The 42,280-nt window shown below is 38.6% G+C and carries 39 protein-coding genes, 1 pseudogene and 3 riboswitches (1 of these 43 running past the window's edge); of the genes and pseudogenes, 2 read left to right on the top strand and 38 right to left on the bottom strand.

The genetic code is table 11. The annotated features are described in order from the left end of the window. The 11 genes and pseudogenes from F606_RS23225 to tig all read right to left on the bottom strand — a co-directional run. Nucleotides 1-102 (bottom strand): annotated as a pseudogene (locus F606_RS23225) (IS200/IS605 family transposase); the annotation flags it as partial. Nucleotides 103-284: 182 nt separating this feature from the next. Next, nucleotides 285-1,199, bottom strand: coding sequence for a LysR family transcriptional regulator (locus tag F606_RS0111885; protein WP_019554116.1), 915 nt, complete (start codon nucleotides 1,197-1,199; stop codon nucleotides 285-287). Between the two features lie 88 nt (nucleotides 1,200-1,287). Continuing rightward, entirely contained in the window at nucleotides 1,288-2,553 is a 1,266-nt protein-coding gene (gene yjeH / locus F606_RS0111880) for an L-methionine/branched-chain amino acid transporter (RefSeq protein WP_019554115.1), read from the bottom strand. Between the two features lie 218 nt (nucleotides 2,554-2,771). Next, entirely contained in the window at nucleotides 2,772-3,959 is a 1,188-nt protein-coding gene (locus F606_RS0111875) for a pyridoxal phosphate-dependent aminotransferase (protein ID WP_026329367.1), read from the bottom strand. 163 nt (nucleotides 3,960-4,122) lie between these two features. Further along, nucleotides 4,123-4,599 carry a siroheme decarboxylase subunit beta gene (gene ahbB, locus F606_RS0111870; protein ID WP_019554113.1) on the bottom strand — a complete coding sequence of 159 codons (477 nt, stop codon included), beginning with the start codon at nucleotides 4,597-4,599 and terminating at the stop codon, nucleotides 4,123-4,125. A gap of 8 nt (nucleotides 4,600-4,607) precedes the next feature. Then, nucleotides 4,608-5,081, bottom strand: a complete 474-nt coding sequence (gene ahbA, locus F606_RS0111865; RefSeq protein WP_019554112.1) for a siroheme decarboxylase subunit alpha — start codon at nucleotides 5,079-5,081, stop codon at nucleotides 4,608-4,610. A 73-nt stretch (nucleotides 5,082-5,154) separates the two neighbouring features. Further along, on the bottom strand, nucleotides 5,155-5,784 hold the full coding sequence (gene yihA / locus F606_RS0111860) for a ribosome biogenesis GTP-binding protein YihA/YsxC (protein ID WP_019554111.1): 630 nt from the start codon (nucleotides 5,782-5,784) through the stop codon (nucleotides 5,155-5,157). Then, the gene (gene lon / locus F606_RS0111855) at nucleotides 5,777-8,095 is read right to left on the bottom strand and encodes an endopeptidase La (RefSeq protein WP_019554110.1); all 2,319 of its coding nucleotides are present in this window, start codon (nucleotides 8,093-8,095) and stop codon (nucleotides 5,777-5,779) included. The genes yihA and lon overlap by 8 nt, the downstream gene beginning before the upstream one ends. 208 nt (nucleotides 8,096-8,303) lie before the next feature. Continuing rightward, entirely contained in the window at nucleotides 8,304-9,575 is a 1,272-nt protein-coding gene (gene clpX / locus F606_RS0111850) for an ATP-dependent Clp protease ATP-binding subunit ClpX (RefSeq protein ID WP_019554109.1), read from the bottom strand. Nucleotides 9,576-9,587: 12 nt separating this feature from the next. Further along, nucleotides 9,588-10,193 carry an ATP-dependent Clp endopeptidase proteolytic subunit ClpP gene (gene clpP / locus F606_RS0111845; RefSeq protein ID WP_019554108.1) on the bottom strand — a complete coding sequence of 202 codons (606 nt, stop codon included), beginning with the start codon at nucleotides 10,191-10,193 and terminating at the stop codon, nucleotides 9,588-9,590. Nucleotides 10,194-10,226: 33 nt separating this feature from the next. Further along, on the bottom strand, nucleotides 10,227-11,513 hold the full coding sequence (gene tig / locus F606_RS0111840; RefSeq protein WP_019554107.1) for a trigger factor: 1,287 nt from the start codon (nucleotides 11,511-11,513) through the stop codon (nucleotides 10,227-10,229). A 365-nt stretch (nucleotides 11,514-11,878) separates the two neighbouring features. Here tig and F606_RS0111835 point away from each other — a divergent pair, with 365 nt between their 5' ends. Further along, nucleotides 11,879-13,231 carry a hemolysin family protein gene (locus tag F606_RS0111835; protein ID WP_019554106.1) on the top strand — a complete coding sequence of 451 codons (1,353 nt, stop codon included), beginning with the start codon at nucleotides 11,879-11,881 and terminating at the stop codon, nucleotides 13,229-13,231. Nucleotides 13,232-13,275: 44 nt separating this feature from the next. Here F606_RS0111835 and F606_RS0111830 read toward each other — a convergent pair whose 3' ends face one another. The 4 genes from F606_RS0111830 to F606_RS0111815 all read right to left on the bottom strand — a co-directional run bounded on the left by F606_RS0111830 (nucleotide 13,276) and on the right by F606_RS0111815 (nucleotide 15,779). After that, nucleotides 13,276-13,542 carry a late competence development ComFB family protein gene (locus F606_RS0111830; protein WP_019554105.1) on the bottom strand — a complete coding sequence of 89 codons (267 nt, stop codon included), beginning with the start codon at nucleotides 13,540-13,542 and terminating at the stop codon, nucleotides 13,276-13,278. 147 nt (nucleotides 13,543-13,689) lie between these two features. After that, nucleotides 13,690-14,535 (bottom strand): metal ABC transporter permease, encoded by an 846-nt coding sequence (locus F606_RS0111825; protein WP_019554104.1) that lies wholly within the window; start codon nucleotides 14,533-14,535, stop codon nucleotides 13,690-13,692. Further along, on the bottom strand, nucleotides 14,535-15,317 hold the full coding sequence (locus F606_RS0111820; RefSeq protein WP_407635978.1) for a metal ABC transporter ATP-binding protein: 783 nt from the start codon (nucleotides 15,315-15,317) through the stop codon (nucleotides 14,535-14,537). The genes F606_RS0111825 and F606_RS0111820 overlap by 1 nt, the downstream gene beginning before the upstream one ends. 36 nt (nucleotides 15,318-15,353) lie before the next feature. Next, nucleotides 15,354-15,779 (bottom strand): Fur family transcriptional regulator, encoded by a 426-nt coding sequence (locus F606_RS0111815; RefSeq protein WP_019554102.1) that lies wholly within the window; start codon nucleotides 15,777-15,779, stop codon nucleotides 15,354-15,356. Between the two features lie 214 nt (nucleotides 15,780-15,993). Here F606_RS0111815 and F606_RS22340 point away from each other — a divergent pair, with 214 nt between their 5' ends. Further along, nucleotides 15,994-16,413: a DUF805 domain-containing protein gene (locus F606_RS22340; RefSeq protein WP_019554101.1), complete on the top strand. Its 420-nt coding sequence runs from the start codon at nucleotides 15,994-15,996 to the stop codon at nucleotides 16,411-16,413. A 42-nt stretch (nucleotides 16,414-16,455) separates the two neighbouring features. Here the strand turns inward: F606_RS22340 and F606_RS0111805 are convergent, their stop codons facing one another. The 23 genes from F606_RS0111805 to opp1B all read right to left on the bottom strand — a co-directional run. Continuing rightward, nucleotides 16,456-17,196: an ABC transporter permease gene (locus tag F606_RS0111805; protein WP_019554100.1), complete on the bottom strand. Its 741-nt coding sequence runs from the start codon at nucleotides 17,194-17,196 to the stop codon at nucleotides 16,456-16,458. Beyond that, the gene (locus F606_RS0111800; protein ID WP_019554099.1) at nucleotides 17,196-18,062 is read right to left on the bottom strand and encodes an ABC transporter ATP-binding protein; all 867 of its coding nucleotides are present in this window, start codon (nucleotides 18,060-18,062) and stop codon (nucleotides 17,196-17,198) included. The genes F606_RS0111805 and F606_RS0111800 overlap by 1 nt, the downstream gene beginning before the upstream one ends. Nucleotides 18,063-18,093: 31 nt before the next feature. Continuing rightward, a complete protein-coding gene (locus tag F606_RS0111795) occupies nucleotides 18,094-18,372 on the bottom strand; it encodes a hypothetical protein (protein ID WP_019554098.1) in 279 nt (92 codons plus the stop codon). Nucleotides 18,373-18,420: 48 nt separating this feature from the next. Beyond that, a complete protein-coding gene (locus F606_RS0111790; RefSeq protein WP_019554097.1) occupies nucleotides 18,421-19,353 on the bottom strand; it encodes an ABC transporter substrate-binding protein in 933 nt (310 codons plus the stop codon). 2 nt (nucleotides 19,354-19,355) lie between these two features. Continuing rightward, the gene (locus tag F606_RS0111785; RefSeq protein ID WP_019554096.1) at nucleotides 19,356-20,351 is read right to left on the bottom strand and encodes a TIM barrel protein; all 996 of its coding nucleotides are present in this window, start codon (nucleotides 20,349-20,351) and stop codon (nucleotides 19,356-19,358) included. Nucleotides 20,352-20,399: 48 nt separating this feature from the next. After that, nucleotides 20,400-22,373: a TonB-dependent receptor plug domain-containing protein gene (locus F606_RS0111780; protein WP_019554095.1), complete on the bottom strand. Its 1,974-nt coding sequence runs from the start codon at nucleotides 22,371-22,373 to the stop codon at nucleotides 20,400-20,402. Nucleotides 22,374-22,472: 99 nt separating this feature from the next. After that, the gene (gene meaB / locus F606_RS0111775; RefSeq protein ID WP_019554094.1) at nucleotides 22,473-23,603 is read right to left on the bottom strand and encodes a methylmalonyl Co-A mutase-associated GTPase MeaB; all 1,131 of its coding nucleotides are present in this window, start codon (nucleotides 23,601-23,603) and stop codon (nucleotides 22,473-22,475) included. Next, nucleotides 23,596-25,782: a methylmalonyl-CoA mutase gene (scpA, locus tag F606_RS0111770; protein WP_019554093.1), complete on the bottom strand. Its 2,187-nt coding sequence runs from the start codon at nucleotides 25,780-25,782 to the stop codon at nucleotides 23,596-23,598. Before scpA ends, meaB begins: the two co-directional genes overlap by 8 nt. Next, complete coding sequence (locus F606_RS0111765; RefSeq protein WP_019554092.1) at nucleotides 25,782-27,935, bottom strand: methylmalonyl-CoA mutase family protein; 2,154 nt, start codon at nucleotides 27,933-27,935, stop codon at nucleotides 25,782-25,784. The genes scpA and F606_RS0111765 overlap by 1 nt, the downstream gene beginning before the upstream one ends. A 35-nt stretch (nucleotides 27,936-27,970) precedes the next feature. Then, nucleotides 27,971-28,933 (bottom strand): L-lactate dehydrogenase, encoded by a 963-nt coding sequence (locus tag F606_RS0111760; protein WP_019554091.1) that lies wholly within the window; start codon nucleotides 28,931-28,933, stop codon nucleotides 27,971-27,973. 197 nt (nucleotides 28,934-29,130) lie between these two features. Further along, nucleotides 29,131-29,312: riboswitch (cobalamin riboswitch) on the bottom strand. 158 nt (nucleotides 29,313-29,470) lie between these two features. Then, complete coding sequence (locus F606_RS0111755) at nucleotides 29,471-31,471, bottom strand: TonB-dependent receptor plug domain-containing protein (protein WP_019554090.1); 2,001 nt, start codon at nucleotides 31,469-31,471, stop codon at nucleotides 29,471-29,473. Nucleotides 31,472-31,578: 107 nt separating this feature from the next. Further along, entirely contained in the window at nucleotides 31,579-32,376 is a 798-nt protein-coding gene (locus tag F606_RS22335; protein WP_019554089.1) for an energy transducer TonB, read from the bottom strand. Beyond that, the gene (locus F606_RS0111745; protein WP_019554088.1) at nucleotides 32,376-32,789 is read right to left on the bottom strand and encodes an ExbD/TolR family protein; all 414 of its coding nucleotides are present in this window, start codon (nucleotides 32,787-32,789) and stop codon (nucleotides 32,376-32,378) included. Before F606_RS0111745 ends, F606_RS22335 begins: the two co-directional genes overlap by 1 nt. Continuing rightward, nucleotides 32,776-33,408 carry a MotA/TolQ/ExbB proton channel family protein gene (locus F606_RS0111740; RefSeq protein ID WP_019554087.1) on the bottom strand — a complete coding sequence of 211 codons (633 nt, stop codon included), beginning with the start codon at nucleotides 33,406-33,408 and terminating at the stop codon, nucleotides 32,776-32,778. Before F606_RS0111740 ends, F606_RS0111745 begins: the two co-directional genes overlap by 14 nt. Nucleotides 33,409-33,498: 90 nt before the next feature. After that, nucleotides 33,499-34,524 carry a FecCD family ABC transporter permease gene (locus F606_RS0111735; protein ID WP_019554086.1) on the bottom strand — a complete coding sequence of 342 codons (1,026 nt, stop codon included), beginning with the start codon at nucleotides 34,522-34,524 and terminating at the stop codon, nucleotides 33,499-33,501. Beyond that, complete coding sequence (locus F606_RS0111730) at nucleotides 34,521-35,396, bottom strand: ABC transporter ATP-binding protein (protein WP_019554085.1); 876 nt, start codon at nucleotides 35,394-35,396, stop codon at nucleotides 34,521-34,523. The genes F606_RS0111735 and F606_RS0111730 overlap by 4 nt, the downstream gene beginning before the upstream one ends. A 74-nt stretch (nucleotides 35,397-35,470) precedes the next feature. Then, entirely contained in the window at nucleotides 35,471-36,496 is a 1,026-nt protein-coding gene (locus tag F606_RS0111725; protein ID WP_019554084.1) for an ABC transporter substrate-binding protein, read from the bottom strand. Between the two features lie 180 nt (nucleotides 36,497-36,676). Then, nucleotides 36,677-36,858, bottom strand: a riboswitch (cobalamin riboswitch). Nucleotides 36,859-36,873: 15 nt separating this feature from the next. Beyond that, a complete protein-coding gene (locus F606_RS21055; protein ID WP_019554083.1) occupies nucleotides 36,874-37,908 on the bottom strand; it encodes a sirohydrochlorin cobaltochelatase in 1,035 nt (344 codons plus the stop codon). Between the two features lie 422 nt (nucleotides 37,909-38,330). Continuing rightward, nucleotides 38,331-38,511: riboswitch (cobalamin riboswitch) on the bottom strand. A gap of 233 nt (nucleotides 38,512-38,744) precedes the next feature. Beyond that, complete coding sequence (locus F606_RS0111715) at nucleotides 38,745-39,071, bottom strand: metal-sensing transcriptional repressor (protein WP_019554082.1); 327 nt, start codon at nucleotides 39,069-39,071, stop codon at nucleotides 38,745-38,747. 100 nt (nucleotides 39,072-39,171) lie between these two features. After that, nucleotides 39,172-39,936, bottom strand: coding sequence for an ABC transporter ATP-binding protein (locus F606_RS0111710; RefSeq protein WP_019554081.1), 765 nt, complete (start codon nucleotides 39,934-39,936; stop codon nucleotides 39,172-39,174). Then, nucleotides 39,930-40,748 (bottom strand): ABC transporter ATP-binding protein, encoded by an 819-nt coding sequence (locus tag F606_RS0111705; RefSeq protein WP_019554080.1) that lies wholly within the window; start codon nucleotides 40,746-40,748, stop codon nucleotides 39,930-39,932. Before F606_RS0111705 ends, F606_RS0111710 begins: the two co-directional genes overlap by 7 nt. Beyond that, nucleotides 40,745-41,590 (bottom strand): nickel/cobalt ABC transporter permease, encoded by an 846-nt coding sequence (gene opp1C, locus F606_RS0111700; RefSeq protein ID WP_019554079.1) that lies wholly within the window; start codon nucleotides 41,588-41,590, stop codon nucleotides 40,745-40,747. Before opp1C ends, F606_RS0111705 begins: the two co-directional genes overlap by 4 nt. 1 nt (nucleotide 41,591) lies before the next feature. Then, on the bottom strand, nucleotides 41,592-42,280 hold the 3' portion of the coding sequence (opp1B, locus tag F606_RS0111695; protein WP_019554078.1) for a nickel/cobalt ABC transporter permease. It continues 241 nt past the right edge of the window; 689 of the gene's 930 nt are visible here — the last part of the coding sequence; its start codon lies off the right edge, out of view; it ends in the stop codon at nucleotides 41,592-41,594.

Raw genomic sequence — 42,280 nt, 5'->3', positions numbered from 1 at the left:
TTCTCCATAAATTTCCATCCGACGATATTTAGGCGCAAAAACAATATGATATTGACATCTCCACTTAGTATGTTCTAAACTTTGTATATCTTTATCTTGCATGATAAAGACCTCCCTGTTATTTTTTATGCGGTTGGCTAGACCTGCATTTATTGTAACAGGGATTTTTTTTCGACTAAAGTCAAAACCGTCGATTCCGCCGGCTAAGCCGGTGGTTTATTTCGAACAGTTAATAAAAAAATGAACAATTGCTTGTCATCAAAAAGCAATTGTTCATTTTTTATTTACATATATTCTTTTGTCAGTTGCAAAAAAGCATCCGCGGCTTTTGACAAACGTACTTTTTTAGGATAAGCTGCCACCATATGGCGCGGCTCTATTGGCTCGATCAACGAAAAATAGCACGGATTACTGGCCAGTTTGTTATACAGAGCCAACGTATCTGTGACCAACGTGGCTCCAACGCCGACGGCCACTAATGACTGTGCTGAAACTAAACTATTAGACTGCAATATCACCTTAGGATGCGTTTTGGTTTTTTCGCATAAGGTCAAAAATGCTTCTCGCATTTTACGCTTATTTTTCATAACAATAAAGGGTTCATTTGCAAAAGCAGCAAAGGAAACTTTTGGGAAAGGTATCGTTTGCTCCTGCGACGAAAATTTTTGGCTAATTGGATGATTCGCGGGTAGTGCCAGCAAAATCTCTTCATCGACAATATGCTCATAAATAAGCTCTTCATTTTTAAGTGGCAGATAAACAAAGGAAAGATCCGTCATCCCACTCGCTGCATATTCCTGCAGCTCGATTGTTGTTCCTTCAACCAGACTGATGTCAATCCCTGGAAAACGCATACGAAACTCCGGTAAGATCCGCGTCAACAAATAAGCCGTCCTTGAATACGAAGTCCCAATCTTAAGATGTCCCCGTTTTAAATCCGAAAGATCTTCAATTTGACTAAGCAAGTCTTGCTGAATTGTTTGAATCTGCTTTGCTTTTTTTATATAAAGACCACCAGCAAACGTAAGCGTCAGTGGACTGGTTCGCCGATCAAATAACTCTACTCCGATTTCAATTTCAACTTTTTTAATGCATTGGCTCAAGGATGGCTGACTAACATAAAGTTTTTTTGCGGCTTGCGAAAAGCTTAATTCCTCCGCAACTTGTAAAATATATTTCATTTCCCGTTCATCGATCATTCAATTTCTTCCTTTTGCAATAATAACGTATTATATAATATTCCGTAAATTCCAACAAACTCCTGCAAAAGAAAAGAACACCGATGTTTTAAGCTTGAATCATTCGTTGGTGGTGATACCAAATATAATCTATAATCATCACGCCTATACATAAAAGGAGTACATAGATGCACTTAATCCCCAATGATATAAATAAACAAGAACATAAAATAGTCGACAAACAAGCCATCCCACGTTTAAGCCCCGATAATAAAACTACCCCGGCTAAAGAAGCCAGCAAATAGACAGCCATAAAAATAACATTGGCATATAAAATAAGTTCTTCAAGCTGAAAACCAATTAATTGCCTCACCAACAAGGTAAGAAAAACAATACTATAACATAGCAGCATTGCCGGTATGGGAACACTCATTTTATTCAATTTCTGGAAACATTCTGGTAACGCGCCAGTCATACTCATAGCATAAAGCATTTTTGAAAAACTCACCAAATATAAATTAACCGCAGCTAAACAAGTGCAAAAAGCCATCACAGCAACAAATATTTTACCGGCTGAGCCAAATAATATATTAAATAAAAAGACCATATAGTTAGCATTTAATACAGGATTTCCGTAGGCATGATATTTCAGGACAATGAGTCCCAACAAAATACACAGCCCCCCTACAATGCCAATACTGATCAAAATCGTCAAAGGAAAATCCCGCTTAACATTTTTGAAACTCCCCGCCAAATGAACGACTGCTTCGATACCGACAAAACACCAAAAAATCAAACTGACTGCCGGGATGACTATTCCTAAATCAGACCAGTACATTGAAAGATCTATGGGACGTGCAAAAGCACCAGCAAGCCCCGCCTTGCCAATTAAGCAAGCTAAAACAGCTAGTGTCACCAGCGTGATAAAAGTGTTTAATTTACTCATAAAATTAATTCCATACCGATTGATTATAAACAATGCCAACAAAGAAAAACTCTCTGCTAAAAAAAGCTGGAATTCATTTAAATTCCATAATGCCCCTAAATAAGAAATACCGGTAATTAAAATGATGGGAGGTGCAATCGGCATCGCTGCCAAAAAAAGCCACGACGTAAAACGCTCAAACTGACCATTAAATGCCTGACGAATAAAAAACGCTGTTCCACCTTCACTTGGATAAAGTGCTGCTAAATTACTAAAAGTAAAAGCTACTGGCAAAATACAAAGCAACGTTAAAAGCCATGCTATAATTGATTTCTCACCTGCTAAGGAAGCCGCCATCGCTGGCACGATAAAAATACTAGACCCCAGCAGTGTCGAAACTAAAATCCCCACACCCTGATATACATTTAAACTTTTCGTTAAACTTGACATAATAACCTCCACCATTCATAATGCCTAAATTTATACTGTAATTCAGTAAATTACTATTTAAATCATTAGCATGAATAGTATACTACATCGTTTTATAAAGTTCAACGTTTTATAAGGTTAAACTGCCTACAATAAATAAAAGATTAGGTATTTTAACCATAATCTTTTATTTATTCCTATTTGTATATCATATTCTTTGTTTATTAAAGTCATTGATTTTATTTATTGTATTCTGCCGCTAATTTTTTAAATAAAGGCAAAGAACGACGAATTGTATCTGTATTTATACAATAAGAAGCCCTAAAATGCCCCGGACAACCAAAATCACGGCCTGGTACCAATAACAGATCATATTTTTTTGCTCGTTCACAAAAAGCAACATCATCTGCTTCAAGTGATTGTGGAAAAAGATAAAAAGCTCCCTGCGGTTTTACACAATGAAAACCCGCTTCAAGTAACCCGTTATAAAGCAATGTACCATTTGTCACATACGTGCTGATATCAGAAGGTTTGCCCGCACAGCGTGCTACCACTTTTTGAAACAATGACGGTGCATTGACATGAGTCAAAACACGGCCAGCCCCAGCGATAGCCGCATACATTCTGTTGAAATCAACAAGTTCGTCTGGAACGACTACATAACCAATTCTTTCGCCCGGCAAGGAAAAAGATTTGCTGTAGGAATAACAAACCAATGTATTTTTATAATATTTCGTTAGATAAGGAACTTCTATGTTATCATACGCAATTTCACGGTATGGTTCATCCGAAATCAAGAAAATTGGCTGTCCATACTGTGCCGATTTTTCTTCTAAAATTGCCACCAGTTTTTGTATTGTAGCTTCGGAATATACAGCACCACTTGGATTATTCGGAGAATTGACAATAACCGCTTTCGTATGACTGTTGATTCTTTTTTCAAATTCAGCAAAATTAATTTGAAAATCTTCAATCTGTGCAGGAACCACAACTAATTTAGCTCCGGTAGATTCCACAAAGCATTCATATTCAGGAAAGAATGGCGCAAATGCAATAAATTCATCTGCCTTTTCGCTAAGAGCTTTAAATACAACCGTAATGGCGGCTGCCGCGCCAGCTGTCATAAAAAGATTTTTTCCCGTAAAGGTCGTAGAAAATCTTGCATTGATACTCTGCGCTAAAATTTCTCGAACTTGTGGATTCCCTGGTGCTATCGTATAACCATGAATTGCACAAGGTTCTTCTTCATTTAAAATGTCCAAGATTGCCTCTTTAATAAAATCAGGAGCTGGTACATTCGGATTACCCAAACTAAAGTCAAAAATATTTTCGGCCCCTACAGCGGCGGCTCTTTCTTGACCATATTCAAAAATCGTACGAATCGTCGATTTTTTACTGCCTAATTCATACATTTTTTCTGCTATCATTTCCATCATCCTTCACTCTTTTTTAATGTTATGTATCGTATACCTTTACATAGTAACATTTATAAACACTTACAGGCAAGCATCAACCATATCCTCCAGCGTATAAAAAAAGAGATCACGCATGATCTCTTTTTTTATACCGTAAACGGCTGTATAAATAATTTTATATTTCAGCTTCAGAAAAATAACGCATACTTGTTTTTTTCCATTCTTTCACACTAAACAGCATCACACGATCCACTATATGCGTTTTTTCAGCCAGCTCCTGAGCAATCGCATTGCATTCCTCACGGCTGTGTCCATGGATCATTGTATAAACACTATAGGGCCAATCGGGCATCGTATTGCGATCATAACAATGAGAAACAGCCGTACTTTCCGACATCTGCTGCGCTACAATTTCAATCTGCTGTTCTGGAACCGCCCACGCACACAGTACATTCGATGAAAAACCGACTTCACGATGGCGAAGCACAGCTCCCATTTTGCGAATTTGTCCATCTCGTTTAAACACCTGTAAACGAGCTAAGAGTTCAGCTTCAGTAATACCAATCCGCCCAGCAATTTCTTCGTAAGGTTTTTCAACAACGGGAAACTCATCTTGCATGGCTTGAATAATTTTTTTATCTAATGCATCCATGTTTTCACCTACTTCAAATTAAACTGAACGTTAATTTTATATTTTTTTCTCGCAATTAAGCTAATGAGTTTTTCTACACCTGGCAAGTTTCGCACCTCTTCCAATATCTGCTCACGCAGCTTGGTATCGGGAGTCAACAGCGTAAACCACAGGTTGTATAAACCATCCCGTTCATAATTATGGGTAGCTCCCGGATAACAGTTAATCGCCGTTGCAACAGATTCCATATATGCTGGATCGACTTTTACGGCAATTAACGTTCCCTGGTAACCTAGTTTATCCGAATCAAAAAAAGGTCCTATACGCCGTACATATCCGGCTTCTTTTAAATCTTTAATACGATTGATCACAATCGATTCCTCTGTATTTAGCATAGCTGCTAAATCAGCAAATGGCCGTTTACTGATTGGCAACTGGGTCTGTAAGACATTCAATAACTCTTTATCAAACACTGTCAAACGAACCGGTTCCTTTTTTATCATTTTCGCTCCCCTTATATAACAAAAATTTACGCATAAACTTTTTACCATAAATCCCTCTTATATATGTTTTCTTTTATTGTACCAAAACATCACCTATGACGTCAAGTAATTCTGAACGCCCTTCACTTTTAACTGCAGAATAAGGCAGCACCGCCAAATCTGGTACACCTAATGATTTTCTGATAACGGCCAAATTTTTTTGTAGAGCATTTTTTCCCAATTTATCTGCTTTCGTAGCAATAACCAAGACTGGAAGATTATGTTTAACCAACCAATTAAACATGTCCACATCCGATGGCATTGGTGCATGACGGCTGTCAATTAACTGGCAAACAAATTGCAATTGTTGAGATTTCAGCAAATACTCATCAATAAATTTTGCCCAGCGTTTACGATTTTCCTGTCCGGTTTTTGCATATCCATACCCCGGCAAATCGACCAGATAAAAATCAATTCGATCTTCTCTGTCTTCTAACTTAGCACCTAATTCATAAAAGTTAATCGTCTGTGTCTTACCCGGATTCCCGCTCACTCTGGCCAACCCTTTAACTCTCGTAAGCGAATTGATCAACGACGACTTACCTACATTGGAGCGGCCCATAAAAACAATTTCTTTCATCTTGTCTTCTGGATACTGCTCCACTTGTACCGCTGAAGCAATATATTTGCCTTGCGTTATAATTACTTTATCTTTTTCACTCATGTTCTTTCACCATTGCACACGCTAAAACTTGATCCATATGTTCAACTGGAACAAATTCTAATTCGTGCCTTATATTTTTTGGAATATCCTCAATATCTCGTTCATTTTCTTTTGGTAAAATAATCGTTTTGATACCTTCACGATATGCCGCTATTACTTTTTCTTTTAGTCCACCGATCGGCAAAACTCTGCCACGTAAGGTAATTTCCCCAGTCATTGCCACATCCGAACGAACTTTTTGATCCGTTAAAGCAGATACCATAGCCGTAGCCATTGTAATACCAGCCGATGGACCATCTTTAGGAATCGCCCCTTCCGGCAGATGGATATGAATATCCTGCTTTTCATAAAATTCAGCATCAATATTCAATTCTTGGGTACGGCTGCGAATATAACTAAGTCCAGCCTGCGCTGATTCTTGCATCACATCACCTAATTGACCTGTCAGAATCAATTTCCCCTTGCCTTTGATGACAGTAACTTCAGTAGGTAAAATATCACCACCGACCTCAGTCCAGGCCATACCGGTACATACACCAACTTCGGCCTCTTTTTCCGCTTTGCTGTGTATAAATTTAGTTCTCCCTAAAAAAGCATGCAAATTTTGAGCTGTTACTTTTACCGTTTTTTTGTCCTTTTGGACAATTTGCAAAGCAACCTTACGGCAGACTTTTGCAACAATACGTTCTAGTTCGCGCACACCCGATTCTCGTGTAAAGCCTGCAATCATTTTCTGCAGTGTTCCTTCTGAAAATTGAATTTGTGCCGATTTTAAGCCATTTTCTTTTATTTGTTTTTTCACTAAATAACGCTGAGCAATCTGCAATTTTTCTTCTTCCGTATAACTTGGCAAATGAATGATTTCCATGCGGTCACGAAGCGGTCGCGGAATCGTATGTATTGCATTTGCTGTAACCACCCAGAGCACCTTTGAAAGATCAAATGGCAGTTCAATGTAGTGATCACTAAACGTATTGTTCTGTTCGGGATCAAGAACCTCTAGCAGAGCGGCCGATGGATCACCCTTAAAATCTGAATTCATTTTATCAATCTCATCCAACAAAAATACTGGATTGTATGATCCTGCTGTTTTTAGGCCTTGAATGATTCGCCCGGGAAGTGCTCCAACATACGTACGACGATGCCCGCGAATTTCCGCTTCATCCCGTACGCCACCCAAAGATGCTCTGACAAAAGTACGACCTAGTGAGCGGGCAATCGAACGTGCCAAAGATGTTTTACCAACCCCGGGAGGGCCAACTAAACACAGAATCGGTCCCTTAAGTGAATCGGATAATTTGCGAATTGCCAAATATTCTAAAATCCGTTCTTTTACCTTTTCTAACCCATAATGATCTTTATTTAATATTTTTTCAGCTTCTTTTATATCCAGCTGTTCCTTCGTTGCATTGTCCCATGGCAAAGACAGCAGCCAATCTAAATACGTACGAATCACACCAGTTTCAGAAGATAGCGACGACATTTTTTCTAAACGACTAAGTTCTTTATTGATACGTTCAACAACATCGTCCGGATACTTTGTTTCTGCGAGTTTTTTCTGATACTCCTCAATTTCAGCTGATTTATCATCTTTGTCACCCAGCTCTTTTTGAATAGCTTTCATTTGTTCTCGTAGATAATAATCTTTTTGGATCTTTTCCATTTGCTTTCTAACACGACCACTTATCTTTCGTTCAATTTCAAGAACTTCCATTTCTCGCGCCAATATCTCATATAATTTTTCCAGCCGAACTTTAACATCCGTTGCCGTAAGCAAGGCTTGTTTATCATCCAATTTAAGATTCAAATGACTGGCAATTAAATCACAAAGCCTGCCAGCATCTTCCACAATCACGACAGAGACTAAAGTTTCCGGCGGAATTTTCTTGCTTAACTTCACCCACTGTTCAAATTCGTGCACAACAGCTCGAGTCAAAGCTTCTAATTCCAGTGACGGCTCCACTGTTTCATTAAACTCTTCTATTTCAACTTCATAATATTTTTCCAATTCATTATGTTTCACAATCTTAGCTCTATGTAATCCCTCAACCAAAACACGAATTGTGCCACCTGGTAACTTTAAGAGCTGCTTTACTTCAGCAATCGTGCCAATTTCAAATATATCATCTTGTCCTGGTTTTTCAATGGCTGCATCTTTTTGGGCACTCAACATGATAATTCGATCATGCAGCATAGCCTCTTCCAAGGCTGCAATCGACTTTTCTCTGCCAACATCTAAATGGATGATCATATACGGAAAAACCATGATTCCTCGTAACGGTAATAAAGGCATTTTGCGATTCGTATCCATATAAAAACCTCCTCATTATATTTTTTTATGTAATGCGCACTTTATTGTAAATCATCTTTTTATCGTGCATAAACTAGAATCTTTATTGATACCTAAATAATTGGTATTCTAAACCAAAACAGAAAAATCCTCTATAATATTGATTCATAGAAAATAAACCAAAAAGAGACGCTGTAAAAATACAACGTCCCTTTTAAAAACCTTTTGACTAAGCCGATTCTTCATTGGTTAAAGGCTTTTTTGCCTTTTTCTCGTCTAATGTCAATATAGGATCTTTCTTATCTGTAACAACTTCCTTCGTCACAGTGCATTTCGCTACATCATCACGTGATGGAACTTCATACATCACATTGCGCATAACCGACTCAATGATGGAACGTAATCCACGAGCACCAGTATTGCGTTTTAAAGCTTCTTTTGCAATGACTCTAAGCGCATCTTCTTCAAATTCCAATTTAACATTATCCATATCAAGGAACTTTTGATACTGTTTCACCAAGGCGTTTTTCGGTTTTGTCAATATGCTGACAAGGACATCTTCATCAAGTGCTTCCAATGTAACAACCACTGGTAAACGCCCAACAAATTCAGGAATCAAGCCTATCTTAAGTAAATCTTCTGGAAGAACAAATTTCAAAATCTCACCGACTTTACGTTCTTCTTTACTCTTAATTTCGGCACCAAAACCTAAGTTCTTTTTACCTGTACGAGAATCAATGATTTTTTCAATACCATCAAATGCACCGCCGCAGATAAATAAGATATTCGTCGTATCAATCTGTATAAGTTCCTGATGTGGATGTTTGCGTCCGCCTTGCGGTGGAACACTTGCAACCGTACCTTCAAGAATCTTTAATAAAGCTTGTTGCACTCCTTCGCCTGAAACATCGCGTGTAATCGAAGGATTTTCTGATTTCCGGGCAATTTTATCGATTTCATCAATATAAATAATCCCTTTTTCTGCTTTTTCAACATCGTAATCAGCTGCTTGAATCAGTTTCAATAAGATATTTTCAACATCTTCACCAACATACCCAGCTTCTGTTAAAGAAGTAGCATCTGCTATGGCAAACGGTACATTCAAAATTTTCGCTAAGGTCTGTGCCAGTAAAGTCTTACCGCTGCCGGTCGGACCAAGCATCAGAATATTTGATTTTTGCAAATCAACATCATCAATTTTAGGTCCCATGTTGATTCTCTTATAATGATTGTATACAGCTACCGCTAAAGATTTCTTTGCTTCATCTTGACCAATTACATACTGATCTAAAATGCCCCTGATTTCTTTCGGTTTTGGAACATCCTTCAGTTCGACTTCAACATCATCACTGAATTCTTCCTCGATTATCTCATTGCAAAGTTCAATACATTCATCACAAATGTATACACCAGGACCTGCAACCAACTTTCTTACCTGTTCCTGTGATTTACCACAAAACGAGCATTTCAGTTGACCTTTTTCATCCCCAAACTTTAACATGTTATCACCTCTCTATTCAGGGCTTTCGGTTTTTTTTACCGGACGAGTAATGACTTCATCAATCAGACCATAAGTTTGTGCTTCCGCAGCTGACATAAAGCTGTCACGCTCCGTATCTAATACGACTTTATCACGAGTCTGACCTGTATGACGAACTAAAATATCATTACCAACTTCTCTTAAGCGAAGAATTTCTCTTGCTTGAATCTGAATATCCGTAGACTGACCCTGCGCTCCGCCTGACGGTTGGTGAATCATAATACGCGCGTATGGAAGCGCATATCGTTTGCCTTTGGCACCTGCTGTTAAAAGTAATGAGCCCATACTTGCGGCCTGACCTAAACAAATCGTAGAAACATCAGGTTTGATATACTGCATCGTGTCATAAATTGCAAGACCCGCCGTTACAACACCACCTGGACTATTAATATATAAATGGATATCTTTATCCGGATCTTCTGACTCTAAAAACAGCAATTGTGCAATAACAACATTTGCTACATTATCATCTATTGGTCCACCAATAAAAACGATACGATCTTTAAGTAAACGAGAATAAATATCATATGCTCGTTCGCCTCGGCTTGATTGTTCTACTACCATCGGTACATAATTCATAAGATCACCCCAGTTATCTCTTAGCGGCAAAACTTATTCTGCGATTTGATCAACAATAAACTGTGCAGCTTTCTTGCGCATAATCGTTGCCATTAAATCACCAATACGCCCTTGTTCGCTAATAATTTTTTGTACTTGTGCAGCTGTTGCACCATAAGCTTTCGCCATCGCTTCCACTTCTACCTGCATATCAGCTGCTTCAATTTTAATTTCTTCTGCTTTTGCTACTGCTTCAAGCATCAAATCTGTTTTCACATTGACGACTGCCGTTTCACGATATGTTTCACGTAATTTTGCAATATCCGTGTTTGCATATTGTAAATACTGGTCTAATTTCATTCCGCGATTTTCAAGGCTGATTGAAAGTTCTTCCAGCATATGGCTAATACGGTTATCAATCATTTCATCTGGAATATCCACTGTCATATTTTCAGTTGCAATTTTAAGAGCTTCTGCTTTTCTATCATTTTCAGCTTTTACGACTGCATTTTTTTCCAGTTTATCTTTCATATCGGCTTTAAGCTCAGCCACCGTTTCAAATGAACTTGCTTTTTTAGCAAATGCATCATCAAGTTCCGGCAATTCTTTACGTTTAATATTATTTACTGTGCATTTGAACACAGCTGGTTTACCAGCTAAATTTGCTGCGTGATATTCTGCAGGGAATGTTACATGTACATCAAGTTCCTGACCTACTGTAGCACCAATCAACTGTTCTTCAAAACCAGGAATGAAGCTTCCCGAACCAATTTGGAGTGGATAATCTTTACCTTCCCCACCATCAAAAGCAGCGTCATCAACAAAGCCCTTGAAATCAATCGTTGTAAAATCATCTTTTGCAACAATCGTATCTTCAACTGTAACCATTTTCGAATGATGATCCAGCATTTGTTTGATTTGTTCTTCTACTTGTTCGTCTTTAACTTCTACAGTTGTTTTTGCTACAGTTAAACCTTTATATTCACCAAGTGTAACTTCTGGTTTTGCAGTAATCGTTGCTTTAAACACAACATCTTTACCTTCTTCCAAAGTCACAACGTCAATTTTAGGACGGCTTACCGGTTCAATATTTTCCTGCGTAAGGGCATCATTAAATGCTTTAGGAGCAAGCAATTCAAAAGCTTCATCCAAAATTGCTTCTTTGCCGATGCGTTGTTCCAAAATTTTACGTGGTGCTTTACCTTTACGGAACCCTGGGACATTCACTCTATTTGCAAGCTTAGTATAAGCTTTTTCAATTGCTTTGCTCAATTCCGCTTGTGGTACTTCCATCTCTAAAACAACTTGATGATTGTCTATTTTTTCTGCAGTAACTTTCATTATATACAATGACCTCCTGTTTTTCCTACAACTCATTATTTTTCTCTGGCTTACGTAAACTTTGCCGAACTACCAATTTATAGTCTAAAGCACAATACGCCATATAGTGCATCATATCATAATTATTAGCCAAAAACAAGTAAATTGCATGCATATAGTAAATGACAGACGCCACTCGGTCCTATACCCCATTCCTTACGATTGCCATATAGAATATTTAAAGCAGCTTAACTATTAGTTTCATTTCAAATAATATCTAAACTATATCTTAAAAATATGGTATAATAATACTTAATATCAAAAATTAAAAATTTTTTCTGATGTAAGTATATAATTTTTAAATAAAAAAAGGATGTGGCTTTTTCTTGGACAGTCCCGAGACGAGTATTAAACTCGCATTAACTTTATGTTGTATTATTGCAAATGGCTTTTTTGTTCTGACCGAAACCGCGATACTAGAAACCCATAAAAGCAAGCTTGAAAAACTATCGAACAATGATGATCGAAAACTACAGCTGGCTAGCAAAATCATGGATGATCCAGAACGATTTCTTTCGGCCATGCAAATTGGCATAACCTTAATGAGTATTTTAATTGGTACTTTAGCCGGCGCTGAACTTGCGCCAATTTTATCAGGATTGTTATCAACTCTCTCGATTGATAATTTCTATGCTGATTTAATTGCCTTTATCTGCAGCGTTGTATTTATCACCTATTTAAATCTGATCATCGGCGAACTCGTACCGAAAAAAATTGCTGGCAACAGCCCTGAAATCATTCTGCTTCATTTTGCTAAATTATTGAATAAAATGGAATTGTCTACTAGACCGTTTGTCCATTTTCTTTCCACCTCCACGACTATGGTACTTGCTATTTGTGGCATTAATCCACGCGTTGAGGATGCTGTAACCGAAGATGAAGTGAAAAACCTAATTGAACAAGGCACCGAAGATGGCACCTTTGAAAAAACAGAACAGGATATGGTGGATCGAATTTTCCATATGAGCGACCAGACGGCTTATGCTTTAATGAGACCACGCACGCAGATGTTTTGGCTGGATCTTGCCGATTCACTCGAGCATAATTTAGAACTGATTAAAGAAAATCCTGATACGATCTTTCCTGTCGGCAAAGACAATCTCGATGACTTTGCTGGTGTACTCTATGCAAAAGATTTATTAAATGCTGCCATTAATAAACAGGATTTAAATTTGGCAAAATATCTTCGCAAACCGATGTTTATTCCTCGGTCTATGGAGTCTTTTCGTGTTTTAGAAAAATTTAAAGAAACGGGTACACATGAAGCGATTGTACTTGATGAATACGGCGGTGTCGTCGGTTTTATCACGATAAAAGATATCATTTCTGGAATTGTTGGTGATATCTCATTAAATAATGAACCAGAACCAATTCAGATCATTCGTCGTGATGATCAATCCTGGCTGGTAGACGGTCTATATTCGATTGACGATTTCAAGGAACAGTTTGAACTAGATGAATTACCCGATGAGGACCCTGATCATTATCAAACCATGGGAGGCTTCATTACTTCCTATTTAGGTTATATTCCAAAAGAAGCAGAGAAATTCACGTGGAATAATTTTACGTTTGAAATTCTTGATATGGATAGAGCTCGTATAGATAAAATCATGGTTATAAAAGAAGACACTGATAAAGAACCATCTGGTGAAAAAACAGAATCAGAGCTTTCCGTTTAAAAAAAGCATCGTTCAAAATAAAATTTTGAGCGATGCTTTTTTATTTATGAATGATGTGGATTAACACTAACAATCTCAACAGCTTTAGCAATTTCACGAATCATGTCCACTTCATTTTCCGGTTGATATAGATTCAAGCGAGTTAGGGTATCTCCCTTGTCACTGCAAACATAATGCGGTGGTAAATGATTTAAAGCAAGCAAAGCAATATCAGTCCTGCATTTCTCACATTTACAAACATCACCATACTCCGCCAGTATTGCGTTTATTTTGGAAAAAACAAAATCTTCCATACTGTTTTTTATTTTCACAGCCCATATCTCCTCTACTATTTTATACAAACTTATTTTACTGCCAACAAGAATTTATTTTTATCGAGTAAGATATAATTCAATTTAAGCGTATACTATCTGGCAAAGAAAATCAATTAAAAAATAATCTGTTTTTTGCCTCATGTCTCAACGAATAAAATACGGTTTTAACGCTAACGTAATAAAAAAGAGTCCTGCTGAAATAACTACAATCGTAGCACCGGTTGCCGTATTGGTATAATAGGAGGAAATGAGCCCTGCCAAACCGGCAGTCAAAGCAAAAAGCACCGACACTAGATGATATTGTTTTACGTTATTTGTAATATTTCGAGCTGCTGCTGCTGGTAAAACCAACATCGAATTGATAATCAAAAGACCAACCCATTGAATGCTTATCGCCACAACAACTGCCAAAACAGCAGCAAATCCCATTTCAATCCACATCGTTTTTATACCGCGGCTTGCCGCAAATGATATATTGATGCTGATCATCAAAAATCGATTAAAGATGAGGACCCAAACAAACACCACCAACACAAAGACAAACAGCAGTGCTAAAAGTTCTTCTGTTTTTATGCTTAATAAATCACCAATCAAATACGATGAAAATTTATTAAATCCACCACCATACGACATCATCATTAAACCCATAGCAATCGCTGTCGAAGAAAAAACACCAATAATCGTATCGGTTGAGGCACTGCTTTTACTTTTGATATACGTAATGAGCAGGGAAAATAAAATGGAGAAAATAACCAATGACACCAATGGTTCCACGCCTCCCAGCAGCACGCCAATAGCAATCCCTGTAAATGCACCATGCCCCAGTGAATCCGAAAAAAAAGCCATGCGATTACTAACCACCATCGTACTTAAAAGACCAAACAGCGGCGTAATCATAACCACTGCTAAAAAGGCATTTTTCATAAAGGTATGATCCATCCATTGAAAAGGAAATAACGAATTTAGCAGCATATAAATTGTATCTAACATTATGCCTCCACTCCTTTTTCTTCAGCTGGAGCAATCAGCATTCCAAAAATTTTTTTGGCTCGTTCATCTTTAAAAACCTCATGTGGTGTGCCTTGGCAAACCACTTTTTTATTGAGCAAAACCACTTGGTCAGCATGTTTTGCTACCAAATTCAAATCATGTGAAATCAAAATAATTGCCATATCTTCCTTTTCGCGTAAATCCGCAACAATTTCATAAAAAAGTTCTAATCCGTTTTGGTCAACACCAGAAACAGGTTCATCTAAAAGCAATAAATCAGGAATCGGGTCCAGTGATAACGCCAAAAGGACACGCTGTAGTTCTCCCCCTGATAAAGCCCCTAAGCGCCGATCGATTAGATGCTCTGCTTTCACCCGTTTAAGACCAGCAAGGACACGTGGTCGCAACTTTTTAGAACTGCATAACCACACAGGTCGACTCGTTAAACAAGCCATAAAAATATCCATAACACTCGTCGGTGAACTCACATCAAAATTCAAATACTGTGGCACATAGCCAATAACTGGATGGCCTGTATGCTGCCCTTTGGCATCCACATAATGAAGATCCCCTGTATGCCCAACCTCACCCAAAATCGCCTTGAGCAATGTACTTTTCCCCGCACCATTTGGGCCTATCAATGCCGTCAGCTGGCCACAATGAATATGAATATTGACCTGACTAAAAATATCGGTTTTACCGATTTTTACACCAAAATTTTTTATTTTAGTACAACATAATTTCGTACAATCTTCACCAGACGGCGCATTATGATGTATCATTTTATTGAACACAAACAACAACCTTCCTACTATTGGTTACTTTTTATTTCCAGTATTACAGTCGTGGCAAATCCCATAAAATTCAAAAGTATGCCCGGTAATCTGAAAACCTTTTTTTTCTGCCTCACGTACATAAGCATCATTTACTGGACAAATATCAAGACATTCCGTTCTGCCGCACTCGGTACAAACTAAATGATGGTGATGATGTCCTGGGTTTACTATTTCGTAAATATTGCCAGTATGACGATGGATTTCATGCACGATCCCCACTTCTGCCAGCAGCGTTAAATTTCGATAAATCGTGTCCAGTGACACATCCGGTTGTGTTTTTTTGACAGATTCCAGAATGTTCTGGGCTGTGGGAAACTTTCCGAACTCTTCTAACGCCGTAATAACAGCTCGACGCTGTGGAGTAATTTTATAGCCTTTTTCGCGCAGGATAGAAAGCTTTTTTTCCATTTCCACACTTCCTAAATCGTAATTTTTGTATATAGTATTGTAACATATATAATGATCTCTGTTAAGATAATTCTTAGTGAACCTTTGCACAAAATTGGTAAGGACATATTAATCATTGCATATTTTGCTAATATTCTTTATACTTTAAAAGAATATTAGCGAAACAGTAAGAACTATTTTATCTCGATCAACTAAAAAAGGAGTTGCTTTATTCATGTCAGAAAGTTTCAAAAAAAATTATTTAACATTTAACGGACGGTTAAACCGAAAAAAATATTTCATGCAAATTTTCACAATCGGTGTAGTATTTGGTTTGGCTACGGCAATTTCATCTTTTATTGTTGGTGCGTATTTATCCGCTCATGGTGATAACAGTAGTCTGAGCTCCGTGACCGAAGCTTGCATTCTATTTTTGGCTATACTCAGCTCGCCATTTATTGCATCTCTTTATATTAGACGTTTACATGATTTCAATTTTAAAGGCTGGTGGATGATCATCGGATTTATCCTTATTTTCCCGATTCCGATTATTTTTTCTCTGTGCTTATTGTCAATTAAAGGAACAAAAGGACAAAATCGATTCGGCAACGATCCATTGGTCAAACCGCAGCCAGTTATGACAAGCAATTCATAAAAACGACTGGGTAAAGATGAAAATCTTTACCCAGTCGTTTTTTTATTCCTTAATTTTACGCATAGCCCAAATGCAAACCAATAAACCTACGCACATATATAGAGCTAACACAAAAGCAGATAACAAAGAAAAATCATGTCCTGCACCAATATTGCGTAATAAATAACTGGTATGTGTAAGCGGCAGCAGTTCCACAAAATATTTAGCTGCAAGCGGCAGTTTATCGGTCGCAAAGAATGTTCCACATAAAAAAGACATTGGGAGCAGAATATATGTATTAAAGCGTCCCATATCTTCATAAGAATGAATCGTCATCGCAGCACCAAAGCCAATTTCAGCAAAAATAATACAATTAAATATTAATACTAAAACAAAAAGCGGTGTAATCATAAAATTTGCCCCAAACAGATAGGCCAGCACAACAATAATAACGGAAGAAATAAGTCCACGCAAGACCGCCGCCAAAATTTTGCCGATAATAAACGCCAGCGGACGAATTGGTGCTACCAAATATTCCTCTAAACTTTTATGATAAATGCGTTCTGAATGTACAGGTGTAATACTATTGAAACTGATATTCATCGAATTCAGAGCCAAAATACCCGGTACCAGAAAATCAATATACGACCCACCACCAATCGGCGGCATACTACGGCCAAGTCCCCACCCAAACGCAACAAGGTAAAGCATAGGTGCTACCATACGACTTAAGATGAATTTAATCATGCGATGTTTCAAGACAACCCAATCCCGCCAAAACACCGTCCAAACATCATACAGCATCAAACATTCACCTTCCTGCCGGTGAGCTCAACAAACACATCCTCTAAATTCGAACGTCGAATTGTTGTAGCTGCATCCACTGTTGCAGCAAATTCAGCAGCAGCTTCTCTTGTCATAAAAAATCGAAAATCCCGTTCATCCAGTGCATCCCATTCCACGACATAACGGCCTACCCGTTCACACAAAGCCTTCGGTGAATCCAATGCAATTAATTTTCCTTTATTCAAAATCGCCACACGATTGCAAAGATGTTCCGCCTCTTCGATATAATGGGTTGTTAATAAAACCGTAACATCTTCACGATGCATCCGGCGAATTAAGTCCCAAATACGGCGCCGCACCTGAGGATCAAGTGCAACGGTTGGTTCATCTAGAAATAGAATCTTCGGATTATGAATCAGTGCCCTGGCAATCAACAGCCGGCGTTTCATTCCCCCCGACAATAAGCGCACATTATCATTTACCCGGTCAGAAAGTTCAACATACTCTAAAAGCTCAGCAATCCGCTGTTTTCTACTTTCTTTTCCCATATGATGCAGCCGAGCATGTAGTTCCATATTTTCACCCACCGTCAGATCTTGATCAAAATTAATCTGCTGCGGCACAACTCCAATCAGGGCTTTCATTGCTTCCTGATCGTGTTTTACATTGAGACCATTGTACACGATTTCGCCTGCTGTCGCCTGCGTGAGCATCGTAAGCATACGAATTGTCGTTGTTTTCCCAGCACCATTGGGTCCCAAAAGACCAAATATTTCGCCCGGCTCGATATGTAAATTCAAATCATTTACAACTGTTTTCCATTCATCTTTGTTTTTGGCATTTTTATGCTTATATTTTTTTACCAGACCTTCTATTTTGATCAAACACTTCACCTTACTTTTTCTATAAATTGCTTTACCCTTGACTTATGACGCGCACTTTACTCACATGAAAACAGTCTTTTAATACAGGAATGAATTTTTGTTCAATAATTGAATAATACATTGTTTTTCCGGTAATAAGCAATACCAGATCACCGCTCTTTTTTAGGCTGATCAATGAATTGATATATTTATCAAAATCCGCTTCACCAATTCGTTCCCGCATCTGATCTAACCCTGCTAATAACTCTGGATGATCCATTGCAATCCGCTCACGAAGCGGCGTAAACGGTACGCTTGTAAAATTTGACATATAAATCCCTCCATTTTTTATTTTACCATGTTGAAGCATATTATTTTATCATTTTTCATAGACTGCTTCAAAAATATTTTTTACTGCATAAACCACATACTGTGATGTCGAATAGGTATATTTATCATCAATTTGAATAAACTTCTGATTCATAATTGCCGGAACTTGCTGAAGTGCCGGGTCTGTCAATATATTATTTTTAAATTCTCTAATATCTTTTCCTTCATAATCCCAGGTTGGAATCATCAAAATATCCGGTTTCATTGCCACGATCTGTTCTTTCGCTAACACATCATTTTTCTCAAGTCCGGCTAAAGCCGCTCCATTGATGACACCCGCCTTTTTATAGATATCATCCAGCATGGTGCCTTTCCCTCCATAACAGCCCATAAAAGACATGGCCATGACCATCTTTTTTTGATTTTCAGGAATCAATTGAACTTTATTCGTTATTTGAGTTAATACAGCATCCATATCTGCAACAATTTTTTTACTTTTTTCAGTTTCACCAACAATGCTTCCCATATCTAAAACTAAAGTTCTGACCTCAGCAATGGTTTGCGGCGTTTTATATACATACACCGGCACATTTAATTCACGCAGACTCACAATAAAATCGTCTGGCAGCCAGTCACCCACAATAATCAAATCTGGATTTTTAGCCAAAATCGCTTCAATACTTTTATTTTCAAGCATAGCCAAGCCTTCTGCCTGCACAGCGACATTTGAAATAGACGGGTTTGCCGCGAGTGACGACACCGACGCTAAACAGTCTTTATCAACTAAGGAAAGTAAAATTTCATCACTGCATAAAGTCAAAGAAACAATATGCTGCGGCTTATGCAGCATCTCCAAAACCTGCCCATGTGAGTCGACTACCTTATAGCCAGTATTTTGTTCAAGTTTAACAGCATTGCCACAACCACTAAAAATCAAGCATACAATGCTAAATAACAGTACAATTATAATATTGCGCTTCATTATTATACACCTGCCATTGTAGATTTTTGTATTCTTATTTTTTGCTGCCAATCCAGTCTGGAACGTTGAACAAATTCATGAATTAAATAATCAGGACAAATCCGGTGAACAATTTTTTTTGCCGCTGAATCTGTAAACGGCAGATGCTGATCAATCTGCAAAATATGATTCATCAACTGAACTGGATCCGTAGGATCATCCGTACAAAATTGTTTTTTCTGTTTCACATACCTTCCTGATAAAGAATAATGCAAATGAATACCATGAATTTTTGTTTTGTATTCCCCTAAGTCCTCTATTGTTTTTAAAACGTAATCAACGGCCTCCGCCTGCGTGTTTAAATCTAAATTGGTATTCATTAAATGCCCTGTGTCGAGCATGATTCCACTATTTTTATGTTCGATATTACGAAAAAGATATTCTACCAAATCCTTATCTAAAAGCGTTAAACCAGGCCACCATAAATTTTCAAATAACAATAGTCGATCCGAAGGCAGCTCCCTAGTGATTTCATTAACCACCTCTACTGCTGCCATCACAACTTCACGGCTTGTGGCTGAAAAGCGATAATTAAAAACTTCGCTTGAACGAGCCTGTGCTATATGAAAGACCATATATTCTGCAGGTGTAGCAGCAGAATATATAATATTTTGCCGATATACATTCAGCCAGTCTTGGCGTGTTAAACCACCATAACACTTAGAAATAAAATCTTCATTTCCTATTTCTTTATATAAACTCGCATAATCCTGCCGCCAAAAATCAAGCCAATTAAACCAAAAGCGCAGATGTATCCCCTTAATCCACTCCGGCCTGTGCAATTCTGCATCCCACGGCTCACAAAGCATCATCTCGATACCGTCTAGATCATATGTATTTAAGAAATCCTCCAGCGATTCAGCGTGATTCATTATCAGATCTTTCGTATCGCTGGGATAATTAGATAAATTTACTAATTCTAAAATAAGACTCCCTCCCTTATACGTTTCAAGTTCCATAATTGAAAAGCACCCTTTTATTGTCTCACCGATTCTATATTACATTACTTAAAAAGTATATTTAACCCCAACTTCCATAAAGCGACCGGCCATCGGATAAGCACCAACATCTTTATTTCCAGTCATTTCATACGCTTTATTCGTAAGATTATCGACCTTGATATACGCTGTCATAGCATCCGTAATTTTATAGTTTGCGTTAGCATTCCAAATCCAGTAGTTGCTGGCAGTAAAATATTGTAAGCTCCGACCGCTGCCGCCACTCACATTTACAGCATTATCCCATTTTGCATCATGATAATGCACCCCAAAATTATAACCATTGGGATCGCTATTATTTTGATCCCAATTATAGTTATCTGAAGATCTTGTTTCGGTTTTTATATAAGAGTAACCCGCATCCACACTCCAGTTATCGTTCCATTTATGATTGATCGTAAATTCAATGCCATGTTTCTTTTGTTCATCAGCATTTAAGGCTTTATAAATATAATTGGCCGGATCGATCTCTACCCATCCAATCGCATTATGAATTTTGCTTTCAAAAGCACTTAACGAAACTGCTGTTTTTTCATCAAACTGCCTGTTTATACCAAGTGTGGTTTTATAACCAGTTTCCGGCTGCAAATCAGGATTACCAAGCATATATCCATACGGATCATGCCAAAACAAATCATCCGCATTTGGTGCATTAAAGATTCTACCCCAAGATGCATACATATTCGTTTTAGGATCAATTTTATAATTAAGTGCCGCTTTTGGCGTAGTCTGACCGCCAAACATACTATGATCATCATAGCGAACCCCTGGTACAAACGTTAAACGATCTGTCAAATGTACACGATCTTCTAAGTAAACCGCTTTATTTGTTATTTTTTTATCGAGATAATCCCCGCCGGATAATGCACCATTATTAATTTTTGTCTGATGCCATTCTGTGCCAGCAACCAAATGGTTTTGTCCAAGCAACCAATTGTCCTGCCAATCAAATCCTGTCATTTTATTACTATAACGGGAATAGCCAGCACCACCATCTATATCATTAAAGCCTTGGGTTGTATAATTTTGATAATAGCGAAGATAACTTGGAGCATCTGTATTTTCTTTATAATGATATGTAATAGCAGCATTATTGACTAATTTATCCATACGATCATGTAAGTAATTTGCTGACATGCCATATTTACTATATCCGGCGGCTTCATTCCATTGACCAGAATCATCTGTCATATGCTCATAATTAAATGTCAAAGAAGAAGCATCATTTATTTTTTTATCGAGACGCACCGTTCCATTTTTTTTCGCATAATCGCTGTTTCCCATTCGAGTAGTAGTATCATTTTTCCAATTTTTGTATTTCATATAGTCTTGATTTTGCAGTCCAGCTGTAACAAACCAGTTCCAATCACCTTGGCTGCCCTGATTGGTCAGATCATAATTTTGCGTTTTCCAAGATCCGATACTCATATCCAGCGTCGATTCTGATTTAACATTTTTCCCTTTTTTCGTTATGATGTTAATCACACCACCGACTGCATCGGAACCATATAAGGTTGATCCAGCCCCTTTTACGATTTCAATTCGCTCGATGTTTTGCATACTGGCAATTGTCTTTAAATCAATACTGGCACGATTACTTGATGCACCTTTATCCATATTCATGCGGCGACCATCGAGCATTACCAATACACGGTCATCCCCGTCAATTCTCACTAAATCTTGCCTTGTCATCGAAGCTTCTGTCACTACAATACCATTTACCTGCCGTAAAACCTCTGCAAGAGATGCATAATGATTCACTTCAATTTGGGCAGCGGTGATTACCGTGACATTGGCCGCGGTATCAGAACGTTTGGTTGGAATCCGATTGGCAGTCACTACAACTGGATCAAGAACTATATCTTGAATGGGTTCCGTCATATCCTCTGCATGTACCGTAGTAAAAGATGTCCCTAAAAGCAGTGTTATTCCCATTATTAGCATATGATATTGTTGTCTATTTCTTTTTGTTTTCAATCGCATAACTGCAAAATCTCCCTTTATTTTTAAATAACATGACTAAAACAAACCAGTGATGCAGTTCTCTCCCTGCATCACCGGCACTTGTTTTAAATTTTATTTTCAAGATTTTTCAAACGCATCAATCAGTTTCTGTGCGGCCATCGTTGCCGAAAGCTGATCTGCCGCCACTTGATTTTCAATGAATGGCCGATTTGCTTTAACATTCGCATTTTGGTAAAACACACTACGTAAATGATCTTCTACCATGGCATAAACCCACTCCATCGTTTGAACTTTCCGTCGGTTAAGAAAAGCATGATTTTCCATCATTTTCTCCCGAAATGTATGAATCACATCCCAAAGCTCGGCTATACCTGCTCCTGTTACAGCTGAGCAGGTATAGGCTTTGGTCTGCCACCCTTCCGTTGCCGGCCTCAGATAATGAAGCATTCGTTCATAATCGACTTTCACCATCTCGGCCTTTTGTTTATTATCCCCATCGGCTTTATTGACTAAAATTGCATCGGCAATTTCCATAACGCCTTTTTTCATGCCTTGCAGTTCATCACCGGCACCTGTTAAAACAACCAATAAAAAGAAATCCACCATGGAGCGTACCGTAATTTCACTTTGTCCTACACCAACCGTTTCCACCAAAATGATATCATACCCGGCTGCCTCACATAAAAGCAGAGTTTCACGACTTTTTCGAGTTACACCTCCCAAGGTACCACCCGAGGGCGATGGTCGGATAAAAGCATTTTTTTCACGCGATAAATTTTCCATACGCGTTTTATCACCTAAGATACTGCCCCGAGTAATACTACTGCTCGGATCAACCGCTAAAACAGCTAATTTATGCCCCTTTTGACAGAGGCTGCAACCTACAGCCTCAATAAAAGTACTTTTCCCCGCGCCAGGAACACCTGTAATTCCCACTCGAATTGAGTTTCCGGAATAAGGTAAAATTCTCTGTAATACAGCTTGTGCCAGCTCCATGTGTTTCGGTGAATTACTCTCAATCAAAGTGATTGCTCTAGCTAACAGCATTCGATCTCCCGCTAAAATTCCTTGTACATAATCTTCTACCGTAAGTTTGTCACGTTTGGTTACAGAAATAGATTTTCTTACCGTTGTCGCAGCAAAATTTGTCATTCCATCGTGACTACTTTGAACCCCTTTCATAACATCACAAGCAAATTCTTTGCCTGCATTGGATGGGGTCCAATCCGGCTTATATACATCAGTCATCCCAATGCAGCTGTTCCTTTAATTTTTCAAGAATATTTCCGGCTGCGATCGGAAGCACTGTACCTGGTCCAAAAATTGCGGCGGCTCCACTTTTATATAAAAATTCGTAGTCCTGCGCTGGAATAACGCCACCAATACAAACCATAATATCTTCGCGGCCGCGTTTTTTCAATTCTTCAATGAGCTGTGGCAACAGTGTCTTATGTCCAGCAGCTAAGGAACTCATCCCCACTACATGGACATCATTATCAACTGCATCTTGTGCTGTTTCCTCTGGTGTTTGAAATAAAGGACCAATATCAACATCAAATCCTAAGTCAGCAAACGCTGTGGAGATTACTTTTGCTCCTCGGTCATGTCCGTCTTGTCCCATTTTAGCAATCATAATACGCGGGCGACGCCCCTCATGCTCTTCAAATTCATCCGTCATTTTGCGAACTCTTTCAAATTCATTGCTATCAGCAAACTCGCTGCTGTATACACCTGATATAGATCGAATGACCGCTTTATGCCTTCCACTGACTTTTTCAATCGCATCCGAAATTTCCCCTAAACTGGCTCTGGCTCTAGCAGCCTCTACAGCCAATTCCAAAAGATTTCCCCGACCAGTTTCCATTGAATTTGTAATAGCTTCTAAGCAAGACTGTACTGTATCATTGTCCCGATTTGCTCTAAGCTTTTCAAGACGCTTAATTTGTGACAACCGCACGGCTACATTATCAACCGCCAAAATATCAAGTGGATCTTCATGGTCTAAGCGATATTTATTAATACCAACAATCATTTCATCACGCGAATCAATATGTGCCTGCCGACGAGCTGCAGCTTCTTCAATACGCATTTTTGGCAAACCAGTTTCGATAGCCTTCGCCATCCCACCCAATTTTTCAACTTCCTGAATATGTGCCCAGGCACTTCTAACAAGTTCTTGGGTTAAAGCTTCCACATAATAGGATCCGCCCCATGGATCAACAACCTTACATATTTTCGTTTCATCTTGCAAATAAAGCTGTGTATTACGCGCAATACGAGCAGAAAAATCCGTTGGCAGTGCAATCGCTTCATCTAATGCATTGGTGTGCAAAGACTGTGTATGGCCTAAAGCAGCAGCCATAGCTTCTACACAAGTTCTTACAATATTGTTATAAGGATCTTGCTCCGTAAGGCTCCAGCCTGAAGTCTGACAATGTGTACGAAGTGCCATTGACTTGGCTTTTTGCGGATTAAATTGTTTGATAATTTTAGCCCATAACAACCGTCCCGCCCTCATTTTGGCAACTTCCATAAAATAATTTTTCCCCATAGCCCAAAAAAAGGAAAGGCGTGGAGCAAATGCATCAACATTAAGACCAGAATTCACGCCAGTTCGAATATATTCCAGACCATCAGCGAGCGTATAGCCAAGTTCAATATCAGCCGTAGCACCTGCTTCTTGCATATGATATCCGGAAATACTGATACTATTAAATTTCGGCATATTCTGTGATGTGTAAGCAAAAATGTCGCCAATAATACGCATGGATGGAATTGGCGGATAAATATATGTATTACGTACCATAAATTCCTTAAGAATATCATTTTGAATCGTTCCGGCTAACACTTCTTTTTTAACACCCTGCTCTTCCGCTGCAACGATATAAAAAGCTAAAACCGGCAAAACCGCACCATTCATCGTCATTGATACAGACATTTTATCCAGTGGAATTCCTGAAAAAAGAATCTCCATATCCAGAATTGAATCAACTGCCACGCCAGCTTTACCAACATCACCAACAACTCTGGGATGATCGGAATCATAACCGCGATGTGTCGCCAGGTCAAAGGCTATCGAAAGTCCTTTTTGCCCGGCGGCAAGATTGCGGCGATAAAAAGCATTTGATTCTTCTGCCGTAGAAAAACCAGCGTATTGACGTACTGTCCAAGGACGAGTTACATACATACTAGGGTATGGTCCACGCAGAAATGGTGGAATGCCTGCCATATAATGCAAATGATGCATACCTGCCAAATCAAAGCCTGTATAAAGCGGTTTCAAATCAATCTGTTCCATAGTTCTTTGATACAATTCTTTAAAACTCTTGCCGGTTTGTGCCTCCAAACGATCTTTCCATTCAGCAAAACTTTCCTTTTCAACTTTCTGATTCAAAGAAATTTTTGTAAAATCAGGATTTTTCTGCATTATTTAATGCCCCCTTTCATTTGCATCCAGGTCAGAACCTGCAAACAATTTGCTCGTACATGAATAAATTCCTCTACACCAGAATCTTTGTATGACTGCTCAAATTCTGGTGCAGGCATTCCCGCAACCATAACAACCATATCTGGTTTTGCAGCTTTAATTTGTTTTGTCGTTGGTGGCACAAGCTCAGGATATGTATCATCGGTTGAACAGATGATTGCAGCAAAAGCTCCCGAATCCACGGCTGCCTTGGCAGCTTCCTGGGTTGTCATAAAACCATCATTTTTCAAAACTTCAAAACCCCCGACTTCAAAAAATCCTGTACTAAATTCAGCTCTCGGTTTATGCTGTGGAATATTTCCCATATTACACAAGAAAACTTTTAACTTTTCTCCATGTTCACTTTCATAAATCCTCGCTTTATTACGCAATGCTTCAAATTGTTCACTAAAACGATGTTTTTCAACAACTTGCTCGATCTTCATCCCTGTATTTTTTCGGTTAAGTACGGCTGTAACTTCAGCTAAAGTCGCTCCTGCGGCAAAAGCCTGCTCCAGCATCGGCATGAAATTTGCATTTTCCCTTGCACTGACTAATTCACTTAAACTGATATTTTTGTATGTTTCATCGATATCTGCTAAAAATGACTTTACCGATTGAGCCCTTGTTTGATAAATTTCTTCCATATTGATTTTCCGTTTCTCAATCACTGGTTCCATTGCATTCGCATACATATTGACACCAACGACCCTGTCTGTACGCTGCGCAAGCTTTTTAAAACGCTGTGACAAGACATCCTGAATGTCTTTTTGCACAAAACCATTTTGCAATGCTAGCACCATACCGCCTTTATTTTCAATATCTTGTAATATCTGCCATGATTTATCTGCCACTTGCTGCGTCAGGGTTTCGACATACCACGAACCGCCAGCCGGATCAATTGGCTGCCGCAAATTACATTCATTTTGTAAAATCAATTGCGCATTACGGGCAATACGACGAGAAAATTCATCGGGCAGCTGCATACAAGCATCAAAAGGTGTTGTTTCCAAACTATCAATACCACCGATTGCTGCCGAAAAAGCTTCCGTTGTCGTACGCAGCATATTCACATAAGGGTCATACGTCGTCTTATTAAACAGCCCTGTTTTAGCATGAATTACCATTTTTTGAGATTCTGTATCGCCACCAAAGCTCTGCACAATTTGAGCCCATAGAACTTTCGCTGCCCGTAATTTAGCAATTTCCATAAAGAAATTCGAGCCCAAAGCAAAACTAAAAGCAATATTTTTAGCAATACTATTAATATCGAGCCCCTGCTCTTGCAGTTTGCGAATATAAACAATTGCTGTCGCCAGCATAAAGCCAAGTTCTTGCACTGCAGATGCGCCGCCATTATTATAAACCTGCCCTTGAATAAGTATCGTACGAAGATCCATTTTATTTTTGTCGGTCCATTTTATAAGCTCTGCCATTTCAGAATAAAGTACATCCCCTGAAATTGATAAACGACCTTCTTCGGCCAATACACCAATCGGATCTGCACCAATGATTCCATGAAGCTTATCTTGTATTTCGCCATTTGCCTGCATCATGGCACAAATCATAGCAACGATTGAAGCACTGGATTCGCCTGTATGAATATAAACACCATAAGCACCAAGATCAATTCCAGATAAAGCTTCATAAACATCTTGCAGTGTCGTTAAAGATACTCCGCCTTTTTTTACGGACTCCTTTGTAATAGCTTCCGCATTGTTCCCCTGGCGCGTAATATCATCCAGAGCAATGTTAATTACCGTTGAGCCTTTATCTAATTCATGTTTCAATAATTCGTTTAATTTATTTGGCAAAATCTCATCACTTTGCTGTGAAATTCCCCATGCTTGCGTTATATAACCACCGACTTTGGTACCACGCAAGTAATTTTCAGTTCCTGGGAAATTGGATATATCGCCTGGATTTGGTGCCATTTCCATTGTGTAAATTGGTGCTAATGTAATCCCTTCATAAGTTTTTGTAAAAAGTTTTTTTTCAAAACTTCCACCTTTGAGTAGTGCTGTGGCTTCTTCTTTCCAGCTTTCATACGTAGGTGGATCAAATTCATCAAACAGGACCTCAGGGTTTTCTATTTTTCTTTTTTCTGCTGTCATTTTCCACAATCCTTTCTGACTTAACTTTTTTTCTTTTACGAATCTAAACTTGTGCAGCTATCAAGAGCGAAACGAACACTCTTCGCTGAAGCATGTAAAAGCTGTAGTTCCGTATTGGCCAAATGAATTTCAAAAGAACGAACAATGCCTGTTGAACAAACCATACGTGGGATGCTAAGTGCCACATTCTTTATACCATATTCGCCCTCTAAAACAGCTGACATAGGTAAAATCGTATGTTCATCATAAATAATCGCTTTTACAAAACGGCAAGCTGCCATAGCAATCCCTGTATTCGTAAATCCTTTCCAATTAATTACATCATAAGCGACTTGAACGATTTCCTTTTCCACTGCTGTGCGATCCAGCTTTTCGGTAAGATGAAAATATTCATCCAAATGTTCCAGCCCAAGACCTGCAACATCTACTGTACTCCAAGCCGGAAAAGCAGAATTCCCATGTTCACCCAGCACATACCCATGAATATTTTTCGTATCAACATGATATTTATTCGCTAAAATCCTTCTAAATCGGAATGTTTCCAATAAGGTACCTGTTCCAATTATTTTTTCACGAGGATAGTCAAAGGTTGTTGATATATGATAGGTGGCAACATCCAATGGATTCGTAATAATGAGCAGCATTGCATCTTTGGTATATTTTACGATTTCCGTCATGACACTGCTCATTATTTTTGTATTCACATAAGCAAGGCGAAGTCGATCCGGTTCTTCTCCCTGACGAATACTTGGACCAGCCGTAATGATAATGATACCCGCATCCTTACACTCGGCATATGAACCAGCATGAATATTGATATTTGTACTATATATACAAGATGTCGAATGACTGGCATCCAACGCTTCGCCTTTTGCTTTTTCTTCATTTAAATCAATTAAGACAATCTCTGAAGCCAATTGAAAATCCATTAATTTGTTTAATACTGCTGACCCTACATTACTCGTTCCAATAATCACTATTTTGCCTTTATTTACCATAAAATTTCCCCCTCCGATTTTAAACTAAGTTCATCGCTATTTCCACAAACAAAAGACCTCTTTTTCACATGCGCAAAAAAGAGGTCTTTTTTCAATAAACAAAAACACTTAACTAAAAAAATCTCGACAATTGTCGAGACTCATAGATACTTAAATAAGTATTTCTATAAATCCCCTTCCCATCGCTCGCGGGTCTAACGGTGATTGCTAAACAGGCAGTTCTCCTGGCTCTAGATCATTGCTCCTCCACGCCTTCCCAAAGCTTATGCTTCAGTGACATTTTGTGGATTCACTCCCTAATACAGTGGCGGGACCGCGTTGGCATTTTATCCAACTTCCCTATTAAGTCCTTTCGGACACCTGTTTCAACATTATTCAATTGTTAATTTATGAACTTATTGTTTCATAACTCAAATCTATCCTATCACTTCACTAAATGCTTGTCAACAACTCTGACAAGCAAAATTTTATCATATGTGATCGTTATATGATAGTGTCTTAGTCTGCAATGTATATTATAAGACCTCTTAAATTTTTTTAAAATTTATACGTATATTTCAACATATAGTTAATGGGAGCACTATAATAAGTAGAACTCGAATGCGAGAGATTGTCTTCACGATTCAAAACGTTATCAATTGTAAGTGTTATCTCATTTGCTGCATTTGGGCTGTACGTTGTGTTTAATGTTGTAAGAAAATACGGTTTTGTCGCAAATGAATGTTCACTTGATGGCGTCTGTACACGTCCACTCAGGTAAGAGCCTGTAATAGATGACAGCCATTTTTCTTTTTTATAGGTAACTCCACCGGTTAGCTGTAAGCGTCCGAACATTCGATCCCAATAGTCTTTTTTCGTGCTTTTGCTCTGTGGGTCCTGCCAGGTCACACCCCAGTTATAGGAAAAACCTTTTTCTCCTGTGATATCACAAGAAAGTTCTACACCCGTATTCTTAAAATCTTCATTTGAATAGGTATATGCAGCCTTATTTTTATTCCAGATTGCGGAAATATTATCCTTGATATCGGTATGGAAAAGGGCTGCCTTCCAGTTATGTCGATCGGCATTTTTCTTCCAGCCGATTTCGTAATTTATGCCAGTCTGCGGTTTAAGTCCTGGATTTGGAATTGCAGTATCACTGGCACCATACATTTGAGCAAACGTCGGCATAATAAAAGATTGACCGATGCTCATGTACACACTATTACTTTTGTCCAGCTTGTGAATGAACTGCCCAGCCATACTAAAATTATTGTAATTATTATCACCCGCTGCTGCGGATGTCCATGTTTCTCTGGCACTGAATATACCCGTATTGTTCTTATCAAAGGCTTGCTCCCACTGACCAAATATACCCCAGTTGTTGCGGAAATAGTCTTTATACATGGTGTTTTGAGGTGTATAAAGATACTGATAATTCTCACGCTGCAAATCCATTCCAAAAATTGCGGTGACTTTATCACCAATACGCCAGCTCTTTTGCGCATCAATCCCATAGGTTATATTTTTTTCACGCGTATTATACCACCCATTTGGCGTCTTTGCTCCTGTGCTGCTAATATAAGTAGGACCATAGGATTCGACCGTTCCTGTATTAAAATACCCACTGGCTTTCCAATCACCGTCATGAAAATGAATCTGACTAACATGCTGATCTGTTGTATATGTTCTGCCATTAAACATATCACCATTGCTAATACCTGAAGTTGTATGATCTACACGATCAACATAACGATTATATGTAGCTTTTGTTTGGTAATTGTTATACAGTACATCCCAATGATCATTAATTTTCCAGTTAAACCCGATATTTTCTTTTTCAATATCCTTTATATCGGTGCGTGTACTTCCATTAAACTTTACAGAATCCACATCCGCTTCGCTAATTCCATCAAGTTTGCGCCATTTATCAAGATTATAATTTACACTGAAGTTCTCATCACCAACATTCATGTTATACGCTTGCTGACCGTAGTTGCCAAACCCGGTGCTCACCTGATTCAGTGCCACACCTTTTTTTGTAATGATATTCACAGTTCCCCCCATTGCATCACTGCCATAAAGTACGGAACCACCACCTTTGACAATTTCGATACGCTCAATGCTTTCCGCTGGAATTGCATCAATATTATACTTGCCACGCCATGAAACCGGATTTCCATTAATAAGTACCAATGTACCATTCCCATTGCCGCGAATATTGATTTCATTGATCATAGACCCCATTGATGCAGCCATTGGTCCAAATGATTTATACACCAAACCATTAACCTTTGAAAGTGCTTCCGCTGCATTTTTTGCTCCGCTCGCTTTAATCTGTTTTGCGGTAATTACAATTGTTGCCGCTGGAACATCTGTATCTTTTTTCTCACTGCGTGTTGCCGTAACAACAACCTCATCGAGTGCATACTCATCAATCGTATCCTTCGTCTTTTGCTCTGCAGTTATTTTTTGTTGTGCCTCTGCCGCAAAGCCGGTCGTTGCCCCCGCTGCCAAAGCACAGGCAATGACCATACACAAATATTTTTTCTTTTTCATCTTTAAACCCCTCTCTTTCCTCATACAGCAGACTCTTTTTTATATAATGCCGCATTCGTTAATACATTCACACATTCTAGTATTTTCCGCTTTCACATACATACATTTCAATTCAAGTTGAATTGAAATGTACGTTTTACCCCACAACGCACCGGATCGCCAGCGCTATTTTCTGCCGGTGAAAAACGATACTGATACGCAGCCGCTTCAGCGGCATGATCCATCTCATCGTAACCCGAAGAAACTATAAGTGACACACTCTCAACGCTGCCATCTGTACCCACAATCATTTTGAGCACAACCTGCCCTTCAATACCTTCACTACGCAAATTTCTCGGATAGGAAACCGCTGTGGCCCTTATAAGCTGTGGTGGAATTTGGGGCCTCAAAGCGTTTGCATTGTCATCACCATTTCCGGTACCGCTCCCTGATCCGTTTTCATTTCCTGTACCCTTATTCCCATTCCCTGTTTTGTTACCCTCACCTTTTCCAATACCTTGCCCACTCGCCTTATCAGAAGAACCACTTCCTGCATCATTGTGGCTGGACACTGCCTGAGAATTGCCTTTTTGTTGCTTTTCTGTTTTCTCCTTTTGTTGTTCTTCCTGCTGTTCTGATTTTTGTGCTTTTTCCGTATAATATTCAGAAATAGATGGCTTCTTCGTATCTGCGTTCATTACAATTTCCGAATTTGAGGCCATTCCAGAGACCTCTGATTCCGGCGATCCGCTCCCTGATGATCCACTTTTTTCTTCGGCATCATAGATTGCTACATCCATCACCTGCTTTTGCGGCTGTCCTACATACAAAAAAAAACCCGTTGAAGCAATAAGTATAAACACAATACTATGAAGTAAAAGCGATACACTTATGGCAATCCGCTCGTTTTTACAATTATCCTGCATTATTCTTGCCTCCCGGAATCTGCTGCCAAACCAAAGTGCAGGATTCCTTGTGCCTTTAAATGATCAAGAAAAACGACAATTTTACCATAGTCAAGTTGTTGGTCTGCCCGCAGCACAAGTGCAAACTTCGGATTTTTTTTATTTTCGTTTTTGGCTTGCAAAAGTAAAGTCTTTTCATCTATTTCTTTATCTTCGAGCCACAGTGAACCATCTTTTTTCATTGTAACGAGATACGTTACACTCGTCTGCATTTCCGCGTGATCGGCTTTTGGCATATCAACAGGAATGGTCTTCAGATTCACCATATAGAGTGTACTCAACATAAAAAATACCAATAGAAAAAACATAATATCAATCATCGGAATAATCATAACTTCTGGCTTTATAAAGATGCGACGATCACGCAGTCTCATAGTCTTTCACCTGCTCTTGTTGATTTTCCAGCATAGAAAAGCACTGTTCCATATCCGTTATAATAAGTTCAATGCGCTGCATGAAATACGCATGTACTGCTAATGAAATCATTGCTACACACAACCCCATTGCCGTAGCAATAAGGGCTTCACCAATACCACCCGTAATCGCCATTGCCTGTCCTGACGCCAAATTAAATATGCTAAAAGCCGAAATCATCCCGCTAATCGTTCCAAGTAGTCCGAGCAATGGTGCCATCGTTACAATCACACTTAAATAGTAAAGTCGGCTACGCAATTTTGACAGTGCAATACCCGACTGTATTTCCATATAAGCAGAAACATGCCGTGTATTTTTCTCCATTTTTATCATCGTACTGTACAAGATCCCTGCTAAAGTACCTGGTGCTGTATGTGCCATATTTTTAGCTTCGTCGACCTTTCCATTCGCCAATAACAAATAAAATTCTCGTGAAAATTTTCGTCCAGAGTCAGCCTTTTGAAAATATAAACTCCGTTCTACTGCGATTGTTACAACAAAAATCGAACACAACAGCAATATATACATAACAAATCCACCCTTGTGAAAGAATTCCACGCCCTGCATTATAAAATCCATCTCTACCAAACTCCTTCTCCTCTATAGATCCTGTTAAACTCTTATATGATTGTATTCGTCAATGTTTTTCTTTGGTTTCATTTTATCTGCTCAACGGCTCAGATTTCTTGTTCGCCGCAACAAGTAGAGAAAATACGGTGTTCCTAAAACAGCTGTCATGACCCCTACACGTATCTCAATTGGCGGCATTATAATCCGCCCGATCGTATCACACAACACGAGAAATGTACCTCCGGCAATAATACTCGCTGGCAGGAGACGACGATGATCCGGCCCAACCAGCATACGCATCATATGCGGCACAACAAGACCGACAAAGCCAATATTACCACTCACACAAACCCCCGTCGCTGTTGTTAGTGAAGCTATAATCAGCAAAAACAATCGAAAAGGCATCACTGGCATGCCAACAGCTTTGGCCTCCACATCACCAAGCACAAGGATATTTAAGTGACGTGCCATAAGAAGCATTACACCAATCCCACCACAGATAGGCCCCACCGCCAAAAATACATGTTCCCATCGTCTATAGTCAAGGCCACCAATTGTCCAAAATAAATACTGCTGCATTTTCTGTTCATTCATCATTGTCAATATCCCTGATGTCATGGCCCCAAGCAGCATGCCAACGACAACACCAGACAAAAGTAAGGTCATAACTGGTATACGTCCATGACGCATTGCTAAAAACACCGTAAGTGTCACAGCTAAAAGTGCGCCGGCAAAGGCAAAAAGCGGCATGTAGAACATGCTGAGCTCCGTAAGTCCTAACGCAATTGCAATAACGGCACCAACAGATGCCCCACTCGAAACGCCAATTATTCCTGGGTCCGCCAGTGGATTGCTAAAAATCCCCTGCATAACCGCTCCGGATGCCCCCAGTCCAGCCCCAACCAGAAGGCCGACAAGCGTACGCGGCATACGAATATGATACAGCACTGCCTGCTGTTCTGGTGTAAAGGGAACATCTGCAAAAAGCGGAATATGCAATTCATGGCATAGCATTGCTAAAATATTTTCAAACGGAATATCTATTTGCCCCCAGGATAATGAAATAAGAGAAATTATAAAGAAACACACAAATAAGAGAGGAAAAAAAGCTGTCATTTTTTTCATCTAAATTGCTCCTCGCTTTGGCATTCATTCATAACTGTATTCACCGCATCAATTCTATATAAAAGTCTTTCCATGGAAATATCTCTATCCGCATGAACCGTAAACACCTCAATATTGCCTGTTAACGGATTCTTGACGACTTTTACGGTCACACCATAGGCCTGACTCAGATGTTCCTCCGTGAGAACCTCATCAGCCGAACCATTGGCGATCACACCGCCGTTCCCCACAAGTATGATTCGAGAACAAAATCGGGCAGCAAGTGCCAATTCGTGTACAACCATTATCACAGTTTTACCAGCCCGGCACATATTTTGACAAAACCAAAAAATTTCTTCCTGATAAAAAACATCCAGTCCAGTTGTCGGTTCATCAAGAAAAAGAATTGGTGTCTGCTGCGCGAGAACCTTCGCCAAAAGTACACGTTGACGCTGCCCGCCTGAGATCGCATGCATCGTCTTATCGGCAAGATCCAACACACCTGTATATTCCATACAAGCACGAACAATTTCCCAATCCTTTGCACTTTCTTTCTGCCACCATTTTAAATGTGGATAGCGCCCTGCAAGAACAATCTCTTTTGCCGTATAACCAAAAGCAATCTCTGCATACTGTTGTAAATAGCCAACCTGACAGGCAAAATCATATGCAGTAAGCTCCTGTACTTTTCGTCCATTTATTTCCACTAAACCTGTTAGCACAGGCAAAAATCCCCTCATTGTCTTTAAAAGGGTGCTTTTGCCTGTGCCATTCGGCCCAATCAAGCCAACCATTTCACCTTTATTAATAGCAAAAGAAACCTTATCTAATACAGGCTGTTTCATATACCCAGCACTTATATCTTTAACCTTTACAACCACCTCTGTAGCCATGTTTTTTCAACCACCAATCTTCAGCTATTATTCTCGCAAATGAATCCTTTATCTTATAAATTTTGGCACTTTACTTAATGGCTGCCCTCTTCTACCGCAGAAATATGGCATGTATGCGGCTGCTTAAAATCATCGCCATACAAAACATAGGCCGTCTCTTGTATACCAAATACCATATTCTGAGATACATTATAAATATAACGGGCCCATGGCCGACAAAGATGCTTTTCCCTCACTGCCGTCATCGTTTGCAGGGAAGGATCTCTTACATATTCCTGCCCAAAATCATCTTCACGAGAAGATCCCCCCGGATATGACGGCAAAAACAAGAAATCGGGATTGAGTGCTACAAGCTGTTCCTTACTCATAGATTGCCCGTTTTTATTGCCTGCAAGCGCCTTGCCATTAACCGCTTCGGCATATTTACACATATCATCAAACGTACACCCACTGCCACCATACGATGCCATAATGGATATGAGTACTGCTTTTTTGTTTTTTTGTTCGCTTGGAACCCGTGCTACTTTTTCTTCAATCTCCACAATCTTTGCATCCATTTGTGCTAAAATATTTTCCCCACGCTCCGGTTCCCCGATTGCCTGTGCAATAAGTTTTACGGAAGCGCGTACATCCTTGATTCCTTTTGGGGTTTTACAAACAAGTACAGGAATTTCAAGATCGCGCAAGGCCGCTATATTTTCCAATGGTATCCAGTTTGGAACAATCACAAGATCAGGTCGCAAAGCTGCCGTTGCTTCAACAGACGGATTACGTGGTATCTTTTGTGGTATTTGTTTGGCAAGATTTACAACATTTGAAGACTGAGGGTCGTCCAGATTTTCATTAATCGCCGCCATGCGTTTGGGGTGTACAAGTCCCAACACAATTTCATCGGTTCCAATTGAAAATGTTACAATTCGCTGTGGTTTTGCCTTTAAATTTACGACAGTTCCCTGCGCATCCACAACTTCATAAGATGTATCCAAAGCTTCTTTGCTTACAATCATAGACGAGTTATAACTTTGGCATCCGCCCGCAATCATACACAAAAACAATACAAATAGAATTCTTCCATATTTCTGCTTAACTTTTTTGATCATTTGACATTCCTCCATTTTATAGAAACAACACGCTCTTTACACGACTAGAGGAAAATGCCCTACTGTTTTCTTCATACTAGGAATAAAATAAAAAAATCCTGACACTATGTCAGGATTTTCATACGTAAATAAATAGAAATATTTCGTGCAAAATCCCCATCCCTATCGCTCGCAGGTCAAATGGTGATTGTTAAACAGGCAGTTCTCCTGGCTCTAGATCATCATTCCTCCACGCCTTCCCAAAGTTTGTGCTTTAGTGACATTTTGTGGATTCACTCCCTAATACAGTGGCGGGACCGCGTTGGCTTTACACCAAACTTCCCTATTAAGTCTTTGCAGACACCTGTTTCCATGTTATTAAATTTAAAATTTAATTCTTATTTTTTCTGCATATGATGAACTACAGGTTTAACTGTTTCATTTTCTAGTGCATTCCATGATTCATTCGCACGATCAACGAAAAGCTTCCGAACATTTTCATTTTCGCCTGCACCATGAATATATGTATCTACTTTAAAGCCTTCTTTTTCTAAAATAGATTTATGTGAATCTGGTTCTGCACCCGCCATGTCATTATTCGCATGATCACCGGCAACCATCATACCAGGAATCAATGTAACATGATTAATTCCTTTGGCTTTTAATTTTGGAATAATCGTTTCTAAACTTGGCCAGCCTTCGACCGTATACAGCAGCACATTATTCATTCCCATTTCATCAATGCGAGCCTGTATAACTGAATAATACGCATTACCTGGATGCGGTGTACCATGCTGCATTATTAATACAGCATCTTTTTTCCCTGTTTTAGGAAATTCTGTTTTGAATGCATTTAAGAATTCTGTAACATCATCTCTTTGTTTTTCCTGTCCGGTCCAATACATCAAAGATGTTCCCAATGTCATTTTTTTAAATTCTGTTTTGTATAAGTCAAAAATTGCACTATCATATGCATATTCCATTCCCGGAATCAGATCCAGTGACGTAAGAGCTACACGAGTATAACCATCTTGTTTTAAAGCAGTTAAAGCTTCTTCTGGTGTTTGAATTTTAATACCTTCTTTAGCCTGAATGCGATCAACAATAATGTGAGAAGTAAAAGCTAAGACCACTTTCGTATCAGGATGTGCTGCTTGAATATCTGCAACTGTTTTTTCAATGGTTGCCTTACGCGATTCTTTAAATGTTGTACCAAAGCTCATGACAACGATGGCATCTTTGTTTGCTAAATTTTTCATTTCGGGATTTTCAAAAACACGAACCCCAATTTCTGCTGCCTGTTTTAACGCTGGTGTTGCATCTTTAACCTCTGGATTCAGTCCATAACTTGCATAACTCGTTGTCATTCCCACACCCACAAAAGCTGCACAAGCCAGAGATGTGATAAGCACTTTTTTCCAATTTTGTTTCATTATTTTTCCTCCTAAAATAAATAAATACATGCTATTAAAGTTATTGCTCTAGTAACATCAAATAAAGCTATCTTGGTTATACAGTTCACCTCCATATAGTCTAAACCATTACATTTGCGAAATATCTGAAAGCTGCATCTGCAACTCTTCTTGAAAAAGGCATGTTCCAAAAAAATTGGAACATGTAAGTACTTCAAGGCATAAAATATATGAGTAATATTCTCCTGTAAAAGCTACTAAACAGGAAAAACTTTTCGACAAGTATTAAGCTGACAAAAAGACCTCTTTTTGCGCAAACAAAAAGAGGTCTTTATTTTTCATAAATAAAAACACAAACATAAAAAAATCTCGACAATTGTCGAGACTCATAGGCTTAATATGTTGTATTCCTATAAATCCCCTTCCCATCGCTCGCGGGTCTAACGGTGACTGTTAATTGGGCAGTTCTCCTGGCTCTAGATCATTGTTCCTCCACGTCTTCCCAAAGTTTCTACTTCAGTGACATTTTGTGGATTCACTCCCTAATACAGTGGCGGGACCGCGTTGGCATTTCTCCAACTTCCCTATTAAGTCCTTTCGGACACCCAATTCAATCGATATGAAATTATCGGTAAATCAATTTCTCTATTTATACTATCATTATCATTCTATATTGTCAAGAATTGTATAATAATAAAATTCCAATTAGTTTTATACATAATATGCAAAAATATTAACGTTTTTTGCGTAAATAAACAACAAAAATTAAAAAATGATCTGATTTCACCTTTCATCGCAAGCAGTTTCATGTATTTAAACACTTGCTACCAAAGAAGGTTTTTGTTTTCCTTATTTTTTTATTTCATAAACCGATCAATGGCCTTGTTTAAATTTTCCAATACTTCTCTATCGTCTGTTTTGACCGCATCAACAATACAGTGTTCAATATGATCCTTTAAAATTACTTTACTTACACCATGTAAAGCAGAACTAACTGCCGATAATTGTATCAAAACTTCACTGCAGTCACGACCATTTTCAACCATTTTTTTTATAGATTCCATATGCCCGATTAAACGAGACATTCTATTTAAAACAGCTTTTGTCTGAGTATGCGTATGCGCATGTGTATGTATAATAACGGTTCCATCTTCCCCTATATGTTGATGTTCCTGTTTTTCCATTTAGACACCTTCTACTATTTAAAAATAATAATGCATAGAATTACAAACCATAATGTATCATAATAATCATTTTATTATATCACATGTTGCCAGCCTGGCCTTAATCAAAAGGCAGGACAGAAGCAAGCAGTTTTTTTGCATAGGGAGTTTGGACTTGTGAAATCTTCTGCACTTCAATTTTCTCAACAATCTTACCTTTAGATAAGAATAACAATTTATTACAAAGGCTTGTAATTGTTGGTAAATCATGCGCAATAAACAAATAAGTCATATTCATTTCTTGTTTCAACTGTTTAAGCAACAATAAAGTTTGCGTTTGAGCCGATACATCCAATGAACTAAGAGCTTCATCAAATACAACAAAACGAGGTTGTGTGGCAATCGCTCTAGCTATACATACCCGTTGTAATTGCCCACCACTTAATTCATGTGGATGACGCATCAGCAGTCGACTGGACAATTGTACTTTCTCTAGTAAATGCAAAACCATTTTAGCAACAACTTGTTTGTCATATTTGCATTTACACCTGCGTATTGGTTCAGCAATACTCTCCTCAATTGTGAAAAAAGGATTAATAGATGTTGTATAATCCTGAAAAACAACACTCATTTCGCCACGATGGCTTTCTAACCAATTTTGTATTAACTGTCCCTCCATTGTAATTTTACCAAAATCTGGTCTTTCAAGATTCAAAATCAATCGACTCAGTGTACTTTTTCCACTACCACTTTCGCCAATTAAACCTAGACATTCACCACACTGAAGCTGAAATGAAATGTCGTGTAAAATCTCCTGTTTTTTACTAGAAAAGATTGAACAATTTTGTTTTTTATAAGATTTATACACCGATTCTACTTTTAACATGACGTCGCTGCCCCTTTATTGATCAATTCTCCAAAGACTTTCGTCAAGCTTTTACGAGTATCAACCAAATATTTGCTGTAAGGCTGATCAGGGTTAGTAAACACCTTTACTGCTTCACCATATTCGATACACTGACCATGTCGCATAACCAATACATCATCTGCTAAATACCTTACTACGCCAAGATCATGGGAAATAAAAATCAAAGTCATGCCTTCTTCACGCAAACGTTTAAACTCAGCTAATACATTTCGCTGATTAATCGAATCTAATCCTGTTGTGGGCTCATCCGCGATAATAATTTCTGGCTTTAACGCCATTGCCAACCCAATCATGCAGCGTTGTAACATTCCTCCAGATAATTGATGCGGATAACTTTGCATGATTAAAAGCGGATCATGAATCATCATTTTGTTTAAAACTTCTAGAGTGACTTTCTTCGCCTCACATGACGTATAGTTCATGTTTTCGCAAAAGGTTTCTATTATTTGTTCCCCCATTGTCGAAAGTGGGTCAAACGCTGTCATCGCATCTTGTAAAATCAGACAAATATGTTTACTGCGAATTTTACGCAATGTTTCTTGCTTTGCCGCAATCATTTCAATATCGCCAAAACGAACACAGCCTGTTGTTTTAAGGGAAGATGGCAATAAGCCTAAAATCGCCTTCATACTCATAGATTTACCACTACCGCTTTCCCCAACAATACCAAGACAAGTGTGCCTTTTTATATGGAAACTAAGATTTTCCACAATGAGTTCACCCGTTAGGCTATTCGATATACTAAGATTATAAGCTTCAATTAAATTCATAACTTCATCCCTTTTATTTGGTTATGCTTCGGGTCAAGTGCATCACGCAGACTATCACCGAGAAAATTGCAGGCCGCAACAACAATTAAAATTGCAAGACCTGGTGCTAACATCAAAGAAGGACGAATTGTCATAATATTTTTTGCCTCATTTAGCATCATACCCCATTCAGGCGTAGGAGCTTGTACTCCTAATCCAAGAAAAGAAAGTGCTGAAATATTCAAAATAACCCAGCCTGTATCTAATGTTGCAAGAACCAAAACTTTGCCCAAAATCGTCGGAAATAAATGTTTACAAAGAATATAACGCTTACTATATCCTGCTACTTTTGCAAAACGAATATAATTTTCATCAGAATATTCGAGAACAAGCGATCGAATCATCCTTGTATACCAGGCCCATTTAGAGGCTACATTTGCCATTACTACATTTCCGATTCCAGGCCCAAGCATACCAACAATAGCTAAAATCATGATTTCACTGGGAAAAGAAAGCAGTACATCACAGAGGCGCAGAATTCCTTCACCAACAATTCCTCGCAAATAACCGGCCATCAGTCCAAGCAATACACCAATTGTAATGGTCAGAAGCATCGTAACAATTGACAAAAATACCGTTGTTTGAATACCATATATTAAGCGAGATAAAATACAACGGCCTAACTGATCAGTCCCAAACGGATATGATAAACTGACTTTTGCAAACTTTATTTTTATATTTGCTGCCAGCGGATCATGGGGTGCTAAAAAGGGTGCAAAGATACCAATGAATACTATGCTAACTATAATGCCTAATGATAGCAATGCCATTTTATCTTTCTTTAACTTTTGCCACACATTCATATTATCCATCCTGACTTATCCGCGGATCTAGCGAAGCACTTAAAATATCCACTATAAGATTGCATATAACAAAAAGTACTGCCATCATTAAAACATAAGCCTGAATAATGGGAAAGTCGCGATTAAAAATCGCCGATACACATAAGCGGCCTACCCCCGGCCAGGCAAAAATATTCTCTACAATCACACTTCCGGCAATTAATTTAGGAATAGACATTCCAAGTGCTGTTAAGACCTCATTTAAAGAATTTTTAAAAATATGCCGGTAGATTATGCTCTCTTTTAATCCTCGTGCTTTTGCATAAGTCACATAATTTTCTTGCTTGTTTTCAATCATATTATTACGAATCAACCGTATATAGGTTGCAATATACGTTAGTGCTAGAGTAAACGCTGGCAAAACAACAGAATTTGCTGCTTGCATACCACTTGTTGGGAATAAGCCTAATTGAACCGAAAACAACCAAATCAACAGTAAGCCCACCCAAAACCCAGGCATTGCTGTTGCTAAAAAAATAAAAACTCGAACAAATATATCTCCCATACTACCTTCATAAACAGCACACAATACGCCAATCGGGACACTGATAAAAATGATAAAAATGAGTGCAACTGCCGACAAATAAAGCGTTGCCGGCAGTGCCATGATAAATTCCTGAAAAACCGATTTATTATTGACATAGCTGTTAC

It is taken from the genome of Propionispira raffinosivorans DSM 20765 (assembly GCF_000381065.1).
In the GTDB taxonomy this organism is placed as follows: domain Bacteria; phylum Bacillota; class Negativicutes; order Selenomonadales; family Selenomonadaceae; genus Propionispira; species Propionispira raffinosivorans.
Note: the sequence above shows the minus strand (reverse complement) of the source record. Positions and strands in the feature narration are given on the sequence as shown.

Coding starts and splice junctions, on each gene's coding strand:
- F606_RS0111820 (WP_407635978.1), bottom strand. CDS start 15,317: ATGATACATCATAATGCGCCGTCTGGTGAAGATTGTACGAAATTATGT.
- F606_RS0111740 (WP_019554087.1), bottom strand. CDS start 33,408: ATGGATTTTATAATGCAGGGCGTGGAATTCTTTCACAAGGGTGGATTT.
- clpX (WP_019554109.1), bottom strand. CDS start 9,575: ATGTTAAAGTTTGGGGATGAAAAAGGTCAACTGAAATGCTCGTTTTGT.
- F606_RS0111825 (WP_019554104.1), bottom strand. CDS start 14,535: ATGTTAGATACAATTTATATGCTGCTAAATTCGTTATTTCCTTTTCAA.
- opp1C (WP_019554079.1), bottom strand. CDS start 41,590: ATGAATGTGTGGCAAAAGTTAAAGAAAGATAAAATGGCATTGCTATCA.
- F606_RS0111745 (WP_019554088.1), bottom strand. CDS start 32,789: ATGAGACTGCGTGATCGTCGCATCTTTATAAAGCCAGAAGTTATGATT.
- F606_RS0111765 (WP_019554092.1), bottom strand. CDS start 27,935: ATGACAGCAGAAAAAAGAAAAATAGAAAACCCTGAGGTCCTGTTTGAT.
- F606_RS0111735 (WP_019554086.1), bottom strand. CDS start 34,524: ATGAAAAAAATGACAGCTTTTTTTCCTCTCTTATTTGTGTGTTTCTTT.
- F606_RS0111815 (WP_019554102.1), bottom strand. CDS start 15,779: ATGGAAAAAAAGCTTTCTATCCTGCGCGAAAAAGGCTATAAAATTACT.
- F606_RS0111780 (WP_019554095.1), bottom strand. CDS start 22,373: ATGCGATTGAAAACAAAAAGAAATAGACAACAATATCATATGCTAATA.
- F606_RS22335 (WP_019554089.1), bottom strand. CDS start 32,376: ATGCAGGATAATTGTAAAAACGAGCGGATTGCCATAAGTGTATCGCTT.
- F606_RS0111875 (WP_026329367.1), bottom strand. CDS start 3,959: ATGATAGCAGAAAAAATGTATGAATTAGGCAGTAAAAAATCGACGATT.
- F606_RS0111710 (WP_019554081.1), bottom strand. CDS start 39,936: ATGTTAAAAGTAGAATCGGTGTATAAATCTTATAAAAAACAAAATTGT.
- meaB (WP_019554094.1), bottom strand. CDS start 23,603: ATGACTGATGTATATAAGCCGGATTGGACCCCATCCAATGCAGGCAAA.
- clpP (WP_019554108.1), bottom strand. CDS start 10,193: ATGAATTATGTACCGATGGTAGTAGAACAATCAAGCCGAGGCGAACGA.
- yihA (WP_019554111.1), bottom strand. CDS start 5,784: ATGAGTGAAAAAGATAAAGTAATTATAACGCAAGGCAAATATATTGCT.
- F606_RS0111755 (WP_019554090.1), bottom strand. CDS start 31,471: ATGAAAAAGAAAAAATATTTGTGTATGGTCATTGCCTGTGCTTTGGCA.
- F606_RS21055 (WP_019554083.1), bottom strand. CDS start 37,908: ATGAAACAAAATTGGAAAAAAGTGCTTATCACATCTCTGGCTTGTGCA.
- scpA (WP_019554093.1), bottom strand. CDS start 25,782: ATGCAGAAAAATCCTGATTTTACAAAAATTTCTTTGAATCAGAAAGTT.
- ahbB (WP_019554113.1), bottom strand. CDS start 4,599: ATGGATGCATTAGATAAAAAAATTATTCAAGCCATGCAAGATGAGTTT.
- F606_RS0111790 (WP_019554097.1), bottom strand. CDS start 19,353: ATGAAGCGCAATATTATAATTGTACTGTTATTTAGCATTGTATGCTTG.
- lon (WP_019554110.1), bottom strand. CDS start 8,095: ATGGATACGAATCGCAAAATGCCTTTATTACCGTTACGAGGAATCATG.
- F606_RS0111805 (WP_019554100.1), bottom strand. CDS start 17,196: ATGCTGTATGATGTTTGGACGGTGTTTTGGCGGGATTGGGTTGTCTTG.
- yjeH (WP_019554115.1), bottom strand. CDS start 2,553: ATGTCAAGTTTAACGAAAAGTTTAAATGTATATCAGGGTGTGGGGATT.
- F606_RS0111725 (WP_019554084.1), bottom strand. CDS start 36,496: ATGATCAAAAAAGTTAAGCAGAAATATGGAAGAATTCTATTTGTATTG.
- F606_RS0111885 (WP_019554116.1), bottom strand. CDS start 1,199: ATGATCGATGAACGGGAAATGAAATATATTTTACAAGTTGCGGAGGAA.
- F606_RS0111730 (WP_019554085.1), bottom strand. CDS start 35,396: ATGGCTACAGAGGTGGTTGTAAAGGTTAAAGATATAAGTGCTGGGTAT.
- tig (WP_019554107.1), bottom strand. CDS start 11,513: ATGAAAGTTACTGCAGAAAAAATAGACAATCATCAAGTTGTTTTAGAG.
- F606_RS0111705 (WP_019554080.1), bottom strand. CDS start 40,748: ATGAATTTAATTGAAGCTTATAATCTTAGTATATCGAATAGCCTAACG.
- F606_RS22340 (WP_019554101.1), top strand. CDS start 15,994: ATGTCAGAAAGTTTCAAAAAAAATTATTTAACATTTAACGGACGGTTA.
- F606_RS0111795 (WP_019554098.1), bottom strand. CDS start 18,372: ATGTCAAATTTTACAAGCGTACCGTTTACGCCGCTTCGTGAGCGGATT.
- ahbA (WP_019554112.1), bottom strand. CDS start 5,081: ATGATAAAAAAGGAACCGGTTCGTTTGACAGTGTTTGATAAAGAGTTA.
- F606_RS0111715 (WP_019554082.1), bottom strand. CDS start 39,071: ATGGAAAAACAGGAACATCAACATATAGGGGAAGATGGAACCGTTATT.
- F606_RS0111760 (WP_019554091.1), bottom strand. CDS start 28,933: ATGGTAAATAAAGGCAAAATAGTGATTATTGGAACGAGTAATGTAGGG.
- F606_RS0111785 (WP_019554096.1), bottom strand. CDS start 20,351: ATGGAACTTGAAACGTATAAGGGAGGGAGTCTTATTTTAGAATTAGTA.